55 protein-coding genes are annotated in these 55,731 nt (G+C 69.9%); 33 read left to right on the forward strand and 22 right to left on the reverse strand.

Annotated features, from left to right (window positions below; genetic code table 11):
- The 3 genes from ACFQVC_RS37895 to ACFQVC_RS37905 all read right to left on the reverse strand — a co-directional run.
- A partial coding sequence (locus ACFQVC_RS37895) for a DUF2637 domain-containing protein (RefSeq protein WP_381839848.1) occupies positions 1–139 on the reverse strand: 139 nt, incomplete at its 3' end.
- Between the two features lie 141 nt (positions 140–280).
- Complete coding sequence (locus ACFQVC_RS37900) at positions 281–1,126, reverse strand: DUF3558 family protein (RefSeq protein ID WP_381839628.1); 846 nt, start codon at positions 1,124–1,126, stop codon at positions 281–283.
- A 225-nt stretch (positions 1,127–1,351) separates the two neighbouring features.
- Positions 1,352–2,326, reverse strand: coding sequence for a DUF3558 domain-containing protein (locus ACFQVC_RS37905; protein ID WP_381839631.1), 975 nt, complete (start codon positions 2,324–2,326; stop codon positions 1,352–1,354).
- Positions 2,327–2,574: 248 nt separating this feature from the next.
- Between ACFQVC_RS37905 and ACFQVC_RS37910 the strand changes: the two genes are divergently transcribed.
- Positions 2,575–3,768, forward strand: a complete 1,194-nt coding sequence (locus ACFQVC_RS37910) for an RtcB family protein (RefSeq protein ID WP_381839634.1) — start codon at positions 2,575–2,577, stop codon at positions 3,766–3,768.
- 169 nt (positions 3,769–3,937) lie between these two features.
- Here ACFQVC_RS37910 and ACFQVC_RS37915 read toward each other — a convergent pair whose 3' ends face one another.
- Together ACFQVC_RS37915 and ACFQVC_RS37920 are read right to left on the reverse strand one after the other, a co-directional pair.
- Positions 3,938–4,087 carry a hypothetical protein gene (locus ACFQVC_RS37915; protein ID WP_381839637.1) on the reverse strand — a complete coding sequence of 50 codons (150 nt, stop codon included), beginning with the start codon at positions 4,085–4,087 and terminating at the stop codon, positions 3,938–3,940.
- A complete protein-coding gene (locus tag ACFQVC_RS37920) occupies positions 4,084–4,845 on the reverse strand; it encodes an SDR family NAD(P)-dependent oxidoreductase (RefSeq protein ID WP_381839640.1) in 762 nt (253 codons plus the stop codon). The genes ACFQVC_RS37915 and ACFQVC_RS37920 overlap by 4 nt, the downstream gene beginning before the upstream one ends.
- A 218-nt stretch (positions 4,846–5,063) precedes the next feature.
- Here ACFQVC_RS37920 and ACFQVC_RS37925 point away from each other — a divergent pair, with 218 nt between their 5' ends.
- A complete protein-coding gene (locus ACFQVC_RS37925) occupies positions 5,064–5,549 on the forward strand; it encodes a hypothetical protein (RefSeq protein ID WP_381839643.1) in 486 nt (161 codons plus the stop codon).
- 84 nt (positions 5,550–5,633) lie between these two features.
- The gene (locus tag ACFQVC_RS37930) at positions 5,634–6,341 is read left to right on the forward strand and encodes an AAA family ATPase (protein WP_381839646.1); all 708 of its coding nucleotides are present in this window, start codon (positions 5,634–5,636) and stop codon (positions 6,339–6,341) included.
- Between the two features lie 45 nt (positions 6,342–6,386).
- On the opposite strand, the gene ACFQVC_RS37935 is transcribed toward ACFQVC_RS37930, so the two are convergent.
- Positions 6,387–7,994 carry an FAD-dependent oxidoreductase gene (locus tag ACFQVC_RS37935; protein WP_381839649.1) on the reverse strand — a complete coding sequence of 536 codons (1,608 nt, stop codon included), beginning with the start codon at positions 7,992–7,994 and terminating at the stop codon, positions 6,387–6,389.
- Between the two features lie 116 nt (positions 7,995–8,110).
- Here ACFQVC_RS37935 and ACFQVC_RS37940 point away from each other — a divergent pair, with 116 nt between their 5' ends.
- Positions 8,111–8,746 (forward strand): TetR/AcrR family transcriptional regulator, encoded by a 636-nt coding sequence (locus ACFQVC_RS37940; RefSeq protein ID WP_381839652.1) that lies wholly within the window; start codon positions 8,111–8,113, stop codon positions 8,744–8,746.
- Positions 8,747–8,801: 55 nt separating this feature from the next.
- Here the strand turns inward: ACFQVC_RS37940 and ACFQVC_RS37945 are convergent, their stop codons facing one another.
- Together ACFQVC_RS37945 and ACFQVC_RS37950 are read right to left on the reverse strand one after the other, a co-directional pair.
- Positions 8,802–9,332, reverse strand: coding sequence for a GNAT family N-acetyltransferase (locus ACFQVC_RS37945; RefSeq protein WP_381839655.1), 531 nt, complete (start codon positions 9,330–9,332; stop codon positions 8,802–8,804).
- A 34-nt stretch (positions 9,333–9,366) separates the two neighbouring features.
- Positions 9,367–10,209, reverse strand: a complete 843-nt coding sequence (locus tag ACFQVC_RS37950; protein ID WP_381839657.1) for a DUF6597 domain-containing transcriptional factor — start codon at positions 10,207–10,209, stop codon at positions 9,367–9,369.
- A gap of 95 nt (positions 10,210–10,304) precedes the next feature.
- Between ACFQVC_RS37950 and ACFQVC_RS37955 the strand changes: the two genes are divergently transcribed.
- Positions 10,305–10,877 carry a TIGR03086 family metal-binding protein gene (locus tag ACFQVC_RS37955; RefSeq protein ID WP_381839660.1) on the forward strand — a complete coding sequence of 191 codons (573 nt, stop codon included), beginning with the start codon at positions 10,305–10,307 and terminating at the stop codon, positions 10,875–10,877.
- A 57-nt stretch (positions 10,878–10,934) separates the two neighbouring features.
- Here the strand turns inward: ACFQVC_RS37955 and ACFQVC_RS37960 are convergent, their stop codons facing one another.
- The gene (locus tag ACFQVC_RS37960; protein WP_381839851.1) at positions 10,935–12,038 is read right to left on the reverse strand and encodes a magnesium and cobalt transport protein CorA; all 1,104 of its coding nucleotides are present in this window, start codon (positions 12,036–12,038) and stop codon (positions 10,935–10,937) included.
- Between the two features lie 160 nt (positions 12,039–12,198).
- Positions 12,199–14,937: a magnesium-translocating P-type ATPase gene (gene mgtA / locus ACFQVC_RS37965; RefSeq protein WP_381839663.1), complete on the reverse strand. Its 2,739-nt coding sequence runs from the start codon at positions 14,935–14,937 to the stop codon at positions 12,199–12,201.
- A gap of 580 nt (positions 14,938–15,517) precedes the next feature.
- Here mgtA and ACFQVC_RS37970 point away from each other — a divergent pair.
- Entirely contained in the window at positions 15,518–16,003 is a 486-nt protein-coding gene (locus ACFQVC_RS37970; protein ID WP_381839665.1) for a hypothetical protein, read from the forward strand.
- Between the two features lie 163 nt (positions 16,004–16,166).
- On the opposite strand, the gene ACFQVC_RS37975 is transcribed toward ACFQVC_RS37970, so the two are convergent.
- Positions 16,167–16,784, reverse strand: a complete 618-nt coding sequence (locus ACFQVC_RS37975; RefSeq protein ID WP_381839854.1) for a hypothetical protein — start codon at positions 16,782–16,784, stop codon at positions 16,167–16,169.
- A gap of 298 nt (positions 16,785–17,082) precedes the next feature.
- On the opposite strand from ACFQVC_RS37975, the gene hemL reads away from it, so the two are divergent.
- The 8 genes from hemL to ACFQVC_RS38015 all read left to right on the forward strand — a co-directional run bounded on the left by hemL (position 17,083) and on the right by ACFQVC_RS38015 (position 25,385).
- A complete protein-coding gene (hemL, locus tag ACFQVC_RS37980) occupies positions 17,083–18,402 on the forward strand; it encodes a glutamate-1-semialdehyde 2,1-aminomutase (RefSeq protein ID WP_381839857.1) in 1,320 nt (439 codons plus the stop codon).
- Positions 18,399–19,091, forward strand: coding sequence for a histidine phosphatase family protein (locus ACFQVC_RS37985; protein WP_381839668.1), 693 nt, complete (start codon positions 18,399–18,401; stop codon positions 19,089–19,091). The genes hemL and ACFQVC_RS37985 overlap by 4 nt, the downstream gene beginning before the upstream one ends.
- 196 nt (positions 19,092–19,287) lie before the next feature.
- The gene (locus tag ACFQVC_RS37990; RefSeq protein ID WP_381839671.1) at positions 19,288–20,511 is read left to right on the forward strand and encodes a polysaccharide deacetylase family protein; all 1,224 of its coding nucleotides are present in this window, start codon (positions 19,288–19,290) and stop codon (positions 20,509–20,511) included.
- A gap of 66 nt (positions 20,512–20,577) precedes the next feature.
- A complete protein-coding gene (locus ACFQVC_RS37995) occupies positions 20,578–21,177 on the forward strand; it encodes a TlpA family protein disulfide reductase (RefSeq protein ID WP_381839674.1) in 600 nt (199 codons plus the stop codon).
- A gap of 5 nt (positions 21,178–21,182) precedes the next feature.
- Positions 21,183–21,950, forward strand: coding sequence for a cytochrome c biogenesis CcdA family protein (locus ACFQVC_RS38000; protein WP_381839677.1), 768 nt, complete (start codon positions 21,183–21,185; stop codon positions 21,948–21,950).
- A 2-nt stretch (positions 21,951–21,952) separates the two neighbouring features.
- Positions 21,953–23,737, forward strand: a complete 1,785-nt coding sequence (gene resB, locus ACFQVC_RS38005; protein WP_381839679.1) for a cytochrome c biogenesis protein ResB — start codon at positions 21,953–21,955, stop codon at positions 23,735–23,737.
- Positions 23,734–24,816, forward strand: coding sequence for a c-type cytochrome biogenesis protein CcsB (ccsB, locus tag ACFQVC_RS38010; protein WP_381839682.1), 1,083 nt, complete (start codon positions 23,734–23,736; stop codon positions 24,814–24,816). The genes resB and ccsB overlap by 4 nt, the downstream gene beginning before the upstream one ends.
- A 59-nt stretch (positions 24,817–24,875) precedes the next feature.
- On the forward strand, positions 24,876–25,385 hold the full coding sequence (locus ACFQVC_RS38015; RefSeq protein WP_381839685.1) for an SRPBCC domain-containing protein: 510 nt from the start codon (positions 24,876–24,878) through the stop codon (positions 25,383–25,385).
- A gap of 10 nt (positions 25,386–25,395) precedes the next feature.
- Here the strand turns inward: ACFQVC_RS38015 and ACFQVC_RS38020 are convergent, their stop codons facing one another.
- Entirely contained in the window at positions 25,396–26,391 is a 996-nt protein-coding gene (locus ACFQVC_RS38020) for an isopenicillin N synthase family dioxygenase (protein WP_381839688.1), read from the reverse strand.
- A gap of 144 nt (positions 26,392–26,535) precedes the next feature.
- The gene (locus ACFQVC_RS38025; RefSeq protein WP_381839691.1) at positions 26,536–26,946 is read right to left on the reverse strand and encodes a PLD nuclease N-terminal domain-containing protein; all 411 of its coding nucleotides are present in this window, start codon (positions 26,944–26,946) and stop codon (positions 26,536–26,538) included.
- Between the two features lie 90 nt (positions 26,947–27,036).
- On the opposite strand from ACFQVC_RS38025, the gene ACFQVC_RS38030 reads away from it, so the two are divergent.
- From ACFQVC_RS38030 to ACFQVC_RS38040, 3 genes are read left to right on the forward strand one after another with little or no spacing between them, the layout of a single operon-like run.
- On the forward strand, positions 27,037–28,494 hold the full coding sequence (locus ACFQVC_RS38030) for a menaquinone biosynthesis decarboxylase (protein ID WP_381839694.1): 1,458 nt from the start codon (positions 27,037–27,039) through the stop codon (positions 28,492–28,494).
- Positions 28,491–29,393: a menaquinone biosynthesis prenyltransferase MqnP gene (gene mqnP / locus ACFQVC_RS38035; RefSeq protein WP_381839696.1), complete on the forward strand. Its 903-nt coding sequence runs from the start codon at positions 28,491–28,493 to the stop codon at positions 29,391–29,393. Before ACFQVC_RS38030 ends, mqnP begins: the two co-directional genes overlap by 4 nt.
- A gap of 43 nt (positions 29,394–29,436) precedes the next feature.
- On the forward strand, positions 29,437–30,126 hold the full coding sequence (locus ACFQVC_RS38040; protein WP_381839699.1) for a UbiX family flavin prenyltransferase: 690 nt from the start codon (positions 29,437–29,439) through the stop codon (positions 30,124–30,126).
- On the opposite strand, the gene ACFQVC_RS38045 is transcribed toward ACFQVC_RS38040, so the two are convergent.
- Positions 30,123–30,269: a hypothetical protein gene (locus ACFQVC_RS38045; RefSeq protein ID WP_381839702.1), complete on the reverse strand. Its 147-nt coding sequence runs from the start codon at positions 30,267–30,269 to the stop codon at positions 30,123–30,125. The genes ACFQVC_RS38040 and ACFQVC_RS38045 overlap by 4 nt on opposite strands.
- Positions 30,270–30,389: 120 nt before the next feature.
- Between ACFQVC_RS38045 and ACFQVC_RS38050 the strand changes: the two genes are divergently transcribed.
- The 7 genes from ACFQVC_RS38050 (at position 30,390) to ACFQVC_RS38080 (ending at position 35,531) form a co-directional block, all read left to right on the forward strand.
- Entirely contained in the window at positions 30,390–30,845 is a 456-nt protein-coding gene (locus ACFQVC_RS38050) for an Lrp/AsnC family transcriptional regulator (RefSeq protein WP_381839705.1), read from the forward strand.
- A 41-nt stretch (positions 30,846–30,886) separates the two neighbouring features.
- On the forward strand, positions 30,887–32,050 hold the full coding sequence (gene mqnE, locus ACFQVC_RS38055; protein WP_381839707.1) for an aminofutalosine synthase MqnE: 1,164 nt from the start codon (positions 30,887–30,889) through the stop codon (positions 32,048–32,050).
- Positions 32,051–32,061: 11 nt separating this feature from the next.
- The gene (locus ACFQVC_RS38060) at positions 32,062–32,643 is read left to right on the forward strand and encodes a GNAT family N-acetyltransferase (protein ID WP_381839710.1); all 582 of its coding nucleotides are present in this window, start codon (positions 32,062–32,064) and stop codon (positions 32,641–32,643) included.
- Between the two features lie 78 nt (positions 32,644–32,721).
- A complete protein-coding gene (locus ACFQVC_RS38065; RefSeq protein WP_381839860.1) occupies positions 32,722–32,979 on the forward strand; it encodes a DUF4229 domain-containing protein in 258 nt (85 codons plus the stop codon).
- Positions 32,980–33,177: 198 nt separating this feature from the next.
- Complete coding sequence (locus tag ACFQVC_RS38070) at positions 33,178–33,303, forward strand: hypothetical protein (protein WP_381839713.1); 126 nt, start codon at positions 33,178–33,180, stop codon at positions 33,301–33,303.
- A gap of 112 nt (positions 33,304–33,415) precedes the next feature.
- Complete coding sequence (locus tag ACFQVC_RS38075; protein ID WP_381839716.1) at positions 33,416–34,738, forward strand: dicarboxylate/amino acid:cation symporter; 1,323 nt, start codon at positions 33,416–33,418, stop codon at positions 34,736–34,738.
- Between the two features lie 151 nt (positions 34,739–34,889).
- Positions 34,890–35,531, forward strand: a complete 642-nt coding sequence (locus ACFQVC_RS38080; RefSeq protein ID WP_381839719.1) for a TetR/AcrR family transcriptional regulator — start codon at positions 34,890–34,892, stop codon at positions 35,529–35,531.
- Between the two features lie 104 nt (positions 35,532–35,635).
- On the opposite strand, the gene ACFQVC_RS38085 is transcribed toward ACFQVC_RS38080, so the two are convergent.
- Positions 35,636–36,478: a MaoC family dehydratase gene (locus tag ACFQVC_RS38085; RefSeq protein WP_381839722.1), complete on the reverse strand. Its 843-nt coding sequence runs from the start codon at positions 36,476–36,478 to the stop codon at positions 35,636–35,638.
- 2 nt (positions 36,479–36,480) lie between these two features.
- The gene (locus tag ACFQVC_RS38090) at positions 36,481–37,872 is read right to left on the reverse strand and encodes a 3-oxoacyl-ACP reductase (protein WP_381839725.1); all 1,392 of its coding nucleotides are present in this window, start codon (positions 37,870–37,872) and stop codon (positions 36,481–36,483) included.
- Positions 37,873–37,942: 70 nt separating this feature from the next.
- Here ACFQVC_RS38090 and ACFQVC_RS38095 point away from each other — a divergent pair, with 70 nt between their 5' ends.
- The 5 genes from ACFQVC_RS38095 (at position 37,943) to ACFQVC_RS38115 (ending at position 45,647) form a co-directional block, all read left to right on the forward strand.
- Positions 37,943–39,316 (forward strand): acetyl-CoA C-acetyltransferase, encoded by a 1,374-nt coding sequence (locus tag ACFQVC_RS38095; protein WP_381839728.1) that lies wholly within the window; start codon positions 37,943–37,945, stop codon positions 39,314–39,316.
- 46 nt (positions 39,317–39,362) lie between these two features.
- Entirely contained in the window at positions 39,363–41,297 is a 1,935-nt protein-coding gene (locus tag ACFQVC_RS38100; RefSeq protein ID WP_381839731.1) for an AMP-dependent synthetase/ligase, read from the forward strand.
- 272 nt (positions 41,298–41,569) lie between these two features.
- Entirely contained in the window at positions 41,570–43,549 is a 1,980-nt protein-coding gene (locus ACFQVC_RS38105) for a hypothetical protein (RefSeq protein ID WP_381839733.1), read from the forward strand.
- Positions 43,546–43,953, forward strand: coding sequence for a hypothetical protein (locus ACFQVC_RS38110; protein ID WP_381839736.1), 408 nt, complete (start codon positions 43,546–43,548; stop codon positions 43,951–43,953). The genes ACFQVC_RS38105 and ACFQVC_RS38110 overlap by 4 nt, the downstream gene beginning before the upstream one ends.
- 83 nt (positions 43,954–44,036) lie before the next feature.
- Positions 44,037–45,647: an alpha/beta hydrolase gene (locus ACFQVC_RS38115; RefSeq protein ID WP_381839739.1), complete on the forward strand. Its 1,611-nt coding sequence runs from the start codon at positions 44,037–44,039 to the stop codon at positions 45,645–45,647.
- 61 nt (positions 45,648–45,708) lie between these two features.
- Here the strand turns inward: ACFQVC_RS38115 and ACFQVC_RS38120 are convergent, their stop codons facing one another.
- Entirely contained in the window at positions 45,709–46,932 is a 1,224-nt protein-coding gene (locus tag ACFQVC_RS38120) for a lipase family protein (RefSeq protein WP_381839742.1), read from the reverse strand.
- An 85-nt stretch (positions 46,933–47,017) separates the two neighbouring features.
- Complete coding sequence (locus tag ACFQVC_RS38125; protein ID WP_381839745.1) at positions 47,018–48,088, reverse strand: AraC family transcriptional regulator; 1,071 nt, start codon at positions 48,086–48,088, stop codon at positions 47,018–47,020.
- Positions 48,089–48,183: 95 nt separating this feature from the next.
- Here ACFQVC_RS38125 and ACFQVC_RS38130 point away from each other — a divergent pair, with 95 nt between their 5' ends.
- Positions 48,184–50,145 carry an AMP-dependent synthetase/ligase gene (locus ACFQVC_RS38130; protein WP_381839748.1) on the forward strand — a complete coding sequence of 654 codons (1,962 nt, stop codon included), beginning with the start codon at positions 48,184–48,186 and terminating at the stop codon, positions 50,143–50,145.
- Here the strand turns inward: ACFQVC_RS38130 and ACFQVC_RS38135 are convergent.
- Both ACFQVC_RS38135 and ACFQVC_RS38140 read right to left on the reverse strand, forming a co-directional pair.
- Positions 50,142–50,864 carry a trypsin-like serine peptidase gene (locus tag ACFQVC_RS38135; protein ID WP_381839751.1) on the reverse strand — a complete coding sequence of 241 codons (723 nt, stop codon included), beginning with the start codon at positions 50,862–50,864 and terminating at the stop codon, positions 50,142–50,144. The two genes, ACFQVC_RS38130 and ACFQVC_RS38135, sit on opposite strands and share 4 nt — an antisense overlap.
- A gap of 114 nt (positions 50,865–50,978) precedes the next feature.
- Positions 50,979–51,776: a thioredoxin domain-containing protein gene (locus ACFQVC_RS38140; protein WP_381839754.1), complete on the reverse strand. Its 798-nt coding sequence runs from the start codon at positions 51,774–51,776 to the stop codon at positions 50,979–50,981.
- Between the two features lie 134 nt (positions 51,777–51,910).
- Here ACFQVC_RS38140 and ACFQVC_RS38145 point away from each other — a divergent pair, with 134 nt between their 5' ends.
- Positions 51,911–52,384 carry a hypothetical protein gene (locus ACFQVC_RS38145; protein ID WP_381839757.1) on the forward strand — a complete coding sequence of 158 codons (474 nt, stop codon included), beginning with the start codon at positions 51,911–51,913 and terminating at the stop codon, positions 52,382–52,384.
- A 120-nt stretch (positions 52,385–52,504) separates the two neighbouring features.
- Positions 52,505–53,050, forward strand: a complete 546-nt coding sequence (locus ACFQVC_RS38150) for a hypothetical protein (protein ID WP_381839760.1) — start codon at positions 52,505–52,507, stop codon at positions 53,048–53,050.
- Between the two features lie 105 nt (positions 53,051–53,155).
- On the opposite strand, the gene ACFQVC_RS38155 is transcribed toward ACFQVC_RS38150, so the two are convergent.
- Positions 53,156–53,359, reverse strand: a complete 204-nt coding sequence (locus tag ACFQVC_RS38155) for a cold-shock protein (protein ID WP_016645643.1) — start codon at positions 53,357–53,359, stop codon at positions 53,156–53,158.
- A gap of 326 nt (positions 53,360–53,685) precedes the next feature.
- On the opposite strand from ACFQVC_RS38155, the gene ACFQVC_RS38160 reads away from it, so the two are divergent.
- A complete protein-coding gene (locus ACFQVC_RS38160; protein ID WP_381839763.1) occupies positions 53,686–54,537 on the forward strand; it encodes a menaquinone biosynthetic enzyme MqnA/MqnD family protein in 852 nt (283 codons plus the stop codon).
- 88 nt (positions 54,538–54,625) lie between these two features.
- Here the strand turns inward: ACFQVC_RS38160 and ACFQVC_RS38165 are convergent, their stop codons facing one another.
- Positions 54,626–55,651 (reverse strand): alpha/beta hydrolase, encoded by a 1,026-nt coding sequence (locus tag ACFQVC_RS38165; protein ID WP_381839766.1) that lies wholly within the window; start codon positions 55,649–55,651, stop codon positions 54,626–54,628.
- Positions 55,652–55,731: the final 80 nt, after the last annotated feature.

Below are 55,731 nucleotides of genomic sequence, written 5' to 3' on the forward strand. Positions count from 1 at the left end.
CGAAGCCCTTCTTCTCCGCCAGATCACGCACCGCGGCATACGAACCCGCGAAACCGATCCCCGCGATGACGACCGCCCCCGCGACCACCACCCCGACCAAGATCCGGTGCGTACGCGTCAGACGCAGTGGCGCGGCCACCCGTGCTCCCCTCCCTGTGCGGTTCTTGCGCGCAACAGAGTGGCACATGCGTGCGGGCGGCGTCGGACGGGTACGGCGGGAGCCCGGTCACCTGGGGTGACCGGGCTCCGCACGTGCTTCTCAAGTGCCGTATGTTCAGAGCTAGTTGCTGCTGCTCGGCTTCTTGCTCGACTTGTCGGAGTCACCGTCGGCGGACTTGTCGGAGTCCTTCGCCGCGGGCTTGTCGGAGGACTTCTCGGACGGCTTGGCCGACTCGCCGCCGGACTTGTTGGCGGCCACGACGGACGCCACGGCCTCCTTGGCCGCGTCCTGCGCGTCCTTCTTCATCTCCTTGGTGTCCGGACCCTTGGCGCCGGCCAGGCCCGCGCCGTTGTAGTCCAGGACCACGACCGCGTTCTCGACCCGGGCGACGATCCGGTGGTTCTTGAAGTCGCCCTCCTTCTTCTTCTGGTCGAAGGTCACGAGGGTCGCCTCGTCGCCGATGCCGCTCAGGGGCTCCGTCTTGACGCTCTTCGCGCCGTCCAGGGCCTTCGCCTCCTCGACCTTCTTCGCCAGCTGCTTGGCGGCGAGCTCGTCGCCGCTGCCGAGCGTGGCGTTGGAGTCGTAGCGCATCAGGCCCAGGTTCAGCCAGCGGAACTGCGAACCCTTGGTGCCGTTGCTGTCCAGGCCGTTCCAGGAGCAGGAGGCGCGGGTCGAGGTGTCGTCGGAATTGGCCGACTTGCCCGACTTGTCGTCGGCCTCGGGTACGAGGTCGTCGACCGTGTCGCCCTTCAGCGCCTTGCAGGGCTCGGGGAGCTTGCTGAACGCGCCCTGCTTCACGGCCGCCGCGTTGTCCTTGCCGCTCGGCGAAGCGGAGGACGAGCCGCCCGAGTCGCTCTTGCTTCCGCTGTCGCCCGAGTCGGAGGAGCAGGCCGCTGCCGTGAGGATCACCGGTACGGCTGCGCAGGCGGCGAGTATGCGGGTGAGTCGCGGTCCTTTTCGGTGCATGGTTCCTTCGCTCATCAGTCGTGCAGTCGGTGCCGGGTTCCGTGCGGTGGTTCCGGTTCCGTGCGGTCGCGCTGTTCCGGTTCCGTGCGGTTGGTGTCCGTGCGGTTGGTGTCCGCGCGGATGGCATCTGTGCGGATTGCGCTCAGCCACGGTACGCGGAAGGTGCGAGTGCCGTGAGGGATACGTAAAGGTGCAAGGGGGACCGGAGGGTGGGTTCGTGCGCCCCTACTCGGCGAACCTCTCGGCCAGCTTTCCCGCCAGTTCCCGGGCTTTGTCCTGCAGTTCCTTGCTGTCGGGGACCTCGTTGCCACGGGCCGGCTGCTCGTCGTACTGGATCGTCACGACCACATTCGACGTGCGGAACACCACAGTCACAGTGCGGTGCCGGGCGGTCGATCCGGCCGCGGTGAGCTGATCGTCGAGGAAGGCCTCGTCGCCGAGATCGTCGAGGACGCGGGGCTCCAGGCCCTCGGGGACGGCGGGGCTTTCGGAGCTGCTGGCCGGGCCGGTGGGGTCGGTCGCGTCGGTCCCGTCGGGGGAGGGGGCGGCGGCCTTGTTGCCGGCGGCGGCGCTGTTCGCGGAGGGGCCGCCGTTCTCGGCCTCGCCCTTGCCCTTGTTCTTGTCCTGGCTGCCTGCCTGGTCGGCGTCGGTGTCGGTGTCGGTGTCGTCCGAATCCGAGGCGGCGCTGGGCTGGTCCGAGCTCGACGGGCCCGTCTCACCGGTCTCGCCCTCGCTCGGCTCGTCCTCGCTGGGCGCGGGCAGCTCGGCCGCGTCCTCCTTCTGCCCGTACACCTCGCCGGCCCGTGAGTCGTCGCTCACCGCGCCGTCGTACGAGACCACGCGCTCGAAGTCGACATCGAGATGGTGGGTGGCGTCCGCGGACTCGACCTTCCAGCCGCAGCCCACCCGGCGGTCGGTGTCGTAGGTCACCGACCGCGAGCCTTCGTACGCCTTGTCCCGCTGCTCCTCGTCGAGGTCCTTGATGCCGGGCAGCATGCCGTCGAGGGTGCCGTGGTCCACCGCGCGGCACGGGTCGGGCAGGGTGCGGTACTTGCCGGGCTCGGCGGTCTGCGCCGCCGAACCGGCCTCGCCGGGCTTGGAGTCGTCGGGCGACTCGCCGAGCCCCGAGCCGCCCGAGCAGGCCGTGAGCAGCACCGCGAGGAGCGCGGCTGCGCCTGGGACATACCCCTTACGCTGCACGGTCGCGGCTCCCTTCGGGTCGAAAAGCGGTTGCCGCCGGGAGGCGGCCGGTGAACACAATGTGTATCGCAAGCGCAGCCCCGGATGCCGGTCGGTCATCCCTTTTAAGGGCTTTGGCGCTGTTTTTACGCACACAGACTTTTCGGTACCGACGGGGTTGTGGGGCTTTCGGGGGCCCACGCCGGCCGGGGAGTTCAAGGTTCCAGGGTTTCAAGGTTTTCAAGGCATTTCGGGGGATTGGTCAAGTTATGTCGTATGTAGAGGTTCCGGGTGCGAAGGTGCCCATCCGGATGTGGACCGACCCGGCGTCGGTCGAGGATGTCGCGCTGCAGCAGCTGCAGAACGTGGCGACGCTTCCCTGGATCAAGGGCCTTGCCGTCATGCCGGATGTGCATTACGGCAAGGGGGCGACGGTCGGCTCCGTGATCGCCATGCACGGCGCGGTCTGCCCGGCCGCGGTCGGTGTGGATATCGGCTGCGGTATGTCCGCGGTCAAGACGTCCCTGACGGCCAATGACCTTCCGGGTGATCTGTCGCGGCTCCGCTCGAAGATCGAGCAGGCGATTCCGGTCGGTCGCGGGATGCACGACGACGCGGTGAGCCCGGGCCGTCTGCACGGTTTCCCGACGGCCGGGTGGGACGACTTCTGGACGCGCTTCGGCGGGGTCGCGGACGCGGTCAAGTTCCGCCAGGAGCGCGCCACGAAGCAGATGGGCACGCTCGGCGGCGGCAACCACTTCATCGAGTTCTGCCTCGACGAGACCGGCTCGGTCTGGCTGATGCTGCACTCCGGCTCGCGGAACATCGGCAAGGAGCTCGCCGAGCACCACATCGGCGAGGCGCAGAAGCTGCCGCACAACCAGGGCCTGGTCGATCGTGACCTGGCGGTCTTCGTCGCGGACACCCCGCAGATGGCGGCGTACCGCAATGACCTCTTCTGGGCGCAGGAGTACGCGAAGTACAACCGCGCGATCATGATGGGGCTCTTCCAGGACGTCGTCCGCAAGGAGTTCAAGAAGGCCAGGCCGACCTTCGATCCGGTCATCTCCTGCCACCACAACTACGTGGCGGAGGAGCGGTACGAGGGCATGGATCTGCTCGTCACCCGCAAGGGCGCGATCCGCGCGGGCCAGGGCGAGTACGGCATCATTCCGGGCTCCATGGGCACCGGTTCGTACATCGTGAAGGGGCTTGGCAACGAGGCGTCCTTCAACTCGGCGTCGCACGGCGCCGGACGCCGTATGAGCCGTAACGCCGCCAAGCGGCGCTTCTCCGCGAAGGACCTGGAGGAGCAGACGCGGGGCGTGGAGTGCCGTAAGGACTCCGGCGTGGTGGACGAGATCCCGGGTGCGTACAAGCCGATCGAAAAGGTCATCGACCAGCAGCGCGACCTGGTCCAGGTGGTGGCGAAGCTGAAGCAGGTGGTGTGCGTGAAGGGCTGAGGCCCGCACCGCACCGCACCGCGCCGCGCCGCACCGCACCGCGCCGCACCGCGGGCTGAGGCCCGCACCGCGCCGTCACGACCGTGGCCGCCGCCCCGGCTACGGCCGTGGCGGCGGCCACTTCGCGTGTGTCGCCGGGGCTGCGGTCACCTTGCGTGCGTCGCCCGGGCTACTTCGTGTGGGAGATGGCGTAGATCATGACGAAGGCCACCAGGTGGATGCCGAAGAGGAAGTACGCGAGGTACCACCACACCATCCGTTCGTTCTTCTTCTCCTGGGTCAGGCGGCGTTGTTCGGCGGTGGTGGCGGGGTCCGTCACTGCAGATCCCTGTGGATCTTGTGGTTGGAGGCCTGGGCGCGGGGGCGCACCACGAGCAGGTCGATGTTGACGTGCGGGGGCCGGGTGACCGCCCAGGTCACGGTGTCCGCGACATCGTCGGCGGAGAGCGGCTCGGCCACACCCGCGTACACCTTGGCGGCCTTCTCGGTGTCGCCGCGGAAGCGGGTCGTGGCGAACTCCTCGGTCTTGACCATGCCGGGCGCGATCTCGATGACCCGCACCGGTTGCCCGACGATCTCCAGGCGCAGCGTCTCGGCGATCACCCGCGCGCCGTTCTTCGCGGCGACATAGCCCGCCCCGCCTTCGTACGTGGCGTGGCCCGCCGTGGAGGAGAGCACGACGACCGTGCCGTCACCGCTCGCGATCAGGGCCGGCAGCAGGGCCTGCGTCAGGTTCAGTACGCCGATCACATTGACCTCGTACATCTCGCGCCAGTCGGCCGGGTCGCCGGTGGCCACCGGGTCGGCGCCGAGCGCACCGCCCGCGTTGTTGACGAGGACCGCGATCTGCCGGAAGGCGGTCGCGAAGGTGTCCACGGCTGCGCGGTCCGTGACGTCGAGTGCGTACGCCGTGGCCTGGTGGCCCGCGTCGTTGATCTCCGCCGCCAGCGCCTCGATGCGGTCCTTGCGGCGAGCGGTGAGCACCACGCGGTAACCGGCGGCGGCCAGCTGCCGCGCTGTGGCGGCGCCGATACCGCTGCTCGCTCCGGTGACGACGGCGATGGGGGCGGCGGCCATATGCGGTGCTCCTCGTGCGTACGTGCGAAACGGACTGTCCGGCAAGGATAGGCCGGAGCCCTGAAGTGCGAGGTCAACCCTGCGGGTCCGGCTCACCGGGACGCGCCGAACTCGCCTATGGCGGGGGCCAATTGCCGCGGCTGTATATCTTGCGCGCGGATCCGGACGAACCGGATACGTGATGGCGTGCACAGCCGATACGTAGGGAGCAGCGGCGGATGGACATGAAGAGGGCCAAGAGGGCCAAGAGGGCCGGAGTGGCGGCGGCGGGGGTGGCCCTGGCGGCCCTGGCGGGGACGGTGCCGGCGCAGGCCGTCGCTCCCGAGGCCGATGTGGCCTATCACGGCTATGCCTCGATGTGGGAGGGGAGACTGGGCGTCTGGCTGACACCGCAGAACCACGGACCGTCCGATGTCGCCGACGCCACCGTGCGCCTGCGCTACTCGGCGCCTCTCGCGGACCGGCAGCAGCTTCCGGACCGGTGTCTGCGCGCGGGCACCCGGGTGGTCCTGTGCCGTACCGGCGAGCTGAAGGCGGGCGGCTGGGGCGAGGAGATCCCGATGGACCTGAAGCTGCGCGGAAAGCCCTCGGAGGCGACGGTGCGGATCGACACCCTGTGGAACGGCGCCGCGAGCGACCGGAACGTGAAGAACAACGAGCACAAGGTGCTGACCCTCGACACCGGGGACTCGTACTTCTTCTGAGGGGGGGGCACGCATCGCCGGGCTCGGGTGGAATCGCAGGATCGTTGTTTTGCCCGCGGGGTGTGTGTCGCGGAGACTCGTTCTGTGATTGTCGAACGCGCGTACGCCCACGCTGTCGGGCACGACGAGGACGAGTGGCCGTGGTCCGTGCCGTGTGTCCGCCAGCTCCTCGCCGAAGGGCTGCGCTTCACCGCTCCGGTCACCTTCCTCGTCGGAGAGAACGGCTCCGGCAAGTCCACCCTGGTGGAGGCGCTCGCCGAGGCCTTCGGTCTCGACCCCTACGGCGGCTCCCACGACTGGAAGTACGCCACTCACCGGGCCAAGTCCCCGCTCGGTGAGCGCATCCGCTTCGACGCGGCCCGCGGCGGCCGGCAGATGGTGCGCAGCTGGTCGGCGCGCAAGGGCTTCTTCCTGCGGGCCGAGACCGCCCTCGACGCCCTTGACCGCGAGGGGTTCGAGCCGGACGCCAAGAGCCACGGCGAGGGGTTCCTCGCGGCGTTCCGCGGCAAGTTCCTGGTGCCCGGGCTCTATGTCATGGACGAGCCGGAGGCCGCGCTGTCCTTCGGCTCCTGCCTCGAACTGATCGGCCATATCGACCACTTGGCGAACACCGGGGCCCAGGTGGTGTGCGCCACCCACTCGCCCCTGCTCACCGCGCTCCCCGGTGCCGACATCGTGGAGGTGGGCGACCACGGGCTGCGCCGGGTCCGCTGGGAGGAACTCGAGCTTGTGGACCACTGGCGCCGCTACCTTTCGGACCCGGCCGCGTACCTGCGGCACATCGTGGAGTGAGGGCGGGGCCTTGCCGCGCGGCGCCGCGTCCCGGGCGGCCACAGGTCACATCCCCGCCCACTCGGCGAGTGCCGCCCGCAGCCCGGCGGGATCGTCCTGCTCGCTCGCCCAGGCCGCGTAGCCGTCGGGGCGAACGAGCAGGGTGGTGCGGCGCTCGCTCGCCCAGTGGGCGTGCACCACGGAGCTGTCGTCCACGGAGCTGTCGTCCACGGCGCTGTCGTCCACGGCGCTGTCGTCCACGGCGCTGTCGTCCACGGACCTGTCGTCCACGGGGCCGAGGGGAGAGGCCTCCTGGCCGGCGGGTGTGATGAGGACGAACTTGCCGGCACGCAGGGCTTCGTAGAGCCTGCTGCCGAACGGGCCCTTGGCCAGGGCGACATCGGGCACGCGCTGCCCGGTGAGGCGGTGGGCGCCGCGCGGTGCGGCGTATGCGTATCCGATGCCGGTGATCTGGCCGATCGCCTTGTTCCGTACGGGCCGGACGTGGTTGACCACCGTGCTCAGGAGTGAACGCAGCGCATACTGCGGGGCGTTGTGTGCCATCGCGAGGCGGATGATCGCGCCGCTGCTGCGCAGCACGGCCCGGCCCACCGGGTGGCGTTCGCTCTGGTAGGTGTCCAGGAGGGCTTCGGGGGAGCGGCCGCTGAGGACCGCGGCCAGTTTCCAGCCGAGGTTGGCGGCGTCCTGCAGACCGGTGTTCATCCCCTGCCCGCCGGCCGGGCTGTGGGTGTGCGCGGCGTCACCGGCGAGGAACACCCGGCCTGTGCGGTACTGCCGGACCTGGCGCTCGTCGCTGTGGAAGCGGGAGAGCCAGCGGGCGTCGTGCATGCCGTAGTCGGAGCCGAAGGCGCGCCGGGTGATGTCCTTCAGTTCGTCGAGCGAGGTGGGTGCCGAGTCCGGGATGTCGGCCCGGCGGCGGTCCCAGCCGCCGACCCGCCAATAGCCGTCGCCGAACGGGATGATGAAGGCGAAGGCGTTGCCCGAGCCGTTCACCGCGACCGTCAGGTCGGGTTCCTCGGACAGGAGCACATCGGCGAGGACGATCGAGCTGATCACGGGGCGGCCGGGGAAGGACTGGCCGATGGCCTCGCGCACCACGCTGTGCACGCCGTCGGTGCCCACCGCGTACGCGGCGCGGTGCGTGGCCGTCGTGCCGTCGTCGAGGCGCACGCCGACATCCACACCGGTGCTGTCCTGGCGGATCCCGGTCACCTCTGTGCCGTGCAGGAAGCTGACGCCGTGCTCGGCCGCGCGTCGGTGAAGGAGCTTCTCCACTTCGTACTGCGGGGTGGACAGGAGGAACGGGAAGCGCGAGTGCATGCCGCTGATGTCGAGGGAGAGGCGCTTGAACAGCCGGACCTTCTCGATGAGTTGGCCGGTTTCGAGGAGATCGTCCGCGAGGCCCCGGGCGTCCAGCTGCTCAAGGGTGCGGGCGTGTACACCGAAGGCGCGGGTCAGATTGCTGATACGGGCCGGGCGCTTCTCGAGGACGGTGACGGGGACGCCCGCGGCGGCGAGGTCACCGGCGAGCAGCAGGCCGGTGGGGCCCGCACCGACGACGATCACCCGACGGCCCTCGCCCTTGCTGCCCTTGCTGCCCTTGTTGTCCTTGGCGGAGTTGGTGCTCGTGCTGGTGCTCGTGCTGCCGTTCATGTGCGGCCTCCTCGATGCCAACGAGCGTGGGTCAACGCTTGTTGGCAAATATAAAACCGTCGGCAGCTATGTGTCAACGCTTGTTGGCCTACGGGTGTGGGCATACGCTTGTTGGCGTGCCCGAGAACAGTTCCGGTTCCTCCCGTCCGCGGAGCGAGAGCGCTCCGCGCCGCTCCGACGCCACCCGCGCCGCGATCCTCGCCGCCGCCCGCGAGCGCTTCGCGGCGGACGGCTATGAGCGCGCCACCATCCGCGCCATCGCCCGGGACGCGGGCATCGACCCGTCGATGGTGATGCGCTACTACGGCAACAAGGAGGGACTCTTCGCCGCCGCGGCCGAAATCGACCTCCGTTTCCCGGAGTTGATCTGGCCGAAGGAGGGGGAGCCCAAGGCCGGCGTGGAGTATGTGCACGCCGACGACGTTGGCGTGGCCCTTGTCAGCCACGTCCTCGACCGCTGGGAGCAGGACGAGGTGCTGACGGCGCTGCTGCGGGTCGGCGTGACGAACTCCGCGGGCGCCGAGCGCATGCAGGCGGTCTTCAAGCAGCAGATCGCTCCGGTCGCCGCCCGGTTCTGCCCGGACCCCGAGGCCGCCCCGCGCCGTGCGGCCCTCGCCGCGTCACAGATCCTGGGCCTGGCCCTCACGCGGTACGTCCTGCGCTTTCCGTCCGTCGTCGAGATGACGCGGGACGAAGCGGTGGCCTGGCTCGGGCCCACGATCCAGCGCTATCTGACGGCCCCCGAGGCCTGAGGTCGCCGCGCTCCTTCGGGGCACGACGAACCGCACCGGACTTCCTCCGAGAGGCTCAGGCCTCGGCTCCGGCTGCCGCTTCGGCCTCCAGGTCGAACCGCCAGTCGTTGTGCCGGGACCAGTGCCCCTTCGGGTACTCCAAGTCGCTGTCGCCCACGAGGTGGAAGCCCGCCTTGCGGCAGACCGCGTTCGAGCCGGGATTCCCGGTGGACGGGAAGGCGTGCACGAAGCGGTGGAGGGACTCCGTGCGCGCCGCGTCGAGGACGAGGCGCGCGGCCGCCACGGCGATGCCGCGGCCCTGGAACTCGGGCAGCACCCCCCAGCCGGTCTCCCACACCGTCCCGCCCTGCCACTCCTGCTCCCAGTACCCGATCGAACCGGTGGTCCGCCCGTCCACGGTGATCCTGAACACCCGCCCCCGCTCGGTGAGCAGGAGATAGCGCCGATGCCGGTCGACGAGCTTCTCGGCGGTCTCGGGGCCGCCGAGGTGCTCGGTCATCTCCGGGGTGTTCTGCCGCTCCAGCAGCCAGAAGTCGCCCTCCGACCAGGGTTCGAGAGTTGCTTCGGGATCCGTTGGGCTCACCATGCCCTCACGGTACGGCGCACCACTGACAACGGCCTCAGCGCGAAGGCGCGTACGCCGTCGGCGGCACCCCCACCGTGGCGGTGAAGTCCCTTACGAGGTGGGCCTGGTCGGCGTAGCCGAGGTCGGCGGCGAGGCCGGCCCAGTCCACGGCGGCGTCGGTCTCGGCCCGCTCAAGTGCCTCGTGGATGCGGTAGCGCAGGATGACCCACTTGGGGCCGACGCCGACGTACTGGGCGAAGAGCCGCTGCAGTGTGCGCGCCGACAGGCCCTCGGCACGGGCGAGTTCGGACACGCGCAGGATCGAGCGGTCGGTGCGGATGCGGTGGGCCAGGGCCATCGCGAGGTCGGCCCGCGGGTCGGGTGTGGGCCCCAGGGAGAGCAGGAACGCGTCGAGCGCCGCCACGCGCGCGTGCTCGTCGTCAGGCTCAAGGACAGCCTGCGCGGCCCCGGCCAACGCCCCGCCCACTGCCCCGTCCGGCGCCCCGTCCCGGAACACCGAGCCGAGCGCGAGGCTTCGCCCCGTCCACTCGCTCACGGCATGCCCGGGTGCGAACGGCCGGAAGCCACCGGGCCTGAACTGCACGCCGCACACCCGCCCCGTGCCCTCCAGCTTCTGTGTGCACAGGCCGAGGCCGATGCCCGACACCTCACCGAAGCCGTCTTCGGGGCGGGTGCCGAAGCGCTGGAAGACGACGTTCACCGACGGGTGCGGTACGACGTGCGACGCGTACGGCTGCGGCAGGTCCCAGTCGATCAGCCAGTAGTGCTCCAGGTAGGGGCGCAGCGGCTCGGCGGGTTCGCGGCGGCGGAAACGCACCCGCGAGAAGAGCTCGCCGGCGTCGACGATGCCCTTGGTGTCACGCCGTGGAGCGGCCATGGCCGGAGTCTAGGGAGTCGGGGCCGCCCGCGCCCCGCGTCGCCTGTCGCGTTTGTTCAAGCCACTGCGCACGCGCGCGTCCTACGTTCCGTCGTATGACGAAGAGCATCAGTGAGCTTCTGGAGCCGGCCGCCGCCCGGGCCGTCGGCGTGATCCGCGGGATCGACGACACCCGGCTCGGCGACCCGACCCCGTGCAGCGAGTACGACGTCCGCGCCCTGGTGAACCATCTCTTCCAGGTGGTGGTGCAGTTCCAGGCGCTCGCGGCCAAGAAGGACAGCGAGTTCGGTGAGACTCCGGACCAGGTCGGAGAGGGCGGCGACTGGCGGCAGCGGTTCGCCGACGAGACCGGCCGCCTCGCCGCGGCCTGGGCCGTGCCGGGCGCCGAGACCGGGACCGCCGGCGCCATGGGCTTTCCCGCCAGGACCGTCGGCCTCATGGTCCTCGGCGATCTCACCGTGCACGCCTGGGACTTGGCGCGCGCCACGGGCGGTGACTTCGCACCCGACCCCGTGGTGGTCGCCGAACTCCTGTCCTCTTACGAGGAACTGGCATCGGGAGCCCGCAAGGCCGGCGTCTTCGGAGACCCCGTCGACGTACCGCCCGACGCCCCGGAGTTCGACCGGATCCTGGCCCTGACCGGCCGCGATCCGCACTGGAAACGGTAACCGGCAAGCGCCCCCCCCCGGTCAGATCGCCCCCGGCAGGTCGCCCCTGCGCGCGCCCTACAACCAGCCCCTGCGCCGCAAAGTCCGGTACAAGAGGACACAGGCCACGGTGATCCCCACCAGGACGGTGGGGTAGCCGTAGGGCGAGTCGAGTTCCGGCATGTGCGTGAAGTTCATGCCGTAGACCCCGCACACCATGGTCGGTACGGCGATGATCGCCGCCCAGGATGTGATCTTTCGCATGTCCTCGTTCTGGGCGACCGTCACCTGCGCCAGATGTGCCTGCAGGATCGAGTCGAGCAGTGCGTCGAAGGACGCTATGTGCTCGCTCGTGCTCGCCAAGTGGTCCGCGACATCGCGGAAGTAGGGCTGGATGTCCGGCGCGATCAGGGCGTTCGGGCGGGTGGCCAGGGTCTGCAGCGGGCGGCCGAGCGGGGCCACCGCGCGCTTCAGCTCCAGGAGTTCGCGCTTGAGCTGGTAGATCTGCCCGGCGTCCGCGCGCCTGCCGGACTTTTCCGTCTGTGGTGCGAAGACCTGCGACTCCACGTCGTCGATGTCGTCCTGCACGGCGTCGGCGACGGACAGATACTCGTCCACCACGTGGTCGGCGATCGCGTGCAGCACCGCCGAAGGACCCTTGGCCAGCTGCTCGGGGTCCGCCTCCAGGGCCTCGCGGACCGGGCCGAGCGAGCCGTGCCTGCCGTGCCTGACGGTGATGACGAAGTCGCGGCCCGTGAAGACCATGATCTCGCCGGTGTCGACGACCTCGCTGGTGGCCGTCAGCTCGTCGTGCTCCACGTAACAGACCGTCTTGAAGACGGCGAACAGCGAGTCGTCGTACGACTCCACCTTGGGCCTCTGGTGGGCGTGTACGGCGTCCTCGACGGCCAGCGGGTGCAGGCCGAACGGCTCGGCGAGTGCGGCCAGTTCGTCCGGCGCGGGCTCGTGCAGGCCGATCCAGACGAAGCCCTCGCCCTCCTGGCGCACCCGGCGCAGCGCCGCCGCCGCCGAGGTGCCGGGACGCCCTCCGGGGCGGCGCTTGCCGTCCTGGTAGACGACGCAGTTGACGACGGCGCTGCCCAGCGGTGACCGCGCCGGGTGGCTGAGGTCCACGCCGCGGTGGGTGGCGCGGCCGACCATGCGGCGCAGCTTGCGGATCATCGGCACGTACGGGCTCCCTCCGGGGCTTGACGTGCCAGTGTGCCACCGGCCCAGGTCGAACGGACCAGGGCCGGTGGCACAGCGCTGCCGCCGGGAACTCCGCACTTGGGAAAGCCCCGACTTCACAGCCGTACAGGGAACTTCCAGGTAATTCCTGACTTCACAGCCATGTGTGGAACTTCCGGATGTACCAGGTCTTCACCAGCTGTGTGAGGACGCAGTACGAGAGCAGCGTCGCGATCAGCCACGGGAAGTAGCTCAGCGGCAGCGGCACGAAGCCGAGGCCCGACGCGAGCGGCGAGAACGGCAGGTACAGACCGGTCAGGACCGCGAGGACGGTCATCACCATCACCGGCCAGGACGCCCGCGACTGGATGAACGGGATCTTCCGGGTCCGGATCATATGGACGATCAGCGTCTGCGAGAGCAGACCCTCGATGAACCAGCCGGACTGGAACAGCGCGGCGTGCTCGGGGCTGTTGGCGCTGAAGACGTACCACATGACCAGGAAGGTGGTGATGTCGAAGACCGAGCTGATCGGGCCGATCGTCACCATGAAGCGGCCGATTCCCCTGGCATCCCAGTTGCGCGGCTTGCGCAGGTACTCCGGGTCCATCCGGTCCCACGGCGTGGCCAGTTGGGCGATGTCGTAGACCAGGTTCTGGATCAGGAGCATGATCGCCAGCATCGGCTGGAACGGCAGGAAGGCGCTCGCCACCAGGACGGAGAAGACATTCCCGAAGTTGGACGAGGCCGTCATCTTGATGTACTTGATCGTGTTGCCGAAGGTCGTCCGGCCCTGCATCACACCCCGCTCCAGGACCGTCAGGTCCTTCTCGAGCAGGATGATGTCCGCCGACTCCTTGGCGATGTCCACCGCGGTGTCGACGGAGATGCCGACATCGGCGTCGCGCAGTGCGGCGGCGTCGTTGATGCCGTCGCCGAGGAAGCCGACCGTGTGTCCATCGGCCTGCAGGGCGCGTACGATCCGGGCCTTCTGTACGGGGTTGACCTTCGCGAACACCGTGGTGCGCGCGGCCAGTTCGCGCAGTTCGGCATCGCCGAGCGGCTCGGTTTCGGCGCCCGTGACGACCGTGCCGACGTCGAGCCCCACATCCGTGCAGACGCGCTCGGCGACCAGCTCGTTGTCGCCGGTGATCACCTTGACGGCGATGCCCTTGTCGGCGAGTCCGCGCAGGGCGTCGGCGGCGTCGGCCTTCGGCGGGTCGAGGAAGGCGAGGAAACCGACCAGGGTGAGCTCGTTCTCGTCGGCGACGGTGTACGTGTCGCGGGGCGCCGGCATCGAGCGCATGGCGACGGCGAGGACACGCAGCCCCTGGCGGTTGTTCTCCTCCGCCACGCGCGCGACGTGCCACTTCAACTGCCCGGTCAGCTCCACGCGTTCACCGCGGTCGACCATGTGCGTGCACAGGTCGAGCACTTCCTCGACCGCACCCTTGGTGACCATGACGTGGTCGAGGCGGCCGGCCTTGCCGAGCAGGCCGTTGCGGTTGAGGACCACCGACATGCGCCGGCGGGCGAAGTCGAAGGGGATCTCGTCGACCAGCGTGAAGCGCGCGTCGACGACAACCTCCTCGGCCTCGTCGACCCGGTCGATGACCGCCTGGTCCATGAGGTTGCGAAGCCCCGTCTGGAAGTGCGCGTTGAGGTAGCCGTACTCCAGTACCTCGTCGTTCTCCTTGCCGTGCACGTCCAGGTACCGGTCGAGGACGATGCGGTCCTCGGTCAGGGTGCCGGTCTTGTCGGTGCACAGGACGTCCATCGCGCCCAGGTTCTGGATCGCGTTGAGGCGCTTGACGACGACCTTCTGCTTCGCCATGGCGACCGCGCCGCGCGCCAGGTTCGCCGACACCACCAGCGGCAGCATCTCGGGGGTGAGTCCGACGGCGACGGCGACGGCGAACAGGAAGGCCTCGTTCCAGTCGCCCTTCGTGATCCCGTTGATCGCGAAGACCACCGGCACCATCACCAGCATGAAGCGGATGAGCAGGAAGGAGACCTTGCGGACACCGTTGTCGAAGTTGGTCTGCGGCCGCTCGCCGACGAGCGAGCCCGCCATCGAGCCGAAGTAGGTGTCGGCGCCGGTGGCGACCACGACACCGGTCGCGGTGCCGGACGTCACCGACGTACCCATCAGGCAGAGGTTGTCCGCCTCCACGGGGTCCGAAGTGGTGCGCTGTCCCTGGTCGTCGGTGCGGGTGTCGGCCTTGGCGACGGGCAGCGACTCGCCGGAAAGGGCGGCCTGGCCGACCATGAGGTCCTTGGCGGTGAGCAGGCGCAGGTCGGCGGGGATCAGGTCGCCGGCCGCGAGCTTCACCAGGTCGCCGGGGACCACCTGGTCCATCGGCACCTCGAAGGTGGTCGGCAGCGCGCTGCGGCCGGCCCGGCGCTGTACGGCACAGGTGGTGGTGACCAGCTTCTTCAGGGCGTCGGCCGCCCTGCCCGAGCGGTACTCCTGCCAGAAGCGCAGCAGCCCGCTGATCACGACCATCGTGGACAGGATGATGACGCCCGGGTCCGCGGGGTCCTGCCAGTACATGACGGCGGCCAGGAAGACGAGGACGCCGATGAAGGGGTTGGTGAAGGCCTTGGCGAGCTGGAGGTACCAGCGCGGTGCGCGCTCATGGGCGACGACGTTGGCGCCGTACCGCCCCTGGCGGTCCAGGACCTCGGCGTGGTTCAGGCCGCCGCGGTCGGAGCCGAGCTCGCGCATCACGTCGGCGGCGGGCTGCGCGCTGAGCCGCGTGAGCCGCTCGCCGACGAGGCGGGTACGGGTCTCCAGCTCGGCGGCCTTGCGGTCACGGCGCTTCGGGCGCTTGGGGCGGGGGGTGTGGCCGCCCGGCGGTGCGAGCTTCTCGCTCGGCATGATCAGGGTCATGGCAAAGATCTCCCTTTGGGGTGTTCCTTCGGGGTGACGGAGGTGGCTCAAGGCGTACGACGGCAGGCGCGGGGTGGCGCGGTTGGGCCACGGAGCCGCCACGGCCCGGACGTCAGGGCATCCGGAAGTCAGGGCACCCGGACGTCAGGCATCCGGGCAGCGGGCATGGCGGTGCCGTCATGAGCGCGCAGGGGTGCTGCCGTACGCAGAGGTGCTGCCGCACGCGCAGGGGTGCCGTGGCGCCGGAGCCGGACGGGCGCGGCGACAGGCGGTGAAGGGGCGCGGCAGATCAGGAGGCGCGGCAGATCAGACGGTCTGCGGCGCGATGCGGCAAGGACTTCGATCGGGACTCATCCCGAACACCTCCTCGCGTCGCACGGGTATGACGGACGCGGACCTCCCAGGTCGGGGGCCTTACTTGCGTCTCTACGAAAGTAACACGGGTTCCGGGGGGCCGACGCCACGCCGATCCCGGCGAACCGTAACGTCTCGCGGTGAACAGGCAGGTATCCGGCATCCGCCTTAGAGTCGTCTCCCGGAGGGGACAGGCACCTCGGGGAGCCGAAGGAGCATCCGCCTCATGAGCAGCGGCACATCGGTAGACGTCAAGCATGCCCGCCGCAGGCGCCTGCGTGCGACAGCCAAGGTGCGGGCCCGGCGCGTGGAGACGGCCCTCGACAAGGTGCGGGTCAGGGCGGCACAGGCCCTCACCCCCGACCCGGACGGCATGCTCGCCCGCAGGGTCGCCGTCGAGGACGCCGAGCGGGAAGTGCGGGAACTGGACGCCACAGGGCGGGTGTTCACGCGGCGCGACACAGGGGCCCGGATCAGGACCCGCGACACCCTGGCCGCCGGGGAGCTCGCGCCGGACGCCGACACGAGCGACCGCTACGAGGTGGAGTGCCTCACACACCACAGCGACCCGCTCTTCTTCGGGGACGCGGGCGCTGCGGCGCGCGCGGCCAAGGAGTCGGATGTCTGGTGCGGAGGCTGCCGTCAACTGGCCCAGGTTCCGCACTCGGTGCGCGCCAGGGTCAGGAAGGGGCTTACGCCACCGGCCTCTTGAGCTCGCGCACTTGCTCCTGGCGGACGGACCGCCGCTCTCAGGAGCAGGGGCTCAAGAAGGGCCTCAAGAAGGGACTCACGGCCGGACCGGTCCACAGGGCCGGTTCACGGCCGGGGCCGGGCAACAAGGCCGGCTCACGGCCAGTCCAGGCAACAAGGCCGGCTCACGGCCAGACCAGGCAATAAGGCTGATGTCCGGCTTCATGCAGCCGGTGCGAGAAGTCCTGCCACTCATGCAGCAGTTGGTAGACATTGAACGCGTCGCGCGGGCCGCCCCTGTCGGGGACCGTCGACCAGATGAAGGCGGCCGCGCCGACCGCTTCCTCGCCGATGCCGCGCAGCGGGTCGACCACGGTCATGGGCAGCTTCACCACGGCGTAGTCGGGGTGCAGGACGACGAGTTCGAGCGGGGGCACCTTGTGCAGAGGTATGCCCTCGATGCCGGTGAGGACCATCGCGGCCATCGTCTCCGGCTTGATCTTGGTGAACATGCCGCCCATGCCGAGCTCGTCGCCGCCGAGCTCCTCCGGCCGCATCGAGATGGGCACGCGGGCAGCGGTGGCACCGTCAGGAGCGCCGAAGTACTTGTAGGTCACCCCCACCCGGCCACTCCTGCTCCCCGCGCTTCCAGGGCTCCCCGTCGCCGCGGCCGACCGCTCCGCGGCACCTGCCGCCGTCTCGGCCGCCTCTGCGGCCTCCGCCTCTCGACGGTGCTTCCCCCGGCGGGCACGCCGGGGACCGAGGTCGTCGGTCCCCTCGCCCAGTCCGCCACCGCGATGCATATCTCCACCCGACCACTCGCGGCCCCCGCCGCGCAACCCGATCATCGTGTCAGTGACCTCCCCCATGACCGCACGCCGAAACGTGGACTGTGAACGGCCGTACAGAAACACTTGTCCACAGGATGTCCGGAGGCTCTGACACCATGGCTTGTGTGAGCTTTCCCTATGAGGCCCCAGTTTCGCAGACGCGAGGGGGCTGACGCCCAGTCGTGACGACGAGGAGACCTGCCGTCTTGCTCACCGGCGGCCGGAATTCCCGAAGCGACCCGTGCCCGCCCCCTCGAATCCCGCATCGCAGATCAGGACCAAAGTGCCGTATTCATACGAAGCCCCCGTTTCGCAGACGCTTTTCGACCGAGCGGCCCTCGTGACCCCCGGCGGCGTGAACTCTCCCGTGCGCGCCTTTCGCGCCGTGGGTGGTACGCCCCGCTTCATGGTGTCCGGTACGGGTCCGTACCTCACCGATGCCGACGGCCGGGAGTACGTCGACCTCGTGTGCTCCTGGGGACCGATGATCCTCGGGCACTCCCACCCCGAGGTGATCGCCGCCGTGCAGGACGCCGTCTCGCGCGGCACCTCGTTCGGCACGCCCGGTGAAGGTGAGGTCGCGCTCGCCGAGGAGATCGTCGCGCGCGTGGCGCCCGTCGAGCAGGTCCGCCTGGTGTCCTCCGGGACCGAGGCGACCATGTCGGCGATCCGTCTCGCCCGCGGCTTCACCGGCCGCGCCAAGGTCGTGAAGTTCGCCGGGTGTTATCACGGTCACGTGGACGCCCTGCTCGCCGCCGCCGGCTCCGGCGTCGCCACCTTCGGTCTGCCGGACACCCCGGGCGTCACCGGTGCCCAGGCGGGCGAGACCCTCGTGCTTCCGTACAACGACCTGGAGGCCGTGCGAGCCGCCTTCGCCGCGCACCCCGGAGAGATCGCCTGTGTGATCACCGAGGCCTCGCCGGGGAACATGGGCGTCGTACCGCCGAAGGACGGCTTCAACGCCGGACTCAAGCAGCTCTGCCGGGACAACGGCGCGCTGTACATCTCCGACGAGGTCATGACCGGCTTCCGTACGAGCAGGGCGGGCTGGTTCGGCGTCGACGGCGTGACGCCGGACCTGATGACCTTCGGCAAGGTCATGGGCGGCGGCTTCCCGGCGGCGGCGTTCGGCGGCCGCACGGACGTCATGGCGCACCTCGCCCCGGCCGGCCCCGTCTACCAGGCGGGCACGCTCTCCGGTAACCCGGTGGCGACCGCCGCGGGCCTCGCCCAGCTGCGCCTTCTGGACGACGCGGCGTACGCCAAGGTCGACCAGGTCTCCAGCGAGATCCAGGCGCTCGTCACCGAGGCGTTGAGCAAGGAGGGCGTGGCGCACCGGTTGCAGACCGCGTCCAACATGTTCTCGGTGTTCTTCACCGACCAGGACGTGCGGGACTACGAGGGCGCGAAGCAGCAGGAGTCCTTCCGCTTCACCGCGTTCTTCCACTCGATGCTCGCGAGCGGTGTGTATCTGCCGCCGTCCGCCTTCGAGTCCTGGTTCGTCTCGACGGCGCACGACGAGCGGGCCGTGCAGCGCATCGCGGACGCCCTGCCCGCCGCCGCCCGCGCCGCCGCGGAGGCCACCGCATGAGCACGCGGGACGACCTCACCGTCGTACATGTGATGCGCCACGGCGAGGTGCACAACCCGGACGGCATCCTGTACGGCCGCCTGCCCGAGTACCACCTCTCCGAGCTCGGCCGGCAGATGGCCGACCGGGTCGCCGAGCACCTCGCGTCGCGGGACATCACGCATGTGGTGTCCTCGCCGCTGGAGCGCGCGCAGGAGACGGCCACGCCGATCGCCAAGGCGCACGGCCTCGACCTCGCCACGGACGAGCGTCTGATCGAGGCGGACAACGTCTTCCAGGGCAAGACCTTCGGTGTCGGCGACGGCGCCCTGAAGAAGCCGGAGAACTGGAAGCACCTGGTCAACCCCTTCAGGCCGTCCTGGGGCGAGCCGTATGTCGAGCAGGTCGTGCGGATGATGGGCGCCCTCGACGCGGCGAAGGACGCCGCGCGCGGGCAGGAGGCGGTGTGTGTCTCGCACCAGCTGCCGATCTGGATCGTGCGCAGCTTCGTGGAGAAGCGCCGCCTGTGGCACGACCCGCGCAAGCGGCAGTGCACGCTGGCGTCCCTGACGACGTTCACCTACCGCGGCGACAAGATCGTCTCGGTCGGGTACTCCGAGCCCGCCCGTGACCTGGTGCCGGCGCATCTGCTCGCCGGTGCCAAGCCGGGCAAGGGCGTCAAGGGCAAGGACAAGGCGTTCGGGGCGTAGCGCGGGCAACGGCCGCGCGGGGAGGCCCACGGGCCCCCGCAACGGGCATAAGGGGCCGGGCACTTACCAGGTGCCCGGCCCCTTCCGCAGGTAAATAAGAGAAAAATCCAGCCACTTCCGGAACCTCCCGGTTCCTCCCGTCCTCTTCCGTTGCGTACGCCCCGTATGGGTGCAAGCGCAATGAAATGGGGACGGAATGCGCGACTTCAGTCGAAGGGGATTGCTGGGCCTGGGAGTTGGACTCGGTGCGGCCGCCGCGGGCGTCGCGGGGTGTTCGGTCGTGACGGACACCAGTCCGGTGGGCCGCGCCAGGGAAGGTCAGGGGGGCGCCCAGGAAGAGGGGCGCCTGATCGGTGACGGTTCCACTTCCTTCACCGGAAAGCAGCCCCACCAGCCGAAGAAGCCCGTTCCGCTGGCCCCCGGCGAGACTCCGCCGCAGTTCGTCGTCTTCTCCTGGGACGGCGCCGGTGAAGTCGGCAACGGACTGTTTCCGCGCTTTCTGAAGCTCGCCGAGGACCACGGCGCGCACATGACGTTCTTCCTCTCCGGGCTCTATTTGCTGCCCGAGTCGAAGAAGCGCCTCTATCAGCCGCCGAAGAACGCCGTCGGTGCTTCGGACATCGGTTATCTCAGCGACGACCACATCAAGGACACCCTGAAGTACGTGCGCCAGGCCTGGCTCGAAGGCCATGAGATAGGCACGCACTTCAACGGGCATTTCTGCGCGGGCACCGGTTCCGTCGCCAACTGGACGCAGCGGGACTGGCGCAGCGAGATCGACCAGGCCAAGTCCTTCGTGAAGAAGTGGCGGACCAACACGGGCTGGAAGGACCTTCCCTCGCTGCCGTTCGACTACGGCAAGGAACTCGTCGGCGGCCGCACCCCGTGTCTGCTCGGCCAGGACAATCTGCTGCCCGTGGCGCGCGAGCTCGGCTGGCGCTACGACGCGTCCTCGCCCGGCGGCCGCCAGCGCTGGCCGCAGAAGAGGCAGGGCGTATGGGATCTGCCGCTGCAGGCCATGCCGTTCCCGGGGCACCGCTTCGAGGTCCTGTCGATGGACTACAACATCCTCGCCAACCAGTCGAAGAACTCCACGAAGGCCCCGCCCCACAACTACCCGGCCTGGCGTAAGCAGGCCACCGAGTCCTACCTCGCCGGGTTCAAGCGGGCGTACGAGACAAACCGGGCGCCGTTCTTCGTCGGCAACCACTTCGAGCAGTGGAACGGCGGTATCTACATGGACGCCGTCGAGGAGGCGCTCAAGGGCATCGCGGACAAGAAGGACGTACGCCTGGTCTCCTTCCGGCAGTTCGTGGACTGGCTCGACGTCCAGAAGCCCGAGGTCCTCGCACAGCTGCAGTCCCTGGACGTCGGACAGCGCCCGGCAGCCGGCTGGAACGGCCTCGGAAAAGCCGCCTGAACTGGACGTTCGGTATGCATCGGGGGCCGCCCAAGATCCTCGAAACGGTCATGCGAAACTTTTCACATGAGCCTTAGCCGTCCTGCCTCCCGACCTGCCCTGTTCGCCGCAGGGGCCGCGGTCGCCGCGCTCGTGCTGAGCGCGTGCGGCGACGGCGGCACCCAGGGCGGCTCCGGCAACACCAACTTCGTCACCGGCAAGAACGGCATCGCCACCGCCGGCAAGTCCGAGCGCGAGGCGGCCCCCAAGCTGGCGGGCGAGGGCCTGGACGGCAAGAAGCTGAGCCTCGACGACTACAAGGGCAAGATCGTCGTCCTGAACGTCTGGGGCTCCTGGTGCGGACCCTGCCGGGTCGAGACCCCGTACCTCGTGAAGGTCGCCAAGGAACTGAAGCCCAAGGGCGTGGAGTTCGTCGGCATCAACACCCGTGACTTCAACAAGGGCCCGGCGGTCAAGTTCGAGGAGGAGCACGGCGTCACGTACCCGAGCTTCTACGACCCCTCGGGCAAGCTCATCCTGCGCTTCCCGAAGGGCAGCCTCGGCCCGCAGCAGATCCCGTCGACGATCGTCATCGACAAGGACGGCAAGATGGCCGCCCGCGCCCTGCAGGCCGTCAACGACGAACAGCTGCACAAGATGATCGACCCGCTGCTCGCGGAGAAGTGATTCGCGTGCACCCGCTCGTCCTGGCCTTCGAGGGGCCCAACCAGACCGTGCTCAGCGGCACCCTCGCGCTCGCCCTGCCGATCGCGCTCGCCGCCGGGCTCGTCTCCTTCTTCTCTCCCTGCGTCCTGCCGCTCGTGCCCGGCTACCTGTCGTATGTCACCGGGGTCAGCGGCACCGACCTCGCCGAGGCCAAGCGGGGCCGGATGGCCGCCGGGGCCGGTCTCTTCGTGCTCGGCTTCACCGCCGTCTTCGTCTCGGGCGGCGCGCTGTTCGGCGGCTTCGGGGCGACCCTGCAGGAGCACCGGGAGATCATCTCCAAGGTGCTCGGCGCACTCACCATCGTGCTCGGGCTCTTCTTCATGGGCGCGATGCCCTGGCTGACGCAGCGCGAATTCCGCTTCCACAAGCGCCCGGTGGCCGGCCTCTTCGGCGCCCCGATGCTCGGGGTGCTCTTCGGCATCGGCTGGACGCCGTGCATCGGCCCGACCCTCGCGGCGGTCAACGCGCTCGCTTTCAGTGAGGCGAGCGCGGGCCGTGGCGCCATACTGACGGTCGCGTACTGCATCGGCCTCGGACTGCCGTTCATCCTCGCCGCCGTCGCGTTCCGCAGGGCGCTCGGCGCCTTCGCGTGGGTCAAGCGGCACTACGTGTGGGTGATGCGGATCGGCGGCGCCATGCTCGTCCTGACGGGCCTGCTGCTCGTCACCGGCGTCTGGGACGCCATCGTGTCCGATATGCAGTCCTGGACTTCCGGCTTCACCGTGGGGATCTGATCGTGAGCAACGCGGACACCACCGCTACGGACACCGGCGCACCGGACTCCGGCGCCGAAGACAAGGACCTCGGCGCCGCCGGCTCCCAGCTCTCCACCGCACCCGAGGAGGACGCGCCCCAGCTGCCGTCGCTCGGTGTGATCGGCTGGGCCCGCTGGTTCTGGCGGCAGCTGACCTCGATGCGGGTCGCCCTGATCCTGCTGTTCATGCTCTCGCTCGGGGCCATCCCCGGCTCGCTGATCCCGCAGAACAGCGTCGACGAGCTCAAGGTCAAGGACTTCAAGGCCGCCCACACCACGCTCACTCCGATCTACGAGAAGCTGCAGCTCTTCGACGTCTACAGCTCGGTGTGGTTCTCGGCGATCTACATCCTCCTTTTCATCTCCCTGATCGGCTGCATCGTCCCGCGCACCTGGCAGTTCGTCGGCCAGCTCCGCGGCCGCCCGCCGCGCGCCCCCAAGCGGCTCACCCGCCTGCCCGCGTACACGACGTGGCGCACCGAGGCCGCGCCCGAAGAGGTGCGCGAGGCGGCCCTGTCGCTGATGAAGAAGCGCCGCTTCCGGGCGGACCTCAACGGCGACGCGGTCGCCGCCGAGAAGGGCTATCTGCGCGAGGCCGGCAATCTGCTCTTCCATGTCGCGCTGATCGTGATGCTGGTCGCCTTCGCCGTCGGCACGCTCTTCAAGTCCGAGGGCGGCAAGCTGGTCATCGAGGGCGACGGCTTCGCCAACACCCTCACGCAGTACGACGACTTCAAGTCCGGCAGCCTCTTCGACAACGACAACCTCACGCCGTTCAGCTTCAAGCTCGACAGCTTCGAGGACACCTACGAGAAGAACGGCCCGGAGAAGGGCACGCCCCGTATCTACCGGGCGCACGTCACCTACTCCGAGGGCGCGGACGGCCCGGAGAAGAAGAAGGCCATCGAGGTGAACTCGCCCCTCGAGGTCGACGGCGCCAAGGTGCACCTCATCGGTCACGGCTACGCGCCCGTCGTCACCGTCAAGGACGGCCGCGGCGAGACCGTCTACCACGGCGCCATCCCGATGCTGCCGATCGACTCCAACATCACCTCGACCGGTGCGATCAAGGTCGCCGACGGCTACCGCGACAAGGACGGCAAGAAGGAGCAGCTCGGCTTCAACGCCTTCTTCGTGCCGACCTTCGCGGGCGCGGGCAAGGGCGAGATGTTCTCGCAGTTCCCGGCGCCCGACTATCCGGTGCTCGCGCTCTCCGCGTACCACGGCAGCCTCGGTGTCGACTCCGGCCTGCCGCAGAACGTGTACCAGCTGAACACCAAGTCCATGAAGGAGTTCAAGGACGAGAGCGGGCAGCTGCTCAAGAAGCGGCTGCGCCCGGGTGAGTCCATGGAGCTCCCGAACGGCGCCGGGTCCGTCACCTTCGACAAGAACCTCAAGGAATGGGCGTCCTTCCAGGTCTCCCAGCAGCCCGGCAACGGCTGGGCACTCGGCGGCGCGGTCGCCGCACTCGCGGGCCTGGTCGGCTCGCTGTTCATCCAGCGCCGCCGGGTCTGGGTGCGGGCCGCGCCCGGAGCGGACGGCGTCACCGTGGTCGAGATGGCCGGCCTCGGCCGCAGCGAGTCCGCCAAGCTGCCCGAGGAGCTGGGCGACCTCGCCGCCGTGCTGTACGAGCGGGCGCCCGGCGCGCCCGAGCCCGACCGTTCTGCGTCCTCACAGTCCTCACAGTCCTCCCCGTCCTCACCGTCCGCCGAGCCCGCCGCTACTGACGAGCCCGACGCTGTTTCTGCCGAAGGGGCTGAGAAGTGAATCTCGCCGCCGCCACCAACGAGAACCTGGCGAACATCAGCAACGTCCTCGTCTATTCGTCGATGGCCGTCTACACGCTCGCGTTCCTTGCCCATATCGCCGAGTGGACCTTCGGCAGCCGGAGCAAGGTCGGCCGCACCGCGGCGGCCCTCACTGGCAAGGGCGAGCAGGCCAAGGCCCCCGCGGTCACCGTCAAGCAGGCCGGCGGCGGCACCGCCGTCCTGGAGCGCCCCAAGGTCGTCACACGCTCGGCCGCCGGCACCCGTGACGTACCGGACGGGCCCGGCGCGCACGGCGGCACCGAGAAGGGCGACATGTACGGCCGGATCGCCGTGTCGCTCACCGTGCTCGCCTTCCTCGTGGAGGCCGGCGGCGTCGCCACCCGCGCCATGTCCGTGATGCGCGCCCCGTGGGGCAACATGTACGAGTTCTCGATCACCTTCTCCACGGTGGTGGTCGGCGCGTACCTGCTGCTCCTCGCGCTGAAGAAGAACGTCCGCTGGCTCGGCCTCGCCCTGGTCACCACGGTCCTGCTCGATCTCGGTATCGCCACCAAGTGGCTCTACACCGACAGCGACCAGCTGGTCCCGGCCCTCGACTCGTACTGGCTGTGGATCCATGTCTCCACCGCCATCTTCTGCGGCGCCGTCTTCTACATGGGCGCGGTCGGCACGGTCCTCTACCTCTTCCGGGACTCCTACGAGATGAAGCTGGCGGGCGGCGGCAAGCCCGGCTCCTTCGCCTCCTCCGTCCTGGAGCGGCTGCCGTCCGCGGCTTCCCTGGACAAGTTCGCGTACCGCATCAACGCCGCGGTCTTCCCGCTGTGGACGTTCACGATCATCGCGGGCGCGATCTGGGCGGGCGACGCCTGGGGCCGCTACTGGGGCTGGGACCCCAAGGAGGTCTGGTCGTTCGTCACCTGGATCGCCTACGCCAGCTACCTGCACGCCCGCGCCACCGCAGGCTGGAAGGGCCGCAAGGCCGCCTACCTGGCCCTCTTCGCCTTCGCCACCTGGCTGTGGAACTACTACGGCGTGAACATCTTCATCTCCGGCAAGCACTCCTACGCCGGGGTCTGACCTCGCCGGACCGCGTCCCCAGGGGTGCACAACGCCGGGTGCCGGGTCAGGCTTGTGCCATGACGGCGACGATCGGGCAGGGCACGAGCCGGACCGAGGACGGCACCCAGCATCTCCACTTCGAGCTGCGCCTTCCCCATCCTGTGGAGAAGGTCTGGCACGCCGTGGCCACTCCGGAAGGGCTCGAAGGGTGGCTCGCCGCCGCCGATGTCCTCGAACCGAGGCTCGGCGGCGCGGTCACACTGCGCTGGCTCAATCAGGACGACCCGGTGGCCGGCACCCACTCCGGCCGGGTCACGGCCTGGGACGTGGAGCGGATCGCCGAGTACACCGTCGACTCGCTGCACGGCCGGATGCGTTTCCACCTGGAGCCGGACGGGCCGACGGGCACGACCGTCCGCTTCAGCAATGAGTTCACGGGCGACGACGCGCTGCGCCTCGACTGCCTCGCCGGCTGGCACGACCACTTCCTGTTCCTCGCGGACGCGCTCGACGGCCGACCCATGGAGTGGCCGACGTGGAGCCCGGAGCGCTGGCAGCGGCTCAGGGACGCGTACGCCACCCGCTGACCGGATCCGGTCAGCCGACGGAGATCGCGTCCAGCTTCCGGCGCAGATACGTGTGCGAGTCCACCGGCTCGTACGCCACCCGCCCCACCGGCGCGGGCAGTGACTCGACCCGGGTGCCCGGGTCGCACTCGTAGAAGTAGACGAGGGACATCAGCTCCTCGGCCGGTGCGTCCGCCGGGGGCGGCAGGACGCGGTGGCGGCCCGAGCGCCAGCGGTCGCCGGTCCAACGCGCCATCAGATCCCCGATGTTGACCGTGAGCGCCGCCGGGTCGAAGGGCGCGTCCTCCCAGCCGCCCTCGTCCGTGAAGACCTGCAGACCGCCGCTGCCCGCTTGCCGGTCGAGGACCGTGACCGTGCCGAAGTCGGTGTGCGGGCCGATCCGGAACTGGCCCTCCTGCGGTTCGCCGACGACCTCACGGCCCGGATACCAGTTGATGTTGAAGCCCCAGGTGGGGTGGCCGGTGTGCCGGGTGAAGAAGTCCTCGTCCTGGCCGAGCGCCGCCGCGAGCAGGGTGAGCAGCTGGTCGGAGAGGGCGCGCAGCTGCCGCAGATACGTCTCCACCGGGCCCCGCAGCGACGGCACTTCCGCCGGCCAGGTGTTGGGCAGGAACCACTCGGCGTTGACGGCCGGAGGGCCGTCCGGGACCGGCTCGTCGGCCGCGAAGGACAGTGACTCCTTGAGGTCGGGCGGGGTCTCGGTGCCCTCCGCGTAGCCGTTGGCCTCGGCGCCGGGGCCGAGCCAGCCGCGGCCGCCGACCCGCACGGCGTACGGCTTCTTCGCGTCCGCGTCGAGGTGGAAGAAGGCACGGGCCGCGGCACGGATGGCGGTGCGCAGCACGGGGTCGACGCCATGTCCGGTGACGAGCAGGAAGCCGGCGGTCCGCAGGGCGCGGTCGACGGTCGTCGCGACTTCCGCGCGGGCCGCCGCGTCACCGGACAGCCAGGGCCGCAGGTCGACGGTGGGGATACGGGGCCGGGCCTGAGCCGGGCGCGCGGCGGACGTCATGGCTCCACTGTCCCAGCGACGCGCCCGCCGGGGACGGGGAAGGACGGGAAAGGACGGGAAAGGTCAAGGAACGACGGGCAACGACGGGCAACGACGAGAAACAGCGGGCAACGACGAGAAACGACGGGAGACTCAGATCTCGGGTCAGCCCTTGGGCGGGGAGTCCTCGGGGCCGCCGCCGCTGCCGCCCTCGCGGCGCTTGAGCTCTTCCTCGCGGCGCCGCAGGTCCTCTTCCCAGTCCTTGAGCAGCGCCTCGTCGTCCTTGCCCGGCGGCACGGCCTCGCTGCCGCCGTTCTCCTTGAGGCCCTTGAGGAACTCGGGGTTGTCGTCGGGAGCCACCCAGCCGCCGCGCGCGCCGCCCGCCGGACGCCGCACCGTACGGTCCCGGCCGACGATCAGCCAGGAGATGGAGCCGACGAGCGGGAAGAGCAGCACGAGGATGGCCCAGAGCGGCTTCGGGATGTATCGCACCTCCTGCTCATCGGTGGTGATGCAGTCGATGAACGCGTAGATGCTCAGTGCCAGCGGCACCAGAATCATCAGCACCCGCAACATGAAGCCGTCCCCCTGCGTATGGAGAGCCGGGGCCGTGTGAAACGGCCCCCGTGACGGGTCCAGGGTAGCGAGTAGCCGATACTGGACGGCATGGCTTACGACGATCTTCGCTCCCTGCTCCGGGCGCTGGAGCGCGAGGGCGATCTCAAGCGCATCAAGGCCGAGGTCGACCCTTATCTGGAGGTCGGTGAGATCGTCGACCGGGTGCAGAAGTCCGGCGGTCCCGCCCTGCTCTTCGAGAATGTGCGCGGCTCCGCGATGCCCCTCGCGATGAATGTGTACGGCACCGACCGCCGTCTGCTCAAGGCGCTCGGCCTGAAGTCGTACGGCGAGATCAGCGAGAAGATCGGCGGTCTGCTCAAGCCCGAGCTGCCGCACGGCTTCATGGGTATCCGCGAGGCCTTCGGCAAGCTCGGCGCGATGACCCACGTACCGCCGAAGAAGGTGAAGTCCGAGAACGCCCCGGTCCAGGAAGTGGTCCTCACCGGTGACGACGTGGACCTGGAGCAGCTGCCCGCGCTCTTCACCTGGCCCGAGGACGGCGGCTCCTTCTTCAACCTCGGTCTGACGCACACCAAGGACCCGGAGACGGGGGTGCGCAACCTCGGTCTGTACCGGCTGCAGCGCCACGACAAGCGCACCATCGGCATGCACTGGCAGATCCACAAGGACAGCCGCAACCACTACCAGGTGGCCGCCCGCAAGGGCGAGAAGCTGCCCGTCGCCATCGCCTTCGGCTGCCCCCCGGCCGTCACCTACGCCTCGACGGCGCCGCTGCCCGGCGACATGGACGAGTACATGCTCGCGGGCTTCATCCAGGGCAAGCGCGTCGAGATGGTCGACTGCAAGACGGTGCCGCTGCAGGTACCGGCGAGCGCCGAGGTCGTCATCGAGGGCTGGCTCGAGCCCGGTGAGATGCTCCCCGAGGGCCCCTTCGGCGACCACACCGGCTTCTACACGCCGCAGGAGCCGTTCCCCGCGCTGAAGATCGACTGCGTGACGATGCGGAAGCGGCCGCTGCTCCAGTCGATCGTGGTGGGCCGCCCGCCGACGGAGGACGGCCCCCTCGGCCGGGCGACCGAGCGCTTCTTCCTGCCGCTCCTGAAGGTCATCGTGCCGGACATCGTCGACTACCACCTGCCGGAGTCGGGCGGCTTCCACAACTGCGCGATCGTCTCGATCGAGAAGAAGTACCCGAAGCACGCGCAGAAGGTCATGCACGCGATCTGGGGCGCGCACATGATGTCCCTGACCAAGCTGATCGTGGTCGTGGACGCCGACTGTGACGTACACGATCTGCACGAGGTGTCGTGGCGGGCGCTCGGCAACACCGACTACGCCCGTGACCTCACCGTCGTCGAGGGCCCGGTCGACCATCTCGACCACGCCTCCTACCAGCAGTTCTGGGGCGGCAAGGCGGGCATCGACGCCACGAAGAAGCTGCCCGAAGAGGGTTATGTACGGGACGGGGGCTGGCCGGAGATGGTCGAGTCCGACCCGCAGACGGCGGCGAAGGTCGACCGCCGCTGGAAGGAGTACGGCCTGTGAGCAGCGCCGCCGCCGCGGTCCCGCAGCCGGGGCGCACGAAAGCTTTTCTGCGCCTGGTCATGATCGAGCACTCGGTGTTCGCGCTGCCCTTCGCGTACATCGCCTCGCTGACCGCGATGTACCAGTGGGACAAGAACATCCACTGGGGGCGGCTGCTGCTCGTCACCATCGCGATGGTGGGCCTGCGTACCTTCGCGATGGCCGCGAACCGGATCATCGACCGCGAGATCGACGCCCGTAACCCCCGCACCGCGCACCGCGAACTGGTCACCGGCGCCGTGTCGGTGAAGTCGGCCTGGACGGGCGCCCTGATCGCCCTGGTGGTCTTCCTCGGCGCGGCCGCGCTCCTGAACCCGCTGTGCCTGGCCCTCGCGCCCATCGCGGTGATCCCGATGGTGGTCTATCCGTACGGCAAGCGGTTCACGAACTTCCCGCAGGCGATCCTCGGCCTGGCCCAGGCGATGGGCCCGATCGGCGCGTGGCTCGCGATCACCGGCTCCTGGAACTGGGACGCGGTGATCCTCGGTCTCGCGGTCGGTATCTGGATCGGCGGCTTCGACCTGATCTACGCCTGCCAGGACGTGGAGACGGACCGCGAGGTCGGCGTGCTCTCGGTGCCCGCGCGGTTCGGGATCCCGGCGGCGATCCGGGGCGCGCGTGGCTGCCACGCGGTGACCACGGCGCTCCTGGTCTGGTACGCGCTGGCCACGGACGCGGGCTTCTTCTTCTGGCTCGGCCTGCTTGTCGTGGCGGGGGCCTTCGTCTACGAGCACAGCATCGTGCGGCCGCACGATCTGTCCCGCCTGAACCGGGCGTTCTTCTCGGTGAACGGCTTCATCGGCATCACGCTGTTCGTGTGCGCGCTGCTCGACCTCGTGGTGCGCGGCCTGACGCCGTAGTCCCGGGGCGGTCCGTGCGACGGCCTGCGGATAGGCTCGTAGCGTGCAGCCAGTAGCCGAACACACACCGCAGCGACGACCCTGGGTGGTCGGGGTGTCCGGTGCCTCCGGGACCCCGTACGCCGCCGCCGTGCTGCGCGGACTGCTCGCGGCGGGCGAGAGCGTGGATCTGGTCGTCAGCCGTGCCTCGCGCCTGACCCTGCTCGACGAGACGGGCATCGCGTTCCGGGACGCGCACTGGCGCGAGGACCTGAGGGAGTGGCTGGCCCGCGGTGCCGACGGCAAGCCGGACGCCTTCGCGGCGCCGGACGGCCTGGACGACCTGCGGTACTGGCCGGCGGGGGATCTCGCCGCGGGGCCGTCGTCCGGCTCGTACGCGACGAAAGGGATGCTGATCGTGCCCGCGTCGACGGCCTGTGTGGCCGGGGTCGCGCTCGGGCTCTCGAAGGATCTGCTGCAGCGGACGGCGAGCGTGACGCTCAAGGAGGGGCGCCGGCTCGTGGTGGCGGTGCGCGAGACGCCGCTGAACGGCCAGACGCTGAAGCACCTCGTGACGCTCGACGAGACGGGCGCGATCGTGCTGCCCGCCTCGCCGGCGTTCTACGCGGGGGCGACGCACATCCAGGACCTGGTGGACTTCGTCGCCGGGCGGGTGCTCGACGCGGCAGGGGTGCCGCACCGCTTGTACCGCCGGTGGGAAGGAGAGCTCGGTGGTGGCTCTCGGGGGGACTAGCGCTTCTTGGCGCGCGCCGGACGGGACTTGTCGGCGCTGCGGGGCGCGGCGGCGGACTGGTGGGCACGCGAGCGGTTGGCCAGCTCCTGCAGCTGTCGCATGTGGGCGTAGGCCATCTCGATCGTGTACACGGTGAAGCTCACTCCTGGAATTCTGAAAGATCTTCGGGATCTGGTGAAAGAATCACAGGGGGATAGCCCTGTGTGCCTTAGATTTTACACATAAACTCGTGGCATCGCTGAACAATGGAAGGCTCCAGGCATATGGACGCGGTGGACAGGCAGCTCATCCAGGCCCTGCGGGAGAACGGCAGGGCCTCCTACGCCGAACTCGGCCGGCTCGTCGGCCTCTCCGGCCCCTCCGTCACCGATCGCATCAACCGGCTTGAGGCGGCGGGTGTGATCACCGGCTACCGCGCGACGGTCGACTCCGCCTCGCTCGGCCTCGGGGTCACGGCGCTCATCGGTATCTCGCTCTCCGACGCCACCGACCACGAGGACGTGGCGCAGCGGCTCAAGGACCTCAGCGAGATCGAGGACTGCTGGTTCATCGCGGGTGACGACTCGTACATGCTCAAGGTGCGGGTCGGTGACGTCGACGGCCTGGAGAAGACCATCCGCCGCCTCAGCGGTACGAAGGGCGTCTCGCGCACCCGTACCACCATCGTGCTCTCCACCAAGTGGGAGAACCGGGTCGGGGAACTGCCCGAAGAGGTCTAGCAGTACCGTTGGCGGAGCTGTCGTAGAGAGGTTGCTGAGGTATGGACGCGGGACTCAAGTGTGAGCTGGAACAGAAGGTTCTGGACGGTGAGCGGCTGACCCGCGAGGACGGGATCGCGCTCTACGGCTCGGACGACCTGGCCTGGCTCGGCGGGCTCGCCCACGAGGTGCGCACCCGCAAGAACGGCGACGTGGTGCACTTCAACGTCAACCGCCACCTCAACATGACCAACGTGTGCACCGCGTCCTGCGCGTACTGCTCGTTCCAGCGCAAGCCGGGCGAGAAGGACGCGTACACGATGCGCATCGAGGAGGCGGTGAAGCTCGCCAAGGCGATGGAGGGCGAGAACCTCACCGAGCTGCACATCGTCAACGGCCTGCACCCGAACCTGCCGTGGCGCTACTACCCGCGCTCGCTCAGCGAGTTGAAGAAGGCCCTGCCCGACGTCTCGCTCAAGGCCTTCACGGCCACCGAGATCCACCACTTCGAGACCATCTCGGGCATGCCCGCGTCCGAGATCCTCGACGAGCTGATCGAGGCCGGTCTCGAGTCGCTGACCGGCGGCGGCGCCGAGATCTTCGACTGGGAAGTGCGTCAGCACATCGTCGACCACAACACCCACTGGGAGGACTGGTCGCGGATCCACCGGCTCGCGCACGAGAAGGGTCTGAAGACCCCGAGCACGATGCTGTACGGCCATATCGAGGAGCCCCGGCACCGTGTCGACCACGTGCTGCGGCTGCGTGAACTGCAGGACGAGACGGGCGGGTTCCAGGTCTTCATCCCGCTGCGCTACCAGCACGACTTCGTCGACATGCAGGACGGCAAGATCCGTAACCGGCTGCAGGCGCGCACCCAGATGGCGACCGGCGCCGAGGCCCTGAAGACCTTCGCGGTCTCCCGCCTCCTCTTCGACAACGTCCCGCACGTCAAGGTCTTCTGGGTGATGCACGGCGTGCAGACCGCTCAGCTCGCCCTGCAGCACGGCGCGGACGACATGGACGGCTCGGTCGTCGAGTACAAGATCACGCACGACGCGGACAACTACGGCACGCCCAACAAGCTGACCCGCGAGGATCTGCTCGACCTGATCACGGACGCCGGCTTCCGGCCCGTCGAGCGCAACACCCGCTACGAGATCATCCGCGAGTACGACGGCCCCGACGCGAGCCGCCGTGAGTCGCCGCAGCCGATGCGGGTCTGAGGTCGCGAGCAGTGCCCCTCGTCTTCGAATTCGAGCCCAGAGTCGGCCCTGGCCTGGGCAAGGGCGTCCTCGGCCTGTGGGCCGATGTCACCAACGCGGGCGGCGCCGTCGGTTTTGTGCCGCCCGTGAGCGCCGACGACATCAGGCCGGAGTGGCTCAAGCACCTCACGGCCATCAGCGAGGGACGCACCCGCCTCCTGGTCGGATACGACGAGGAGGGCACCGTCGCCGCGACGGCCTTCCTCGCCCACAACACCCACCGTCTGATGCGGCACTGGGTGTGGCTCTACACCGTGATGGTCCACCCCCGGCACCAGGGCGCGGGCTACGGCCGTGACCTGATGGCCGCGGCGGCGGACGCGGCGGCCTCGCTCGACGGCATCGAGGGCGTCCGCCTGACCTGCCGCGGCGGCCTCGGCCTCGAGCGCTTCTACGCGTCCTGCGGCTACAAGGAAGTCGGCCGGGTGCCCGCCGCGATCCGGGTCGGCCCCGGCGACGACCGGGACGACATCACGATGTGGCTCCCCCTCGACGGCCGGATTTCGGGGCGTGCTTCACTAGTCGGACAGGACCCGTCGTACTCGTACCCGTAGGCGTACCCGTACTCGTACACGTAAGAGAGAAGGCGAGCCGTGGCACCGAAGCCGAGCGCCACCATCCGCTACACCGCGATGCGCCTGGGCATCTTCGCCGGCTGCTTCTTCGCGATCTGGGGTCTGGTCTACCTGGGCGTGCTGCCCCGGGGCCTCGGTGAGTCCAACCTGCTCTGGGTGCTCGTCCTCGCCATCGTCATCTCCGCGCCGCTGAGCTTTGTGCTCCTGCGCAAGCAGCGGGACGAGATGTCCGAGCAGATCGTCGGGAAGGTCGACCGGGCCAAGACGAAGCTCGCGGAGAACCGCAGCATGGAAGACAACGTGCAGGACGCGTAGTGGCGTCATGACGTCCGACCGCCACGTGCCCGACGACGTGTAAGTCTCGTCACAGACACAGCGGCGCCCCCTGGACCGAGCAGTGGCTCGGACCAGGGGGCGCCTGCGTTTTCCGGCCATGGACCCCTGTGGGTGGCCGGAAGGTACCCCAAAGAAGACCTTTGATGTTCTCAAAGTTCAAGTGTTAACGTGTTCGACATGATGACAGCAGCCACGCCCCGCACACTCATGAGCGCCTCGCTCATGGGCACGAGCATTCCGCTCGTCGCGCGCCTGCATGTCGACCTCTGCCGCTGCATGTCCGCGGCCTGTTGCCGCGTCTGAGCGACATCAATGCAGCGGCGCCGCGCCGTCTTCCCCGCGGCCGCCGCTCCACGAAAGTCACGTGCAAGTCCCTCACCCTTCTGTCCCCGCGCGTCTTCACCGGAGTGTGTCCGTGTCCGCGAACATCAAGTCCGTCCCCGAGAAGCCATCCCCGTCGGGCTTCCGGATACCGAAGATCCCCTTCTGGGCCCAGATAGTCGCCGGTCTGGTCCTCGGTGTCCTGCTCGGCTGGCTGGCCCGCAGCCAGGACGTCTCCTGGCTCGTCACCACCCTCGACAAGATCGGCTCGATCTTCGTCCAGCTGCTCAAGCTGGCCGTCGCGCCGCTCGTCTTCTTCGCGATCCTGGTGTCGATCACCAATCTGCGTAAGGTCAACAACGCCGCGCGCCTGGCGACCCGCACCCTGCTCTGGTTCATGATCACCTCGCTGATCGCGGTGGTCATCGGCCTCGCCATCGGGCTGCTCACCAACCCGGGCGCCGGCACGGGCCTGACCCCCAAGGACGGCGCCAAGCCGGAGGAGGCGGGCACCTGGCTCGACTTCCTGACCGGCATCATCCCGACGGATGTCATCACGCCGTTCACCGAGCTGAACGTGCTGCAGATCGTCTTCATGGCCGCCGTCGCCGGTATCGCCATCCTCAAGATCGGCGAGAAGGCCAAGCCGATCCTGGAGCTCAGCGAGTCCGTCCTGACGCTGCTGCAGAAGGCCCTGTGGTGGGTCATCAAGCTCTCCCCGATCGGCACCGTCGGCCTCATCGGCTACGCGATCGCCACCTACGGCTGGAACCTGATCAGCAAGTACGCCACCTTCACCGCGGACATCTACATCGGCTGCGCCCTGGTGCTGTTCGGCGTCTACCCGCTGCTGCTCGCGTTTGTCGCCAAGGTCAACCCGCTGCAGTTCTTCAAGGGCGCCTGGCCCGCGATCCAGCTGGCCTTCGTCTCCCGCTCCTCGGTCGGCACCATGCCGATCACCCAGAAGGTCACCGAGCGCCTCGGCGTACCGAAGGACTACACCTCCTTCGCGGTGCCCTTCGGCTCCACCACCAAGATGGACGGCTGCGCCGCGATCTACCCGTCGATCGCCGCGATCTTCGTCGCGCAGATCTTCGATGTGCAGCTGGGCATCAAGGAGTACATCCTCATCGCCTTCGTCTCGGTGGTCGGCTCGGCCGCCACGGCCGGTCTGACGGGCGCCACGGTCATGCTGACCCTGACCCTGTCGACGCTCGGTCTGCCGATGGAGGGCGTGGGTCTGCTCCTGGCCATCGACCCGATCCTGGACATGATGCGCACCGCCACCAACGTGGCCGGTCAGGCTCTCGTGCCGGTGATCGTCGCGGCCCGCGAGAAGATCCTGGACCGGGAGGCGTACGACTCCGCCTCGGCCTCGTCCCTCGACGAGCCGCAGACGGTGCCCGCGGCTGCTTAGTCGCCACGGTCACCACGGTCGTCCGACGCCCGCGCCCCGCCTGCCGGGGGCGCGGGCGCCGGTGCGTCCGGACGCGTGGTTGCCGGGGGCCGTAGGCTTACCGGGGAGTAAACCGTTGAGTGCTGAGTGGGGTTCGGGGAGGGCGACCGGCGTGAGTGCTGTGAAAAGCAAGCGGATGCCGCGTGCCGTGCGGGAGCAGCAGATGATGGACGCTGCGGTCCGGACGTTCGGCCAGCGGGGGTACCGGGCCGCGTCCATGGACGAGATCGCGGAGCTGGCCGGGGTGTCCAAGCCCCTGGTGTATCTGTACCTGAACTCGAAGGAAGAGCTCTTCACCGCGTGCATCCGCCGGGAGGCCGCCGCGCTCGTGGAGGCGGTACGGGGAGCGGTCACGCCGGGTGAGTCCGCGGACCGTCAACTCTGGTCGGGCCTTCGGGGGTTCTTCACGCACACCGCCGAACACCCGGACGGCTGGGCGGTCCTTCACGCGCAGGCACGCACCCACGGCGAGCCCTTCGCCCGCGAGGTCGCCGTGATGCGCGAGGAGATCGTGGCCTTCGTGACGCTGCTCATCGCCGAGGCGGCCCGCGAGGCGCACCGCAACCCCTCGCTGCCCGAGCGCGAGGTGGCCGGGCTCGCGGAGGCGCTGGTGGGCGCCGCGGAGGCGCTGGCCGTCTGGGCCAACACCACGGAGGGCGTCTCCGCGAAGGAGGCCGCGTCCACGTTGATGAACTTCGCCTGGGCGGGGCTCGGCAACCTGATGCGCGGGGAGCCGTGGGCGCCACCGAAGTGACGCCCCGGCGCCCGGGGGTTGCCGCACCTCGCTCGTGAGGTGCGGCACGGTCCGCGGGAAGCCGGGGCACATCTGCGTCGCCGGGTCTGAGGCGCTCGGGGCGCTCAGCGCACCTCGCCCGTCAGGTGCAGCCGTTCCGGGTGGCGGGCGTCGCGGAGTTCGAAGCGGGGGCCGTCCGTCGCGTAGGTCACCCTGCCCGGCAGGAGGACCGGTGCCTTGAAGTCGGCGCGTACGCGGAGGGGGCCGTCCGCCGGGTGTTCCGCGAGGCAGCGTGCCACCGTCCACATGCCGTGGGCGATGGCGCGGGGGAAGCCGAAGGCCTTCGCGGTCAGCGGGTGCAGATGGATGGGGTTGCGGTCGCCTGACGCGGCGCCGTAGCGGCGGCCGAGGTCGCCCGGGAGCGTCCACTCGTCGCGGACGGGCAGCGGCTCGGGCGCGGGGGGCGGGCCCTCGTCCGGTGCGCGGTGCGTGGTGGCGTGGCGGGCCAGATAGCGGCTGCGTGAGGCCCACACCAGCTGACCGCCGAGCCGTGCCTCCGTCACCATCGTGGCCTCGGTGCCGCGCCGGTGCGGGCTCAACTCGGCTGCGTACACCGTCAGTTCGGGGTGCTCGCCGAGGTCGATCGAGCGGTCCTGGTCGATCTCGATCGAGGTGTGGACGAGGCCGAGCAGCGGCAGCGGGAAGTCCGTGGCCGCCATCAGGCGCATGGCGAGCGGAAAGCCCAGGATGTGCGGATACGTCACCGGGAGCACGCCCCGCGCCGCGGTGAGGCCACAGACCCGGCGGTAGGAGTCGAGCCGGCGCGCGTCGATCGCCGCGTTCGGCAGGACGAGGCGGGTCGGGGGCACGGCGGCGCCCTCTTTGACGCGCTTCAGGGGCGACAGCAGGGCGCCGCGAGCCAGGAGCGGGGCCAGGTTGGGCGCCCCCGTCAGTCGTACGACCGTCATCGTCAGGCCCCCAGCAGGCTCTGGCCGCAGACGCGCACGACCTGGCCGTTGACGCCGCCGGAACCGGGGTGGGCGAACCAGGCCGTGGTCTCGGCGACATCGACCGGAAGGCCGCCCTGCGCAAGGGAGTTCATCCGGCGCCCCGCCTCGCGGATGAACAGCGGGACGGCGGCCGTCATCTTGGTCTCGATGAAGCCGGGCGCGACCGCGTTGACGGTGACGCCGTGATCGGCGAGCGCGTGCGGCGCGAGGGAGCGGACCAGGCCGACGATGCCCGCCTTGCTGGCCGCGTAGTTGGTCTGCCCGGCGTTGCCCGCGATACCGGCGATGGAGGCGGTGGCGACGATCCGGCCGCCCCGGCGGATGGCGCCGGCCTTGAGGAGCGCGTCCGTGGTGCGCAGCACGCTCGCCAGGTTGACCTCGATGACGGACGCCCAGCGGTCGGCGGGCATATTGGCGAGCCTGCGGTCGCGCGTGATGCCCGCGTTGTGGACGAGGACGTCGAGGCCGTCGGGAAGCGCGGCCGCGATCCGCTCGCCCGCGTCGTCCGCGGTGATGTCCAGGGGCAGTGCGATGCCGCCCAGCCGGTCCGCGACCTTCTTCAAGTCGGCCTCGGCGGACGGGATGTCGAGCACGACGACCCGGGCGCCGTCACGGGCAAGGGTGGCGGCGACCGACTCGCCGATACCGCGCGCCGCGCCGGTGACGAGGGCGGTGCGGCCGGCGAGCGGCTTGTCCTGGCCGGTCACCGGTTCCGGGGCGGTCACTGGTTCCGGGGCGGTCGCCGGGTCCGCTTCGGCCGCCGGGTCCGCTCCGGTCACCGGTCCCGCGGCCGGCAACTCGCGCGCCGCGTCCGCGATTTCGATGACCTGGCCGCTGACGTACGCGGACTTGGGGGAGAGCAGGAACCGCAGGGTCGACTCGGTGGCGGCGGCCGATGTGGTGCGTAGGAGAGTCGCGGTGCGGCCGCGCCCCAGTTCCTTGCCGAGGGAGCGCACAAGGCCTTCGAGGCCCTGCTGGACGGCGGCCTGGTGGTGGTCGGTGGCCGACAGGGGTGCGCCGATGACGACGACCCGGCCGCTGGTGGCGACGGAGCGCACCACCGGGTGCAGGGCGGCGTGCACCTCGGCGAGCGAGGTGATGTCGGTGACACCGGTGGCATCGAGTACGACGGCGGCGGGCCGCTCGGTGCCCGCATCGAGGCCGGTTCGTGCGAGCACTTCATCCAGGCCCGCCAGCGCCGGGGCACCGGCTGTCAGGTGCAGCAACGGGCCTTCCAGTGCGGGATGTCCGGCCGACCAGCGCCGCAGCGGGGCGGGCTGTGGGAGCCCGAGCCTGCGGGTCAGGAAGCGGCCGGGCGCGGTGCCGGTGAAGTTCAGATAGCGGTCGGCCATTGTCCAACTCCCAGCTCGGTCGTAAATTTACTTCTGAGTAAGGTTACTCAAGGGTCAGGAGCTGGTCGAGATGGGTACCGAACAAGCTGCCGTGAAGCGGGTGGCGATCATCGGGGGAAGCCGTATCCCCTTCGCGCGTTCCGACGGTCCGTATGCCACCGCGTCCAACCAGGAGATGCTCACGGCGGCGCTCGAAGGCCTGGTCGACCGGTTCGGTCTGCGCGGCGAGCGGGTCGGCGAGTTCGTCGCGGGCGCCGTCCTCAAGCACAGCCGGGACTTCAACCTGGCCCGCGAGACCGTCCTCGGCTCCGGGCTCGATCCGCGTACTCCCGCCTACGACATCCAACAGGCCTGCGGCACCGGGCTCCAGGCGGTGATTGCCGCCGCCAACAAGATCGCGCTCGGCCAGATCGACAGCGCCGTCGCGGGCGGCGCGGACACGGCGAGCGACGCACCGCTCGGCGTCAACGACCGGCTGCGCAAGATCCTGCTCGAGGCGCGCCGTGCGAAGTCGGCGGGCGCCCGTCTGAAGGCCCTCGCCAAGGTGCGGCCGGGCCACCTGATTCCCGACATTCCGCGGAACGCCGAGCCCCGCACGCGGCTCTCGATGGGCGAGCACGCGGCGGTGACGGCGCGGGAGTGGGGCGTAGCGCGCGAGGCGCAGGACGAACTGGCGGCCACCAGCCATCAGCGGCTCGCCGCGGCGTACGACCGCGGGTTCCTCGACGACCTCGTCGTGCCGTTCCGCGGCCTTGAGCGTGACCAGAATCTGCGCCCCGACTCGACGGCGGGGAAGCTGGCGAGGCTGAAGCCGGTGTTCGGGGTGAAGGGCGACAACCCGACGATGACGGCGGGCAATTCGACGCCCCTGACGGACGGGGCGGCGACCGTCCTGCTTGCCAGTGAGGAGTGGGCCGCACAGCGCGGAATCACCCCGCTCGCGTATCTGACGACGTACGAGACCGCCGCGGTGGACTTCGTGCACGGGGACGTGACGGGTGCGGGCGGCGACGGACTGCTGATGGCACCGGCCTACGCGGTGCCGCGGATGCTGGCGCGGGCCGGGCTCGGCATGGACGACTTCGACCTGGTCGAGGTGCATGAGGCGTTTGCGTCCCAGGTCCTCGCGACCCTGTCCGCCTGGGAGAAGGCGGGGCTCGCGGCGGTCGACCGGGAGCGGCTCAACGTGGCCGGTTCCTCGCTGGCCACGGGGCATCCGTTCGCCGCCACGGGCGCGCGGATCGTGGCCACGCTGGCGAAGCTCCTGGCCGAACGCGACGGCTCGGGTGAGAGCGGCTCCGAGAGCGGTGGCTCAGGGCGCGGTGGCTCCGAGAGCGGTGGCTCAGGGCGCGGTGGCTCGGGGCGCGGTGGCTCGGGGCGCGGGCTGATCTCCATCTGCGCGGCGGGAGGGCAGGGGGTCACGGCGATCCTGGAGCGGGCGTAGCCACCCGCCGTACGACGAACGGAACTCAGGAACAAGAAGGAGCCGCGTGCCCCGCACGAACCCGACGAACTCGACGCCCCCGACCACTCCCGCCCCGCCCCTGCTCGTCGAGCCGGACAAGAAGATCCAGGACGGCGTCGTACGCGAGGTGAGCGTGCCCCCGCTCGTGCCGCCGGTGACCGACGGCTCGCTCGCCGACATCCCGTACAGCAACGCCGAACAGGCGCCCGCCGACGTGGTGTTGAGCCGTAAGACGGACGGCGGGCAGTGGCGCGACGTCACGGCGGCGGACTTCGCCGGCGAGGTCCAGGCCCTGGCGAAGGGCCTGATCGCCCAGGGCCTGGCCCCCGGCGACCGGCTCGCCGTCATGGCGCGGACCACCTACGAGTGGACCCTCCTGGACTTCGCCGCGTGGGCGGCCGGCCTGGTCACCGTGCCCGTCTACCCCACGTCGTCCGCCTTCCAGACCCGCTGGATCCTGCAGGACTCCGGCGCGGTGGCCGTCGCCGTGGAGACCCGGGAGCAGGCCGCGGCGCTCGGCCCGGAGCGCGACCGCATCCCGGACCTGGCCCATGTGTGGACCTTCGACGAGCTTCCGGGCGTGCTGGAGTCGGGACGTGAACTGCCCGACCTGGAGGTGGAGAAGAGGCGCGCCGAGCTCACCCCGGACTCCCCGGCCACGCTGATCTACACATCCGGCACCACGGGGCGCCCCAAGGGCTGCGTCCTCACGCACGGCAACTTCTTCGCCGAGGTGGACAACGCCGTCGAACTGCTCCACCCCGTCTTCAAGTCGGTCAGCAAGGAGCCCGCGTCCACGCTGCTCTTCCTGCCGCTGTCCCATGTCTTCGGGCGGATGGTGGCCATCGGCTGCCTGCGGGCGCGGGTGCGGCTCGGGCATGCGCCCAGCATCAAGACCGACGACCTGCTCGCGGATCTCGCGGGCTTCCGCCCGACGTTCCTGCTCGCCATCCCGTACGTCCTGGAGAAGGTCTTCAACACCGGGCGCGCGACGGCCGAGAAGCTGGGCCGGGCCGCGTCCTTCGACCGCGCGGTACGGATCGCGCGCCGCTACGGCGAGGCCGTCGAGGCACAGCAGCACGGCACGGGCCCCGGCCCCGGGTTCGGTCTGCGCCTGGCCCGCGCGCTGTACGACCCGCTGGTGTACCGGCGGATCAGGTCCGCGCTCGGCGGCAAGGTGCGGTACGCGATCTGCGGCGGCTCCCCGCTCGGCCGGCGGCTCTCGGCGTTCTACGCGGGCGCCGGGATCGATATCTTCGAGGGGTACGGCCTGACGGAGACCACCGCGGCCGCCACGGTCACCCCGCCTCTCAAACCCCGCCTGGGAACAGTGGGTTGGCCCCTGCCCGGCACCTCGGTGCGGATCGCGGACGACGGTGAGGTGCAGCTGGCCGGAGGGCAGGTCTTCCACGGCTACTGGAACGGCCAGACCGGCACCGCGACCCCCGCCCACGACGGCTGGTTCGGCACGGGGGACCTCGGCGCCCTCGACGAGGACGGCTACCTCACCATCACAGGGCGCAAGAAGGACATCATCATCACCAGCGGCGGCAAGAACGTCGCCCCCGCCCCGCTGGAGGACTGGCTGCGCGCCCACCCCCTGGTCTCCCAGTGCATGGTGGTCGGCGACGACCGCCCCTACATCACGGCCCTGCTCACCCTGGAACCCGACGGCATCGCGCACTGGCAGCGCATGAAGAAGAAGCAGGACATCCCGCCCGAGCGCCTGGCCGACGACCCGGACCTGCGCGAAACCCTGCAGCGCGCCGTGGACGAGGCCAACAAGCTCGTCTCCCGCGCCGAGTCCATCCGCCGCTTCACGATCCTGCCGGCCGACTTCACGGAGGAGGGCGGGCACTTGACGCCTTCGCTGAAGCTGAAGCGGGCGGAGATCACCGTGAGCTTCCGGGATGAGATCGAGGCGCTCTATCAGAAATCCGGTTCCAGAGACAGGAGTTGATGCCCTGTCACTGGATTGACTGAATTCACCGGAGGGTGTCGGTGGGGTGTCCTAGGCTCAACTGGTCATCGTCGTCTGCCCTGACGGCCACTCGCACGTAGGCGTGGACCGCGGTCCACGCCTACGTGTTCCGTGCCCGCTGCCCACGCCCGAGGAAGCTTCTGCCTTCTTGTGCCCGGGGCGGCCGCATGGGCGGCAAGTGAAAAGCAGGAGCGCGCGGCGCCAGCACGCGTGACGACCGAGGTCCTCACGCCCTGCAGAGAGGTGCTGTGTTGAGCACCGCCAGTGAACAACCCGACCGCGCGGGCACCCCCGAGGTCCGGGTCATCCCCGTCGGCCCCTTCCGTAACCGCGCCGGTGAGTTCGAGCACCGTCTGCCCCCGGTCAGCCGGGCGCACAAGGCCGAGGTACTGCTCGGCGAGCTCGACGAGGCGCGGATCTCGCCCGCGATGCGGGAGCGGCTCAGCCAGATGGCCGTCGATCCGGCCGAGCTCGAGGCGTCACGGCCGGAGCGGCACCGGATCGAGACCGGCTGGCTCCATATCCTCCGCTTCCGCGCCTACACATTGCTGCTGTCCATGGCTGTCGAGAACGACCGGCTGCTCGCGGAGGCGCAGTACGCGGCCGATCCGCAGGCCGATCTCCGGGTGGCCTTGTCGATGCCCGAGCCGCACAAGTACTACGCCGCCCTGGTCCACGACGACGCGTTCGAAGACCTCATGGACTCCGTGGACCGGGCCGCGCGCAAGGTCCGGGGCCAGAACTCCCAGGAGGTCGGGGAGCGCCTGGTCGAGCTGCCCCTCACCGTGGTCCCCGCGCTCTTCCGCGATGCCGCCGGCCGGGAGAGCGAAGACGTCACCACGGTCGACGGGAACTCGCGGCTGATCTCGTGCCTGGACCGTATTCAGCTGGAGGAGGGGTGGCTGGACGGCACGAAGAGCACCACGCCGGTCACGGCACTGCCGTCGCAGCTGATGAGGCTGGACCTCAAGCGCCGGCGTGAGCTGATCCGTAAGTCGATCAAGAAGTCCTACGGGACGCTGCGCGACCCGGAGGAGTCTCAGACGGAGCGCAACCGCGCAGCCGTCAGCCTGAACGCCATGACGGTGCCGGTCCAGATCATCGTGGGGTACGAGGACGACCGGCCCGAGTACGGAACACGCCGGTTCCCGGCCGCGGTGCGGTCCTTGCTGGTGCGGATGAACGTAGGGGTGACGCCCTTCGAAAGCGGCGCCCAGCATGCCGTGGTGGCGGAGGAGATCGTGCGTGCGCTCTATGACGAGGGGCTGTTCGGCGGCGAGCCCTCCTGTGACGCGGAGGACTTCAGAGACGCCCTGATCGGGCGGGGCCAGGTGCGCCGGGCCATGAAGAATCTGGGCTTCGACCCCGGCTTCCCCGATCAGCGGTTCGCCCTGGTCGTCGAGCAACTCACACGCAAGGAACGGACGTTCAACCGGGTCTTCCGCGACAAGCTGCAGAAAGAGGGCCGGCTGGGCATCAAGGACCGCAATGACGCCGTGGCGGAGCTCGGTCTGCGCTCCTACTCGGCCAGCCGGACGGAGAAGCAGCTCCAGTCCATCCGCCGGGCATTGGACACCGGCTGTCTGTGGCAGGAACTGGTGGACAAGGCGTGGTTCGCCGACCCGGTCTACACCGACTCGGCCATCGACAATGTGTGCCGAAAGGCGGGCCAGGGCTCCGACCAGGACCGGCTCTACCTCGGCGTCATCGGCATGATCGCCCTGGTGACCTCCGGCCATCTGCTCGCCGCGCGCGGCTCCGCCGAGCAGCTCGTCGGCGGAGCCGTCATCGCCCGCAGCAGTGTCGGCCAGGTGATCAAGTCCCTGCTCGACAAGCCGGGCGGCCGGAAGCTCCTCGCGGACGCGGTCAAGCGCACGCGCAAGGGACTTGACCCCCGGTGGTGGGATGCCCGGGAGAAGCGTCTTGTGGAGCAGCCGGCGGACTGGCGGGGTGCGAACTTCGACGCCCACCTCCGGCTTGCCGCCCACGCGGGCTTCGGCGGTTCGGACGCCGGGAACCCGGCGGCACGGGAGGAGGCGCTTCTGACGCGGTTCCAGGCCACCCTGACCACCGTCGGTGAGCAGCTCGACGACCTCATTTCCGAGCGGGAGAAGAACGGCACCAAGGACCGGCTGAGTTGGGTCGAGGTGGAGGCGTCCATGGAGCTCCTCGACGGCATCAAGGAGGACCTGCAGGGCATCTCCGAGTCCCGGCGCAAGAAGCGCAGGTGAGCCGCGCGGTGTGGACCGGCGTGGTCCCCATGTCCCCGGAGCGGTACGCGATGCTGGCCCGTCTCGCCGGATCCTGGCTCGAAGAGCCGAGGCCCTGGTCCGTACGGATCGGTACGGACTCCGGACGCGAGCGGCGGGCGGTCTATGTCGCCGTGACCGCGGAGGGCCTGGCCTGCTACTGCGGGCGTACCCGGCCGCGTAGCGCGTTGCGGGCGGGCGCAGCCGCGCTGCGTATCCGAAGGCACTGCCGCGAGAACGCGTCCAAGCGCGAGGAATGGGCGGCGTACTGGGTGATTCCGCTGGTCGCGGAGGTCCCCGAAGCGGAGGTGGACCGGCTGGAGCGCGCTGTGGCGGCACGGCTCGGGCTGCCGCTGCGGCATCGGCACCGGCGCCGCGGAGGCTGACGGGCTCCGGCCTTGAGCCGGCAGGCGGCGTCGGCGTATCGCACCTATCGTGAAGCGGGGGCACCTCTTGGAGGGTTGCCGAGATGCGCACACGCTGTGTGATCGCCGGTGCCGCTGCGCTCGCCCTGCTCGGTGCCGGAGCGCCCGCTCTGGCCGTGGACGGCGGTGGCCCGGATCTGAACCGCTTCTACGAACAGAAGGTCACGTGGGGTGACTGCGGGAAGCTGCTCTATGACGCGCCGGACGGCATGCAGTGCGGCAAGGCCCGGGTTCCGCTCGACTACGCCGAGCCCGGCAAGGGCAGCATCGAGCTCGCCCTCAACCGGATCCCCGCCTCCGGCGAGAAGCGTGGCTCGCTGCTCGTGAACTTCGGCGGTCCCGGCGGCGCCGGTGTGGCCGGGGTGGTCGCGTCGGCGAAGAGCTTCGGCGATCTGAGCAAGGCGTACGACATCGTGGGCTTCGACCCGCGCGGCGTCGGCATGAGCGCCCCGGTCACGTGCGGTGACGGCAGCGAGCTGCCCGACTCCGAGCCGGACAGCGCCAACGCCGCCCTGGAGGAGCTGAAGAAGCAGTACGAAGTGTGCAAGAAGCACTCGGGGCCGGTCGCGGAGCACATCGGCACGGTCAATGTCTCCCGGGACATGGACGTCATGCGCCAGGTGCTCGGCGACAAGAAGCTCAACTTCTTCGGCCTCTCCTACGGCACCCGGCTCGGCGCGGTCTACGCCGGTCAATTCCCGCATCGGGTGGGCCGGATGGTGCTCGACGGCGTCGACACGCTCACCGAGCCGCTCACCGAGCAGTCCCTGGTCGCTGCCGAGGGCGAGCAGACGGCGCTCGACAACTTCGTCACCTGGTGCTCGCAGAACACTGGTTGTGTGCTCGGCGGCAACTCCCGCGACGCCAAGGAGAACGTGGCCAAGCTGATCAGCAATCTGAACGAGAGCCCGGTCGAGCTCGGCGACGGTCTCCAGTACAGCGGCGAGGAACTGGTCAGCACGCTCGGCACCGCCCTCTACCACCGGGACGCCTGGCCCTATCTGTCGCAGGCGCTCACCAATCTGGTGGCCGACCGGGACCCGAAGGCGCTGCTGCGGATCAGCGGCGTCCAGCTCCCGCCGACGCAACAGGCCCGACAGGCCCGACAGGCCCAACAGGCCCAACAGGTCCGGCAGGCCCGCCGCGCGGAGTCATCGAGCAACGTCGTCCCGCAGGCCGACGTACCTCCGGACAACGAGAACACGGCGCTCGTCATGGTCAACTGCGCCGACGACCCGGACCGGTTCACCGCCGCGCAGCTGTCGGACAAGGCCCTGGTGGAGCGCCTGGAGCGGGAGTTCGAAGAGGCCTCGCCGATCTTCGGTCCGCTGCGCCTGCAGCAAGTGCTGATGTGCGCGGGCCAGCCCAAGGGCACCGACTACATCCGCAAGATCGAGGACGTGGACACTCCGCGGATTCTGCTCGTCGGCACCCGGGGCGACCCGGCGACGCCGTACCAGTGGGCCGTGGAGACCGCGAAGCGCCTCGGCGACAAGGCGGTCCTCCTGGACAACCAGGGCGAGGGCCACACCGGCTACTTCTCGTCCAAGTGCGTGGCGCAGAAGAGCAACGACTATCTGCTGTACGGCGAGCTGCCGCGCTCCGGCCTGTACTGCGGCGCCGGCGAAGGCGGCGGAGGCGGCGGAGGCGGTTGACGACGACCGCCAGGGCCCGGCACCCCCCGTGCGGTGCCGGGCCCCGACTACCCGTCCAGGATCAGCAGTTGCCGCCCGTCGGCTTGCCCGCGAAGCGGTCGGACAGCCAGTTCTGCACCGCCGTGGCCTCCGTGATCACACCGGAGATGTGCTCACCCACCACGATGGTCCGCCAGTTGACGTTGGCGCCCTTGGCGCACCACTTCTCGCGCAGCCCCTTGCCCAGGGAGTACGGAATCAGCTCGTCGGCGACCGCGTGGTAGAGGTACACCGGGTGGTCGGGCTTGTGCGTGCCGAGGTCCGACTCGTTGAGCCGCTGCTTCCACTCCGGCGTATCCAGGGGGTTCTTCGTCGTCAGGTCGGAGATCTTCTTGAAGGACCCGACGGTCGAGTCGAGGGCGATGCAGTTGTTCCGGAGGAAGCCGATGAGCTTCTTGCCCTCCTCGTTCAGATACGAGTCGAGCTTCAGCTCCGGGTAGGCGGCGTCCTGTCCCGCGGCGGCCATGAACAGCAGGCCCGAGCCGTACGAACCGTCGTGCACCGGCGCGAGCGCGGCCAGGCGGGCCGGGACGCCACCGGTGGCGGTGCCCTTGACCTTCAGCTCGGGCGCGTAGGAGTCATGGAGTTCGGCGGCCCAGGACGAGGCCTGGCCGCCCTGCGAGTAGCCCACGATCCCGACCGGGCTGTCCTTGGTGATCCCCGACTCGGCGGCGGCCGGGATGCGCTGGGCGGCACGGGCCGCGTCCAGCATGGCGTGCCCGGCGGACTTGCCGGCCGTGTAGGTGTGCTCGCCCGGGGTGCCGAGGCCCTCGTAGTCGGTGACGGCCACGGCCCAGCCGCGCCAGGTGAGCTGCTGGATGAGATTGGCTTCGAGGGTGGTGCCCTTGGGGAACCCGGCGCTCGGGGCGCACGAGTCACCGAGGCCCACCGTGCCGACGGCATACGTGATCAGGGGGCGCGGCCCCTTCTTGCCGTCCTGCGGCACGATGACGGTGCCGGAGACGACGTTCGGCTGTCCGGTGGCGCTGGTCGAGCGGTAATTGACCTTCCAGGCCTTGGTGTTGGTGGGCTGGCCCGGCAGCGGATGGAACGCGGAGTCGGCGACGGAGACGACATCGCCGGGACCGCCCTGGGCGGCCGGCGCGGTCTGCGCTTCTTGTGCGCTCTGCGGTGCCTGTGCGGCCTGCGCGGTGGGGCCCGACACCGCGGGCAGCGCGGCCGCGAGGGCGACCGAGGCCAGGACGGCGCCAAGTCTGCGGGGGATGCGGGGGGTACGGACATGCATGGCGGCTCTCCCAACTGTCCATAGGGGCAGGGGTGGTGAGGGGACCGTAGTGACCGGCGGGTAGGGAGAGCGCTGACCCGGAAGCTCAGCTTTGCTGACTCTGTGTCTCAGAGGCGGGCGCACCGTCCGTCGCGGGCGCACCGTCCGTCTGAAGGCCCGCGAGGCGGTACGCCCCCGGAGTCGTCCCCGTCCACCGCCTGAACGCCCGGTGGAACGCCGTGTCCTCGGAGAAGCCGAGCCGTGCCGCGAGCTCCGCGATCGGCTCCCGCCCCTCGGCGAGCCCGGCGATCGCCGCGTCCCGTCGCACGGTGTCCTTGAGCTGCTGGTACGAAGTGCCCTCCTCGGCCAGACGGCGCCGCAGCGTCGCCGGGCTGACCGCGAGCCGGCGGGCGAGGTCGCCGAGCGCCGGAAGCCGCGGGGAGTCACCGAGGGCGCGGACGAGGGCGCGCCGCACCTGCTCGGCCACGGTCGTGCCGTACTCGCGCCGGCTCAGGAGCTCGAAGGGCGCACCCCGCAGCATCCGGTCGAGCGCGGGCTCGTCGCGGATCATCGGGGCGTCGAGCCAGTGCGGTTCGAAGGCGGCACCCGTGCGCTCGGCGCCGAAGTGCACGGGGCAGCCGAAGAGCAGCTCGTACTCGTCCTTGTGCGGCGGCGGGGGATAGGCGAAGGCGGCCCGGCGCAGCGGGATGCGGCGCCCGATCAGCCAGCTGCACAGCCGGTGCCAGATGATCAGCAGACACTCGGCGAGGAACCGGTCCTCGTCCCCGTTGAGATCACTGCGTACGGCGAAGAAGGCCTCGTCGTCGGTGCGTTCGAGGACGAGGTCGGGGCCGCCGGGGAAGAGCCCGTAGAAGGTGACCGCGCGCCGGATCGCGGCCCCCAGATCGCGGCAGCCGAGCGAGGCGTGGCACATCATCGCGAAGGTGCCGGGGCGGCTGACCACGGGGCCGAGGCCCAGGAACTCGTCCTGCGTGACCCGGTACAACTCCCGGAAGAGCCGGGCGAACTGGGCGGGGGTGACCCGGGCCCGGTCGTCGCCGAGGAGCAGCGGCGGAATCTGCGCGGTCTGCAGCAGCGGCGCGGTGTCGATGCCGTGCCGCTCGGCGCCGCGCAGCACGGACCGCACATGGTGCACGGTGATGGTCCGCCTCGCCATGGTCATGACGTTAGCCGCTTCTGAGCGCGCGGGTCAGCGGTGCTGACGTTTCCGGTCATCCCCGGTGCCCGGAAGCGCTCCCTAGCGTCAGCGGCATGGAGCCTGTGACCGCACAGCCGAAGCCGACCGCGGCGCCCGATCTCTCGACCGCACAGCCCAAGTCCCTCGCCGTCCTCACGGAATGGGTGGCCGAGCGCTTCGCCGCGCTCCCGGCCCTGCGCTTCAAGGCCGAGGGGGCCTGGCGCGAGGTGACGTACGCCGAACTCCGCGACACCGTACGGGCGGTGGGCCGCGGACTGCTCGGTCTCGGTGTCGGCCCGGGAGACCGGGTGGCGATCCTCGGCGAGACCCGGCCGGAGTGGACGTACGCCCACCTCGGGGTGTTCACGGCGGGCGCCGTCGCCGTGCCCGTCTACCCGACCGCGGGCGACGAGGAGGTCGTCTGGGTGCTCACGGACTCCGGCTCCTCGGTGATCGTCTGCGAGGACACCGCACAGGCCGCGAAGATCGAGCGCCTGCGCCCGCGCCTGCCCGCCCTGCGCCACGTCGTCCTCATGACGGAGGCCGCGGACAAGCCCATGCCGGAGGCCGCGGACAAGCCCATGCCGGAGGCCGCGGCCCAGCCCATGCCGGAGGAGGCCGCGGACAAGCCCACGGCAGCGGCCACGGACAAGCCCATGCCGGAGGCCACCGGCGAAGAGCCGGTCCTCACCGCGCTGCCCGGCCTCGCGCCCCTGGCCGAGCTCCTCGCCCGCGCCGACGCCCGCACCGCGGACGACCTCGCGACCGTCATCTACACCTCGGGCACCACGGGCCCGCCCAAGGGCTGTCTGCTCACCCACGGCAACATCGGCGCGGTCCGCGACGGCACCCTGGAGCAGATACCGGGCGGTCCCGGCGACGCCACCTATCTCTATCTGCCGCTCGCCCACGCCATGGCCCAGCTGATCCAGTTCAAGACGCTGCTCCAGGGCTCCACGCTCACGTACTTCGGCGGCCGTATCGAGGACATCGTCGGCGAGCTGGCCGAGGCCGCGCCCACCCATCTGCCGTCCGTACCCAGGCTGTTCGAGAAGGTGCACGCGGTCGTGCTCGGTCTCGCAGAGGGCCAGGAGGGCGGCAGGGAGCGTTTCGACGCGGCGGTGCGCGTCGGTCTGCGCGTCGCGGAGCTGCGCGAGCGCGGCGAGGAGCCGCAAGGAGAGCTGCTCGCCGAGTGGCAGGCCGCCGACGAGCGTCTCTTCTCGCTCGTCCGCGCGGCCTTCGGAGGCCGCCTGAAGTGGTCGCTCACCGGCGCCGCCCCCATCGCCCCGCCCACCCTGGACTTCCTGCGCGCCTGCGGCATAGCGATCTACGAGGGCTACGGCATGACGGAGTCCGGCGGCGTCATCTCCCTCAACCACCCCGGCGCCCTGCGCTACGGCTCGGTGGGCCGCCCCATGCCGGGCTGCGAGGTACGGATCGCCGACGACGGGGAGGTTCTCGCACGCGGGGCCAATGTCTTCCCCGGCTACCACGGCAACCCGGCCGGCACCGCCGAGGCCCTGGACGCCGAAGGCTGGCTGCACACCGGTGACCTGGGCCGTCTGGACGAGGACGGCTATCTCTACATCACCGGCCGCAAGAAGGACCTGATCATCACGTCCGGCGGCAAGAACCTCACGCCCTCGTTGGTCGAACTCGCCGTCCAGCAGTCCCGGTTCGTCTCCCGCGCGGTGCTGGTCGGCGACCGCCGGCCTTACCCGGTGGCCCTGATCACCCTGGACGAGGAGGAGGTCAGGGGCTGGGCGGACCGCGAGGGCATCGACCTCGGCGACGGCCCGCCGGCCCGCGACCCGCGCGTACGCGCCCTGGTCGAGGAGGCCGTCGAGACGGCCAACGCCCAGGTCTCACGGCCCTCCCGGATCCGTGCCTTCGAGCTCCTCGACGAGGACTTCAGCATCGAGGCCGGCCTGCTCACCCCGAGCCTGAAGGTCCGCCGCACAGCGGTCATACAGCGCTACGACGAGCAGGTGGCCGCGCTCTACGAGCGGGGCCCGGCGGCGTCCGAGCAGGGCTAGCCCGCGGTCGCCTTCGCGTACAGGTCCGCCGCCTGCTCGCCGAGGACCACGCTGTACGACACGTCGGGGGAGTCACCGCCGCCCTCGTAGCCGCCGAGCACTCCGGTGAGCTTGCCGTCGTCGGTGAGCCAGGGGCTGCCGCTGGTGCCGGTGGTGAAGTCGGGGCAGTCGACGCGCTGCTGGCCGGAGCGGAACAGGGTGGGCGTGGTCGTACATGTGCGGGCCGCGTCCTCGGACGACGGATAGCCGGTGACGGTCACCTCATGGCCCGTGGAGCCCGAGGTGTCCAGGGTGCTCGCGCCGGTGACGTCCTCGATCTGCTCGCCGTCGAGCGGCTTCAGGGTGGCGAAGGCGAGGTCGTGGTCCTCGTCCTCGTCGTTCGTCCAGGCGTCGTCCTCGTAGACCTGGTCGAGCTGCCACAGGCCGTACGGTGCCTCGCCGTCGTGATAGCCGGGCGCGAAGACCACATCCTCGCCGTCGCCGAGGCAGTGCCCGGCGGTGGCGATCAGGTTCCGGTCCTCGCTGTGCACCACGGACGCGGTGCAGAAGTGCCCGCCGTCCAGATCGCCGCTGAACAGGGCGCCGACCTTGGCCGTCTCGGCGGGCGGCCCCGGCATCGAGCCCGGGGCCATGACGCGCGGCAGGGCGTTGGCGTCCGAGAGCGCGACACAGGACACCAGGGCGCTCACCGCGAGCACCGCCCGCAGCCGCTTCGGCATGATCGCTCCTCTCGCTGGGTTGCGGGGAAGCATGCACGATGAATCTGTGAATGGTCTGTGACGCCACGCACAGGCGAAGAGGAGCTCCCGCAGGCGAAGAGGAGCTCCGGGGGCTCAGCCCTTGAACTTCTCCTCCACCAGCTTGGTGAACTGCTCGGGCGTGATGGAGTCGATTCCCTTGCCGGAAAGGACGTTCACCTTCTCGCCGTCGAGCTTCACGACCGGGGTGCCGGTCTCCCCGCTCTCGTAGAAGGCGGCGGAGACCTTGTCCACCCACGGCATGTACGTGAGTTCCTTCACGGCTTTGTTGAAGGCGGGAGTGCGCAGACCGTCCACCTTGTCGGCCAGTTCGAGGAGCGTCGCGGTGGAGCCGAACTTGTCGTCGGTCTCCTTCTCCGGGTGGTTGGCGTACAGAACACCCAGGTACTGCATGAACTTCTCGGGGCTCTCGTTCACGGCCGCGCCGAGCGCGTTGAGTGCCCGCTTCGAGCCCTTGCCCTTGAGGGAGCCGTCCAGGAACGTCGCGAAGTGGTACTCGATCTTGTACGTGCCCTGGTCGGCCTGCTTCTTCATGGTCTTGCCGAGCCCGGTCTCGACGCCGGCGCAGAAGGGGCAGCGCGGATCGAGCCAGACCGAGACGGTGTGCCGGGCATCGCCCTTGCCGTACGCGACGACGGTGCCGTCCTTGCCGCTGGTGTGCGCGGGCGCCACGAAGTCCTGCTCGGCGGCGACGGCATCGGCGTCCGGCTGCGCCACGTACCAGCCGACGCCGCCCGCGAGCGCGAGCCCCAGGACGACCGTCCCGCTGATCGCGATCCGGCCCCGGACCTTCGCCTTGCGGGCGGCCGCCGCCCGCTCGGCCCGCAGCCGCTCCCGCGCCGCCCGCTGCTCGTTCTTCTTGCTGCCGCCCATGCCCAGTTGGTCCCTTTCTGCGCGCTTCACTCCACGCTAGGCGGCCCCAGTGGTGCGGATTGCCGCCATTGGACTGCCGTCCCGGGGCCTTAAGTCCCGGAACCGATGTCCGCGCCGTACGGGAGATTGGGCCCATGGGTTACTGGGGTTGGATCGTGATCGCCAAGGGCGACGAGAAGCTGGCGAACTTCCCGAGCGTCGCGGTGGACGGCGCCGAACCGCTCGACGAGTACGTGCGCGGCCAGTGGCGCGAGATCTGGCTCGGCACCACCGAGGCCGACCCCGAGCCGCTGGAGATCGCCACCGCCACGGACGCCCCGGCGATGGCCGTGTACGTTGCGGACGAGGACTGCGCGACGCTGCACGCCGCGAGCCCCTCGGGCCAGGAGTGGACCGGCGTCTTCGAGGAGGAGACCGCCGAGGAGTACGGAGCCGTGCCGGAGGGGTACCGCCGCGAGGACGCCGTCGCCGCGGCCCTCGCCTGGGCGGCGGAGGCCGGTCTGACCGCGGACCCGGCGAAGACCGCGGCCGCCTTCGCCGACGGCTGGTACGAGGATCTGCTCACGGCCTTCGGCCTCCCCGAGGGCGAACCTGTGGAAAACCCCTGAGGTCCGGGACCGAAGCCCCGCCGCCCCAGGGCCCTTTGCCCCCACACCAAGATCTCGAAGAGATTTACGCTCCCTTTACGAAGGCGCCGAAGCGCAGTCGCACGACGTACGAGAGAGCCCATGCCACCGCACGCCAAGTCCCACCGCCCGGCCGTCCGCAGGGAGTGGCGGATCCGCCCGGCCCAGCGCGCGGCGGGCGCCCTCGTCTTCTCGGCGCTGTTCGTCTGGAACGCGGTGGACACGGTGGGCCTGCTGCGCCACTCCCGCTGGTCCCTCCCCGGCTCCCTGCAGCTGTCGCCGGTCACGGGCCTGCTCGCGGTGGCGTGTGCGCTCGCGGTGGGCTGTATGTTCCGCGCCCGGGTGGCGGTCGACGGCGAGTGGCTGCTTGTCCGCAATCTCTTCGCGTACCGCCGGCTCCCGCTGCGCGAGGTGACGGCCGTGCGTTCCGGCTGCCGCTTCGGCCTGACGTTCCATGCGGGCGGGCGCCGGGTGTCGTGCCTGGCGTTCCAGAAGAGCAATATCGCGAAGTGGTTCGGGCACCGCTCCTGGGCGGAGCGCGTCGCCGAACTCGTCCTCAGGGAGGCGGACCGCGCGCGTGCCGGGGCGGCGCTGTCCGCGGTGCCCGAGCAGGCCACGGAGCCCGTCAGGGAGTACGCACACCAGTGAGGGGGGGGGCGGAAAAGGCAGGAGCCCCGCTCCGCCGCGTGACCGCGGGGGCAGGGCTCCTTGGGTACTGCTATCCGTACCGGATCAGAACCGAATGGTTCCTGATTAGGCCGGGGTGACGTTCTCGGCCTGCGGACCCTTGGGGCCCTGCGTGACGTCGAAGGTCACGGCCTGGTTCTCCTCGAGGGAGCGGAAGCCAGACGCGTTGATCGCGGAGTAGTGGACGAAGACATCCGGGCCGCCGCCTTCCTGGGCAATGAAGCCAAAGCCCTTTTCAGCGTTGAACCACTTCACGGTTCCGGTAGCCATAAAGCCCTCCTATGGGCCAAAGGGTGTCCCTGCTCCAGAACCCCGCATGCGTGTCAAGCACAACCGCAAAAGTCTGAAAACGACGAGAGCCCGCGGTCACATGCTCCGCAGGCTCTGTACTGCAAGGGAAACCAAACTGCAACTTGCGGCGAGCCTAGCACGCAGTCACCCGCCAGCGATAGAGGGCAAGATCACGTCACCCGGATGTTTGACCGACGGTGTGTTCGCGTTGACACAAGGGCGTGAAATGCCTGGTGGGAGGCTTGAAAGCGGCTTGTTGGCGACCCCGGGCCCGGACCGTACCAGGCGGGGGCTAGCCTCACGATGTGGACAATTCTCCCCGCAGCCGCCCGCGCGTCGGGCACATCCAGTTCCTGAACTGCCTGCCTCTGTACTGGGGCCTGGCACGGACCGGAACCCTGCTCGACCTCGAGCTCACGAAGGACACCCCGGAAAAGCTCAGCGAGCAGCTCGTGCGAGGTGATCTGGACATCGGCCCGATCACCCTTGTGGAATTCCTCAAGCACTCCGACCAGCTGGTCGCGATGCCCGATATCGCCGTGGGCTGCGACGGCCCCGTGATGTCCTGCGTCATCGTGTCGCAGCTGCCCCTCGACCGGCTCGACGGGGCCCGGGTTGCGCTCGGCTCGACCTCGCGCACCTCCGTACGCCTCGCGCAGCTGCTGCTCGCCGAGCACATCGGGGTCGAGCCCGACTACTACACGTGTCCGCCCGACCTCGGCGTGATGATGCAGGAGGCGGACGCCGCCGTGCTGATCGGGGACGCCGCGCTGCGGGCCAATCTGCACGACGGGCCGCGCCTCGGCCTGCAGGTGCACGACCTGGGGCAGATGTGGAAGGACTGGACGGGCCTGCCGTTCGTCTTCGCCGTCTGGGCGGCCAGGCGCGACTACCTGGAGCGCGAGCCGGAGGTCGTGGCCAAGGTGCACGAGGCCTTCCTCGCGTCCAGGGACGTGTCCCTGGAGGAGGTCGCCAAGGTCGCCGAGCAGGCGGCGCGCTGGGAGGCCTTCGACGCCGGGGTGCTCGAGCGGTACTTCACCACCCTGGACTTCCGCTTCGGCGGCCGGCAGCTCGCCGGGGTGCGGGAGTTCGCCCGCCGGGTGGGTCCGAGCACCGGGTTCGCCGCCGATGTGCGGGTGGATCTGCTGGAGGCCTGACGCGCGGCGTCCGTACGCGTGGCTGTGGCCCCGGGAGGTCAGGGTTCTCCCGGGGCCACAGGTCTGACGGCGGTCCCTGCGGGACCGCTCAGGAGCTCGGCGTGGGGGACAGCATCCGCTTGCTCAGCCACTCCAGGGGGCCGTCCCCGAGCGACTTGGCGTACTGCTTGCCCTCGTGCTTGCCGCCCTCGATCACATGCAGGTTCGTGTGGATCGGGCCCTTGCCGTACTTCTTGAGGAAGTCCTTGGTGTTGGCCTGGCCGGCCTCCAGGGTGCCCAGCATGATCGAGATGTTCACGTCCGGGCCGCCCTTCTTGATCAGGGCGGCGGCGAGCTTCTCCGGGTTGTTGGCCTGCTTCTCCTTCTCGTGGCCCTTCCACAGCGGGGAGTCCGGGCGGGTGTCGGGGCCGCCGGCGACCACGGAACTGAACTTGTCCGGGTGCTGGAGCACCATCTTCATGCCGATGTAGCCGCCGGACGAGGAGCCGAAGAAGCCCCAGCCCTTGGGGTCGTCGAAGGTGCGGAAGTTCTCCCTGACCAGGTCCGGCACGTCCTCGGCCATCCAGGTGCCCATCTTCGGCTGGCCCGGGATGTCACTGCCGTCGTAGTACTTGTCCTTGGCCGCGTTCTGTACCGGCATCACGACGATGAACGGCTGGCTCTTGCCCTCCTGGGAGAACTTCGCGATGTTCTCCTGCAGCTTCAGGTCGCCGCCGAACCAGTAGTTGGTCGGGTAGCCGTAGCTGCCGGGCAGGGCGATGAGAACGGGGAAGGCGCTCTTCTCGTACTTCTTGTCGAAGTACTGCTTCGGCGCCCACACCCACACCTTGCCCTCGAAGCCGGACTTCTTGCCCTTGAGCGTGGTGAGGCCGACGGTGGTGCCGTCGGCCAGGGTGCGCTGGGTCTCCCACTCGCGCGGGTTGGTCGGCATCCGGACGTCGCCCGAGGCCTTCGGGTTGGAGCCCTGCTGGGTCTGCCCCTGCTGGTCCTGCTGCCCCTGCTGGTCCTTGGAGCCGAAGCTGACCGGGTCGCCCTGGCTCGAGCAGCCCGTGACCACCAGGGCCGAGCTGAGGGCGAGGGTCGCGATCAGGGTGGAGGTGGAGGGGCGTTTCATGGGGGCTCCGAAGGTGCGGTCGAGGGTGGGTTCAGGCCGGTAAGAGGCTCGTAGTACACATTCCGGACATGTAGAGGGGT

Origin of the sequence: Streptomyces monticola, from assembly GCF_042665355.1 — a bacterium.
Classification (GTDB): Bacteria; Actinomycetota; Actinomycetes; order Streptomycetales; family Streptomycetaceae; genus Streptomyces; species Streptomyces monticola.

Coding starts and splice junctions, on each gene's coding strand:
- ACFQVC_RS37900 (WP_381839628.1), bottom strand. CDS start 1,126: ATGCACCGAAAAGGACCGCGACTCACCCGCATACTCGCCGCCTGCGCA.
- ACFQVC_RS37910 (WP_381839634.1), top strand. CDS start 2,575: ATGTCGTATGTAGAGGTTCCGGGTGCGAAGGTGCCCATCCGGATGTGG.
- ACFQVC_RS37920 (WP_381839640.1), bottom strand. CDS start 4,845: ATGGCCGCCGCCCCCATCGCCGTCGTCACCGGAGCGAGCAGCGGTATC.
- ACFQVC_RS37925 (WP_381839643.1), top strand. CDS start 5,064: ATGGACATGAAGAGGGCCAAGAGGGCCAAGAGGGCCGGAGTGGCGGCG.
- ACFQVC_RS37935 (WP_381839649.1), bottom strand. CDS start 7,994: ATGAACGGCAGCACGAGCACCAGCACGAGCACCAACTCCGCCAAGGAC.
- ACFQVC_RS37945 (WP_381839655.1), bottom strand. CDS start 9,332: ATGGTGAGCCCAACGGATCCCGAAGCAACTCTCGAACCCTGGTCGGAG.
- ACFQVC_RS37950 (WP_381839657.1), bottom strand. CDS start 10,209: ATGGCCGCTCCACGGCGTGACACCAAGGGCATCGTCGACGCCGGCGAG.
- ACFQVC_RS37955 (WP_381839660.1), top strand. CDS start 10,305: ATGACGAAGAGCATCAGTGAGCTTCTGGAGCCGGCCGCCGCCCGGGCC.
- ACFQVC_RS37960 (WP_381839851.1), bottom strand. CDS start 12,038: ATGATCCGCAAGCTGCGCCGCATGGTCGGCCGCGCCACCCACCGCGGC.
- mgtA (WP_381839663.1), bottom strand. CDS start 14,937: ATGACCCTGATCATGCCGAGCGAGAAGCTCGCACCGCCGGGCGGCCAC.
- ACFQVC_RS37970 (WP_381839665.1), top strand. CDS start 15,518: ATGAGCAGCGGCACATCGGTAGACGTCAAGCATGCCCGCCGCAGGCGC.
- ACFQVC_RS37975 (WP_381839854.1), bottom strand. CDS start 16,784: ATGCATCGCGGTGGCGGACTGGGCGAGGGGACCGACGACCTCGGTCCC.
- ACFQVC_RS37985 (WP_381839668.1), top strand. CDS start 18,399: ATGAGCACGCGGGACGACCTCACCGTCGTACATGTGATGCGCCACGGC.
- ACFQVC_RS37990 (WP_381839671.1), top strand. CDS start 19,288: ATGCGCGACTTCAGTCGAAGGGGATTGCTGGGCCTGGGAGTTGGACTC.
- ACFQVC_RS37995 (WP_381839674.1), top strand. CDS start 20,578: ATGAGCCTTAGCCGTCCTGCCTCCCGACCTGCCCTGTTCGCCGCAGGG.
- ACFQVC_RS38015 (WP_381839685.1), top strand. CDS start 24,876: ATGACGGCGACGATCGGGCAGGGCACGAGCCGGACCGAGGACGGCACC.
- ACFQVC_RS38020 (WP_381839688.1), bottom strand. CDS start 26,391: ATGACGTCCGCCGCGCGCCCGGCTCAGGCCCGGCCCCGTATCCCCACC.
- ACFQVC_RS38025 (WP_381839691.1), bottom strand. CDS start 26,946: ATGTTGCGGGTGCTGATGATTCTGGTGCCGCTGGCACTGAGCATCTAC.
- ACFQVC_RS38030 (WP_381839694.1), top strand. CDS start 27,037: ATGGCTTACGACGATCTTCGCTCCCTGCTCCGGGCGCTGGAGCGCGAG.
- ACFQVC_RS38050 (WP_381839705.1), top strand. CDS start 30,390: ATGGACGCGGTGGACAGGCAGCTCATCCAGGCCCTGCGGGAGAACGGC.
- mqnE (WP_381839707.1), top strand. CDS start 30,887: ATGGACGCGGGACTCAAGTGTGAGCTGGAACAGAAGGTTCTGGACGGT.
- ACFQVC_RS38065 (WP_381839860.1), top strand. CDS start 32,722: ATGCGCCTGGGCATCTTCGCCGGCTGCTTCTTCGCGATCTGGGGTCTG.
- ACFQVC_RS38070 (WP_381839713.1), top strand. CDS start 33,178: ATGATGACAGCAGCCACGCCCCGCACACTCATGAGCGCCTCGCTCATG.
- ACFQVC_RS38085 (WP_381839722.1), bottom strand. CDS start 36,478: ATGACGGTCGTACGACTGACGGGGGCGCCCAACCTGGCCCCGCTCCTG.
- ACFQVC_RS38090 (WP_381839725.1), bottom strand. CDS start 37,872: ATGGCCGACCGCTATCTGAACTTCACCGGCACCGCGCCCGGCCGCTTC.
- ACFQVC_RS38095 (WP_381839728.1), top strand. CDS start 37,943: ATGGGTACCGAACAAGCTGCCGTGAAGCGGGTGGCGATCATCGGGGGA.
- ACFQVC_RS38115 (WP_381839739.1), top strand. CDS start 44,037: ATGCGCACACGCTGTGTGATCGCCGGTGCCGCTGCGCTCGCCCTGCTC.
- ACFQVC_RS38120 (WP_381839742.1), bottom strand. CDS start 46,932: ATGCATGTCCGTACCCCCCGCATCCCCCGCAGACTTGGCGCCGTCCTG.
- ACFQVC_RS38125 (WP_381839745.1), bottom strand. CDS start 48,088: ATGGCGAGGCGGACCATCACCGTGCACCATGTGCGGTCCGTGCTGCGC.
- ACFQVC_RS38130 (WP_381839748.1), top strand. CDS start 48,184: ATGGAGCCTGTGACCGCACAGCCGAAGCCGACCGCGGCGCCCGATCTC.
- ACFQVC_RS38135 (WP_381839751.1), bottom strand. CDS start 50,864: ATGCCGAAGCGGCTGCGGGCGGTGCTCGCGGTGAGCGCCCTGGTGTCC.
- ACFQVC_RS38140 (WP_381839754.1), bottom strand. CDS start 51,776: ATGGGCGGCAGCAAGAAGAACGAGCAGCGGGCGGCGCGGGAGCGGCTG.
- ACFQVC_RS38145 (WP_381839757.1), top strand. CDS start 51,911: ATGGGTTACTGGGGTTGGATCGTGATCGCCAAGGGCGACGAGAAGCTG.
- ACFQVC_RS38150 (WP_381839760.1), top strand. CDS start 52,505: ATGCCACCGCACGCCAAGTCCCACCGCCCGGCCGTCCGCAGGGAGTGG.
- ACFQVC_RS38155 (WP_016645643.1), bottom strand. CDS start 53,359: ATGGCTACCGGAACCGTGAAGTGGTTCAACGCTGAAAAGGGCTTTGGC.
- ACFQVC_RS38165 (WP_381839766.1), bottom strand. CDS start 55,651: ATGAAACGCCCCTCCACCTCCACCCTGATCGCGACCCTCGCCCTCAGC.